Below are 57,671 nucleotides of genomic sequence, written 5' to 3' on the forward strand. Positions count from 1 at the left end.
GAATCATTGGAAGCAACTATCTGCCAGTCTTTGGGATCCCTTCCATCTGCATCATCAGCGGAAGTAAGTGTGTAGGCATCCAGGTGCTGTGCAATATCAAAGTCCAGCTCTATAAAGCAGGTAGTATCGTAAGAGAAAATGAGAAACTTAGTATCTATATTTCCATCTGTTACTTTGCTGGAACCTTCTTTGGCATTCGGACCACCAGGATTCTCAATATTGACGGTTAGCCCGGTGGCAAGCTGCGTCAGATCTTTTTCCACCTCCGGGTCCGGCGGCAACAGGTCATAGTGGCGCTTGCTGTTCTTGGTGCAGCTTATCAGTGCTGCACTGATTAAAAGCATCGTGATAAAGAAACAGTCTTTGGTTGATTGGTAGCATTTCATACGTACTTTTTTTTCTTTGATTATAGTAGATAAGGATAATAACAATTACAGGCATAAGTTTCCCACAACCATTTACATGGCCTTCTTTCAAAAATGAAGCGCATCCTAGCTTAAACGATAATAAAAGAAGTCCGAAAGACTATCACCATCCTACTCCAAAGAATTGGGCAGATCAGGCATAGCAGTGCTCATCTTTCCATTAACCTGGAAAGGGTAAGCATTTAAATTTAAAATCAAACTAATAGCCGGTAAACAAGTACCAAAATGTAACCTGGCCGCGTGCAGGAACGCTATACGTAAATAATACCGATAAACTTTAACAAAAATAAAAAACTCAGTTAAGAGTTTCTGTTAACAGAATACAAAAGATATTAAACAAACTCTTTCGAAATAAAAATCAAGGGAAAAGATGCATTGATTTAAAAGACATATTTGCTAAAACAAGCATGGCTATAATCACAAGAGGGGCAACCACCCCTTTCCTCTTTTATTTAGGTAATACAAAACATAAACCCAATGCCATAAATATTCCGGATACAGATATGATCGTTACCTTGAAAGTACTTGCGGAAACGGGATACAAAAACATCCAGACTTCTTCCTATAAAATAATCATCGGTACCCCATACCTTTTGCAGAATATCTTCCCTTCGGATCACCATATTGCTGTTGAGATAAAAATGTAGCAGCAGATCACTTTCCAGTGGTGTCAGGATCGTTTCCTTACCATTGGCATCTACAAGTTTGAGGGAATCTTTAAGAAAACGCATGCTACCAAGAGGAATAGCATTGCATGCCGGAATGCTGTTAAAAGGTTGATTCCTCTTTAAAATATTTCTCATACGCAACACCAGTTCATCTATATCAAATGGTTTTACGATATAATCATCTGCACCAATCTTTAAGCCACACAGGCGGTCTTTTTTTTCACCACGGGCAGTGAGGAAGAGGAAAGGAACATTTGGTTGTATTTTCACCATAGCCTTGGCCAGTTCAAAACCATCGACTTCCGGCAGGTTAACATCAACTAATACAATTTGCCAGCCCCTGTTATCAGAAATGATCGCGTCCAGCGCAGCCCGGCCGCACTGCAACCAGTCTACAGAAAAATCCATTAGCTCAAGGTATTGCTTTAAAACATTACCGAGATCGGTTTCATCTTCAATTAACAGCATGTGATGCTTCATAGCATTAAATTTTAAGGTATAGTAATAGCAGGGCTTTCTCCCCCACTTTGCTATTGGCCACCATCCCCAGCTCCTTATCTTTACCTTCGCGTTATACCAGTATCCCTTACAAAGCGGGATATTTTTTGCATTTTAATATGGTGTTATACAATTGCCACAGCGCTGCCAGCAGTAACGTAACTCCCATAATAAGGCTCAAAGCCTGCCTACGCTGCTCAAAAAAATCAATCAGATAGCTACCGGTAGCTCCATAGGCAATAAAAGCCAGCGCTGTACCCATTCCAATAGCGGCAAGAAAGGTGTTATACGAAGATGCGCGCTCTTCCAGGATTTTCCTGGATTTCAGTGCTGTAGCCCAGCCAATCCAGAACGGCAGTTGGAGAGGGTTGATCGTACTCAGGATGATCCCTGCTAACAGGGGAGGTAAACCGGCAAATGATAGCGTACCTGTCAACAGATGACCTGCATGTGCCGGAGGAATAAGGGTATTTACCGCCAATAGTAGCAATACCACAAAAGTGATCCCGCCAAATAGCCTGTAGTAAGGCTTTAAACCTTCCAGCTTCTTTACTGCACTGAGACTTACACGGACCAGGAGCACCTCCACTACTATGGCCGTAACCGAAAAGACGATGGCCCCCGGCAGGTTGCGGTTAACCATATAATTTACTACACTCAGGTTCAAAGTACCAGGAGGCATCGAACCGGCTAAACTGATGGCCACCGCCCAACAGAACAATTTTGCATGGCTGTTCATACTTTTGAAATTTGCTTTAAGTGGTTAAAATGCCCCCTCATCATCTTTATGCCATCAGCAGTTGTCATCAGGGAAGGGTGATGCTCCCCGGCATTTAACCGGCTAATCCGGTATAAAAGACGCCAATGCCTGCAGATCTCTTTCCAGGCATACCGAAGTGAGTTTGCCGGATCGTAGATATGTGTCGGCTCGCTACCGGCACCATTTAACTCGATAATGCAAAGCTTTTTTCCTTCCTGCATTTCCGTCCAGCTATTAAACTTTATGTCCAGCCGGCCATAATAAAACCCTGGAATCTGCTGGCATATTTTATCTATGGCAAGGGTCAGTGGTTCGGTTATTCTATCCTTAAGATCTATAAATTTGGCTCCCCTGCTATGATTACCATATGGAACCAGGATATACTCCTGCCCTCTGGCCAATACCGTATCAAGAAAATCACCATAAGTATATGCCAGATCAGATAATTGCAGTAAAAAACGGTCCTCCGCTTTGAGCAAGGACCTGATACTTGATCTTCCATCCCCTTTTACAGCCAGAAATTCTTTGCCTACGATACCGGAGATATGCCCCCTTGCTTCACCAGGGATACGGTAGTAAAAAATACCCACCTCCTGTTCGTAGGCAATAAATTCCTGTAACAGGAAATCAACCTTGCTGCGGCTGTTGTATATCTCCAACTCCTCATCCGAGGTAAGCAACTTTACCTGCTTACCCTTTTCCCCCATATCGGGTTTCGCTATCACCGGAAAGGTTAAACCCGCATTTTTTAATTGCTCCATAAGGGCGGCGATAGTCTGTCCGGGCCTGCAAAGCGTGGTTCGGGGATAATATTGCTGGGGAATGAGCCTGTAAATATCACTTTTTCTTTCCTGCACAAAACCCGAATATTCGATCCCAGGATTGGCGGCGCTAAAGAAAAAAAGCGAACAGGCCTTAAGACTTAACCAACACCAATATGGGTAGAGCGGGCCATACACCAGAAGGCTGGGCCAATACTCCCAATGACATATGCTGATCTTTACTTTCTTTAAATACCAATATGCTCTCTCAAAAAAGCTGTCTTTTCCTGTTAGGGATGATTGATTAAATGTTTTTACAGTATCAATTCCCCCCAGCAGGTCGTGATAATTCATCTGTGATCCTTCCCTGCTAACAAACAGCGAAGTAATACTTACCGTCCGCATTTTGTCCCCCCTGTTAATGACCAGTCCATTGTACAGATCTCCACCCCCCGCATGCCGGTGAAATTCCATAATTTTCATCAGGTTGACAGGGCTGGTAGACGAAAACCAGTTAAGGAACCATAATTTTCTCTTTTGCGCCGCCGCATTGTCGAATAAAGTAGCCGAAGACCAGATGTATGGCTTATCAGCATTTAAAGGGATCAAATGCTTCATCGATCCATCCCAGCGGCATTCCCATAGCTGTTTATCACTGACAACCACCAGGGTAAACGGCTCTATATCACTGAGGTTTATCGCTGCAAACTCCCGGTATGGATGCGGATGCGCCATGATTTCTAAAAAAATTACCCCGCGACTTTTGCGATAGCCAGATTGGCGTATATGTTTGGTAAACGCGCCATTTAGTAATACTGCCGCATCACCGTTTTCTTTTAGCACTACCCAGCTGCCGCCAGCGTCCTGGTCCTGCGGATAAATCATCTCAAACCCATTGCGGCGATATTGCCTGGGAGGCAGCGCCTTACTGCGTTCCGTGCTTTCATCCCTGTTGGTAGTCAGGTATATGCCTTTACAGGTTGGTATATAGGTTACTGTGCACATGCTTTCCGGTATTTGATGGTAGATGACGCCACTCCAAAATTTTCCGGTAGCCGAGCTATGGATAAAGCTTCTGCACCAATTTTCAACAGTGCCATATGATGGATCGTGTGCTCTATATTATACATCAGCTCCCGCTGATAATTGGTTAATACCTGGATAGAAACCTGCTCACTGATACTGTACCCTGCCGTTAATACCAGGTATTTATCCGGTTTTACTATAGCGCCTGCAATCATCAATAGCTTTTCTATCGCAAATTCCCTTTGCGTCTCTATTTTTTCATCCCTTTGCCTGGCATCATAGCTAACAGTGCCACTATGATAACCCTTTTCAAGTTCCAGGTAGAATTCAATAATATGCCTGGTATGCTGGCCAACAGATGCACCGGAAAGCACAGGTATCTTGTAACTGTATTGTTCATCAGTAAGCGTCTCCACCACTTGTTTCAGTTGGTATATCAGCTCCGTTGCCTGGATGGTTATTTCACTTTTCATGACGCTGTAGTTTTTTTAATGGGAGGAAGCGAAGAATCTGCGCTTTGTACAGGACAGTTAACACGAGGCAGCTGACAAATACTAATAGCGCATAAATAAACAACTGGCCGGAGTCTGCCTGCACTACAATCCCCAATTTGGTCAAGTGAAAGAACAAGGCGCCCGCCATCAGTCCCAGGCCTAACACCGCGCCAAAAGCGGTGGTAGCAGGTAACAGTATTAGAATAGAAGCAATCAACTCCCCCACCCCGATCCCAATCCGGCCCCAGGGCTCCATACCTAGTTTTGAAAAAATGTAAACAGATTCCGGAGCAGCCGTAAACTTGAAAAACAAGGTCTGTAGCATGATCACTGCCGACAAAATCCGGAAAATCCAGCCTATGATGTTTTTGTATCTGATGGCCATATCTTACTATTGTTTATCGTAAACGTGACAGGTTTAATTCAAAAAAAAGCCAGGGCAGGTTATTTCTGTAGCATTACATCAGGCCACCGCTGATCTGCCTTCTGAATCAATGCGGCCCGATCTTTTTCCCAGGACTGCTTTACTTCCATGTTGAAATTGAAATACAGTTTGTCGTTGACAATGGACCATGTCTCTACCTGGGTAGGCGCTTTATGACCAGCCGCTGTACCATATGCACAGTATCCGCCATATTGTGGGGCATAGTGCTCCGGGCTGGCTTTGAATGATTCCATGTTTTCTTTAGACGAGAAACGCCACTGAGCGTTTTTATACATAAAAGCCAGGCTATCGAAACCCTTTACAGGTTTGCCTTCCTTAAAAAAAGCAACCGCGTCGTAGCCCTTGATAGCTATTCCATTTACGGCAAAAACCTGTTGATTTTGCGCTTTGGCGCCCCATGCGGCAAAAAATGCCAGCAGCGTAGCGAAAACAGTTTTTTTCATTTTCGGATTATTGGTGGGATAAAAAATTAATGACTTTGAACCTGGATAAACTTGCTCCAACTCTGGTTGGCACTGCTCCTGAGCCGGACTTCATCTTTATTCCAGCTTTTGAGCGTGTTGTTAAAGTATTTGTTGTAAAACAGGTATAGTTTACCGCTTACTATTTTAAATGTCTGCGGATCTACTTCTACTTTTTCTCCTTTAGCTCCCATGGCATAAGCACACCAGCCTCCATATTGCGGCTCGTACTTCACCGGAGCCGCTTTAAAGGCGTCCCTGTTTTCTATGGTAGCAAAACGGTACGTAATACCATCCTGTACAATGGTGATATCCCGTTTCCCTTCCATTGCCTTGCCAGTGGTGAAATAGGCTACAGGGTCGTATCCTTCGATGGCCAATGCTGATTTATCAACATTAAACTGCTGCCGGCGTATATCTGCTGATTGCGCTGATACATCACCAGATAACAGTATAAATAATCCTAACGCGGTAATTAAGCTTCGCATGTTTTTTATATTTTTAGTGGAGTGAAAAACTGTACTGTATATTTGCCACAAAACTCCTGGTAAGGCCATCGGCACGCACCTGCCTGACGATAAAGGGCGTTGCTACAATCAGTTCAAGACCCGATTTGTTTTTAAATTGCTTACTTACCGTCAATGTCCCGTTTAAAGTAAGTCCGCTGGATCCGTCAATATCGATCCTGCCATTCAGCGCATCTTTGTAAGTATCCCTGCCTGTATGGTAAATAGCCAGCAGGCTAGGTTTTATCATTACACTTTTCGCTATATTGAAAAAGTAACCCGCGCGTAACAGCAGGTCTGGTCTTCTCCGGAAATAACTGGTAGGTGCAAAGCTTGCCGCACGATTGTCATCATATTGCTCAGGGGAGAAAGTATTGCTATTATTTTGTATGACAGGCGTTTGAAAACCGGTGTTAAGCTCCCAGTGCTGACCAGTCGTATAATTTATGCCCAATATCACATCATAGGTACCCAGGCTGGATTGATAATCCAATGGTAGTGACAACCCGCCAGCGCCTTTTTGATCAGCAGCAGTAAAAGGAATCTTTATGCCTGCCAGGAAACGGAGCTGACTGGCAGCATGTTCCCGGCTTGCTTTATACGTAGCCACTCCATAAAGATCTCCAGGACTAAAACTGCTGCCTAAAAAGCCGGTAGCGTAGGTCGCAGTGACTTTTCCCAGAACGGAAAAACGGCTGCCCAGTGGCTGGCTGTATTGCAGATACGGATTTATTGTAAACGTATTCTCCTCGCCTGTTCCGATGTTGGTACCAATGTCAATCCGCTGCTTTTCTTTTGCAGAAAGGCTTACCTCCTTCGGCGCTCCTAAACTGCAAAAGCCAGCATCACTACAGCCCTGCGCATTTAATCTGCCGCCAGCCGTAAATAGTACGATAACAAGTGCAAGAAAGAAAAGGACTTTATTCATATACTTTCTGTGTGTGATGATGTGGTATACCTGGAAAAAAACAAGGCCCGGAGCAAAAAATAAGGTCCCCTGATACTATCCAGGCCTGTTTTTTTTCCGTTTTTATTGAAGTGTTACTTTTATAATCTTGCTTAATGCCGGCAGCGTTGTAAATGAATTTGGATTGGGTACCGCCTCTATTGGCTTGCTTTCGTTGAGCGGTGTTCCTGCCAGGTTAAACTGGGTAATACCTGCACCAGGGAACTGGTTGACAGCCGTTCCGTTGTCAAATAAACCGATGGTAGCAGAAACATCTCCTGTCTGGGCGCCGTCAATATCGTAACCTGTTGAAGCAAAGAACCAGTCGTTGGAAAAACCATACATCGTAGCTATCGCAATCCTGTCTCCAGGCTCGATATTTAGCACTTGAGATACTTTTCCGCCGTCAGCACCATTTATTCTCGGAAGTAATACATTAGTGGTCGCAGCTTTTAACACATAGATGCTTTTTACGCCTACCTTATTTTTAAGCGATGTGGCCAGGATATCAGCATTGCCTTTCTGGGCCAGATCTTTCAATCCTTCTCCCCTATCAATTTCACCGGTTTTAAAAAGAGGACTTTGAGCACCTTTATAAACAACGACCAATACCGGAGACAACGGCGTAAAAATCCCCGTTTGTGCGGTTAAATAAGTACTGAGCACGGCATTGTTACCCGCCTCCGAAAGCTCGGTAAGGCCATTGGCTGTTGGCTTACCAGCGGAGTAAACAGGCTCCGGTAAAAGCAGGTTTGTTCCGGCGGCATACGAGATTGCCCATACACCCGGGCTAAATGGAGTTTCATTGGCAGTACCACCCGAATTATTCATGATCGTGGCAGTAAAGGTGGAATTACCATTATAAACAAGGGAAACTTTCATCAACTGAGAAGCTGGCAGGTAACTATTACCATAATCATCTGTACCGGCAACTTCCTTGATATTTTTCGGGGAAGACTCTGCTGTGCCGGGATGCGTTACGGCCTTACCTGGAACCTGATTAACACGGGTGCCATTATCCCATAATTTCACCTGAGCCGAAACGTCACCGGTAATGGGTGTGCCATCGTCGTTATACAACCTGATACCAGGATTCGAAGGTGCAAAAAACAGGTCATTGCTCCATCCGTACATACTGGCAAATGTAAGACGTTGATTCTTTGAGGCAGAGAAGGTGAAAGAAACCGACTGGCCAGGAAAAATTACCGGGGGCGTTCCAGCACCTTTATAGGTACCTGACTCCACCAGCGGTTTACTGTCCAATACATTTTCAATGGAAATAGTCCTGGATTGGGCAGGCTCGGTATTGTCCTTCTTGCAGGAGGCAAAAAGAATACCAACGGATAATATTGCTAATGCTTTCAATTGGGTCTTTATCATTTGTTTAGTTTTTGATAGAACAAAGAAACATAGACGATATCCCAAATTGATTGCAGAAGTATAACAAAAGTATCACAGCGTTGTCAGTATGATTTTTTTGCTCAATTTTGAGAAAAGTTAAGGTCAATAGGAACATATGAACAGTGTACTGTTAATTGAAGATGATCCGAACATTTTGGAACTGCTGGCCATCCACCTGCAGGATCTGGGTTGTGAAACCGCTTCGGTGATGAAAAGCTATAGCCGGAAACGCCTGTTGAACCTGTTATGGGGCTATGATTTTGAAGGATACGAGCACACCGTAAACGCTCACATTAAACGGCTGCGCAGTAATATTGAAAAAGATATTTCCCATCCTGAATTCATCTTAACTACCTGGGCGGTGGGATACCGGTTCAATGAAGAATTATAACGTAAATATATGTCAGTAAAAACGATAAGAGGCAATCTGCTGTTCTGGAAAATAGCGACCGTATTTTTTGTGCTGTTGATCATACTCGGCGCCGTATTTATATTCATTGCCTCTAAGCTGTCCCGCTCCTATTATTCTATGGCACACCAGCAGCTATACGGCAATGTAGCCTCACACCTGGCCAACTTTACCCATCCTATAAAAAATGGCCAACCCGATACGGCAGTAACCCATGATATTATTCATTCGATCATGGTAGCCAACCCCAGTGTGGAAGTATATTTACTGGATACTACCGGAAAAATTACCGATTATGTAGTACCCGATAAATCCGTTCATAAGCGGCAGGTAAACATTGCCGCAGTAAAACAATGGCTGGCGGTTAAAAATGGAGAACGCCCTTTAGGTGATAACCCAAAGCAACCGGAAGCACCTAGCATCTTTTCAACCGCACCAGTATATGAAAACGGAACGCTGGCAGGATATGTATATGCGGTGCTGTCAAGCGAAACACAGCGGAAAATATTAACTACGCTCAACAGTGACCTGTCCTTTCAGTTGGGTAAGTATATCTTTTTCTGTGCCCTGCTGATTGCACTCATCGTGGGCGTGATCACCTTTTTTCTCATAACAGACAGTATCTGTCAGATCGCAGTCGTAGTCCGAAGATTTAAAGAAGGCGACTATAGCGCACGCATAGAAGGTTACGGCAAAGGAAACCTGGGAATGCTGACTTCCACCTTTAACGAAATGGCCGAGGTGATCGTAGATAATTTTGATAAAATACGCGCCACTGACAAATTCCGCCAGGAGCTGATCGCCAACGTATCCCATGATCTGCGTACTCCTCTGTCTATTATGCAGGGCTACGTTGAAACCATGATTATCAAAAAAGACAGCCTTAGTGAAAAAGACAAAAATAAATATCTCTCCATCGTACTGGAAAGCTCAAAGAAATTATCAGTGCTCGTAGAGCAACTGTTTCAATATGCTAAATTAGAAGCTAACCAGGTAAACCCGCAAAAAGAACAGTTTGCGCTAAATGAACTTGTTTCTGATATCTTGATGGCATACCAGTTGAAAGCAAAAGAGAATAATATCAGCCTGAACCTTCACACAACAGATACCTTGCTACCCGTTTTTGCGGACATTGCACTTACAGAAAGAGTGATGCAAAACCTGATCGACAATGCGTTTAAGTTTACACCGGGTGGCGGAGGTATCACCATCCGGCTAAAACAACTTGATAGTGATATTGAAGTTCGCATTACAGACACAGGAATAGGTATTGCCCAGGAAGAACAAGCTTATATTTTTGAAAGATATAAACAACTACATACAGACCAGGGACCTAAGAAAGGAATGGGAATTGGTCTGGCTATTGTTAAAAAGGTACTGGAACTTCATCATTCTACCATCCAGGTGAGCAGCGCCCCCGGGAAGGGTGCAGCATTCTGGTTTGTATTGCCGGGTGCTGCTAAAAAATAGCATGTGACCGATCTAAAAACACGGAGCAATCCAGTCAGCATCGTTCCTGTCAAAATATATTCATTTATTTTAGAGAACCGATAAGACAATGAATTTGTTTACGCTAAAAAACAGACAAGTCTGATAAATGCTATTGTCTATTTACCGGGATAAATTTCATGCTGAACAGCATGATACTGTTCCTACATTTATCTATATATAGCATATATCAATACCCAGCGGAAAACAAAAAGTACAGGGAGATAGAAAAACCCATGGTTGCTTCCATCTCCCCCTTACCTGTTTAATACTTTATGCCCGGAAAATCCTTCTGCGCCTGCTTAAACTGCACTTCCCATTCATCTGGCCAACCAAAGGCCTCGGTCGCCTGCGCCTTCAGATTTACGCCCGCAGCTCCGCTCCAGAAATGGACGAATTCACCCCAATTCAGATCACGCGCGTAGGAGCCTCCGTCACGTGGGAAATGAGCCGCCAGCAAGGTGAAAAACTTATTTAGCGCCTTTGCACCACCGTGCTCATGGTAAATAGGGTAAAACCAGTTGCGGAACCATTGAGTGCCTGCCCGCGGAAAATCATCATTTCCTTTCATAAGCATGTTGTACCAGCGCGTGGCCTCCGATTCCCAACCTAGCGCCTTGTATACGTCATACTGATAGATCTCAATCCATTTACTGTCTTTCCAGAGCGGGAAAGCCGGCGATCCATGCACACCTTTTGAAGCTCCTTCCACGATATGGCCTATTTCATGGACAGTAGCATCCAGGTTCCAATCAGAGTTACTTACCCAGTTGCCCGGTGTTCCAATAACAATTGTATTACGGTAATCATGACTATCATCAAGGTAAGTAGAAGGATGACCGCCAAAATATTTACCTGTGTGTAAGAGTACAAACAGCCGCTCATCCTTGCCAAAATCACCGTACGTCCTCGTAGTGTAGTTCCACACCTTTGTAAACAGGTCGTTCGGCCAGGTAATGCTATCTGGTGTTTCCGGATCATAATACACCGCTACAGATTTGTTATAAAACACACGCCTCATTACCTGGGAATGGTCAAACCAATGCTCCTTTCAGGTGCGTGGTGGTACGCTATCTTTCGTAATAGCCTGAGCCGTAGCCCTGCTTCCTGCTAACCATATGCCCGGTGCCACTGCGATAGATAGCATCAGGGCCGCAGCTCTCATCAAATTTTTCATAATAAAAGGGATTTTACAGGAAATTGTAACATCAATCTCCTGATTAGAAAAAAGTATTTGCCCCGTGAAGATAGCCTACAGCAAAGGAATTAACTTTAAAACATACATAACGAAATGTCAATAGAATATAAACATAAGAAATGTTGACAATGATTTTTTTTCTGATTTAACTGTTCATATTAAAAACGGCTTTACGATCCAGTCTCTTTTCAAAATGAATACGCACAAATTTTTAAGTGCCAGCATTGTTTTGTTGAATAAAGGGCGGGGTACCAATCTCCGGATAATAGTAAATCCGAACAGGTATGGAGAAAAGCAATACAGTGAGATAAATTAAATTGGGGCCAGGTATCAGATTTAACTGGCTGGGATAACATTGCTGCCCGATTATACGCTGTAACAGCCATTCCCAAAAAGCTTTTTAATAGGTCCTGATGGGAAAATCATTGCAAAAGGTATGAGAAGAGAAGAACTCGAAAGAAAGCCGGCCAGAATTTTCAGTAAATCAACATTGAATACGCGGGCTAGATCTTAAATATTCTATCAGTAGAAGTAAGGACGAAAAGGGTCTCATTTCATATTTGACCCATTCGTGGATCCCAGATTGTCTTAAAGAACCACGAAAATTTAACTACTTATACAAGATCCTTTTTGATCTCTACCTACACTACCCACCTTTAATGTTTCATTCCTCCACCGTGTAACTATGTAACACAGTGGAGGATGAGACTATTTATTCTTCATTTTGTTATATTTTCCAGAGGTCTGTATATCACCTCCCGGTGTCAATACCTTTAATTCCAGATAATCAACAGCTCCATTTACATCTTTGTGAACGTAAACACGGGTAGATAGCGGCCCCTCCTTTTTAGCGCCTGGTTTTCCGAGAACATATACATCTTTAGAAAGAAGATTTAAACTATATGCGTAATCTTTTCCATCGTGTCTGGCAGTAAGTACCAGGCTTGTATCGGTGGAAGCTATACTAACCTCCTGTACATTCTCTTGTTCATAACTGCCAACCAGCAATTTTTCGGTTGCCTTATCTGGTATAATATTCGAGTTCATATAAGCGGAGTCTTCCATCAGCCATTTTTTTAATGCCGGGTTTTTTAAACCAGCATCTGCCAAAAACCTTTTATCGATCAATTGCATCGCCGTGCTTCTGGCCATGGAAGAACTACATGCCACATCCGGGATTACTCCGGTTCCCTCCCATCCTACTTCGGTACCAGGTGCCACAAGCATCTTTACAGGTAAGAACATCTCAAGATTTCTCTCCAAAGAAACTCCAATGCCTGCTATTCCTGCACCCGCAGTGGTATCACCAACAATAGTTGCTTTACCCAACTTTTGCATAGCATAGGCAAATCCTTCACACGCAGAAGCCGTTCCACGATCAGTGAGGATAAACAATTTGCTATTTGTAAGCCTCCTGCCTGGGACATATCCAAAAGTATATTCCTGCTTCTCCTGTTTACGATCTTTCTCAAAGCCGTTCAGGTAAAGTACTTCTTCACCAGGATTAAAGAAATAAGAAGCCAGAAAATGTCCCATGCCGCCTGCACCACCGCCATCTCCGCGAACGTCGATAATAATATACTTTGAATAAGCCGCCATACTCATCGCATGACCAGCCATTTCAAATCCCTCCTGCGTGCAATTAAAACCATAAGGTATACTTATATAGGCAACAGATTTAACATTATCTAACTCCACGCTTTTAAATCCATAACCATTTTTCTGCAGTTGCGCTGTTTCCTTTTCTTCCTGATTACCTTCAGCCTCTGACGGTTCAGCCGGTGGTTGCTGCACATATATATTCAGATGTACGTCTTTATGAACCTTTTGCAGATCTTGTGTAAGCCTGGATGCGAGCAAATCCGCATTAAGATGCTGATACGTTTTTTCGTTGGCTTTCAGCATGTCTGCATATCGCTTGGAAATATCGGGAAATGGGTATCGATTTTCCAGTTCCATACAAATTTTTTGCACAATTGCATGCACTTCTTTGGAAGACACCTGTTGTGCGCGGGTTACAAAAGGAATAAACATCAAAAGTATCATGTAAAGTATGCTTGATTTTCTGATTACCACCGCATATCGGCCATAGCTTTCTAATTTGAAATCATTCATTTTGAAATTATTCATTTAATTTAAGTAATTAAGATTATCCTCAATGATACAAAGCTATTTATTCACACCTCTCAAAGCTGTTAACAGATCTTCAACAAAATGTAAAACAAATTCAACCTCCAATAATGAATCTGCGATGTCCCTATAAGGCATGCAAATCTGGATAGGGGTATAAGAATCAATGGTATTATTTCCCTGCAAATGGCCTGGCAGCCATATTACATAGTAAAAGATGGATGATCTCTGTAATTTCAAGAAAATCCTCATGTAACTTTCGGAGGAAGGCGAGGAGAATATAAATATCAAGATATGCCCTCAGTAATTGCGTCATCACTAAAAAGGCAAAAGTAGAAGTAGACGTTAGCTGATGTTCCTGTCCAAAAACTGGCTTGTTTTTTTGAAAACAGCTACCAGTAAAATGTAGTATGATGGCTTAAATAATAAAGATTTTCTGCTTGTCAAATACTTGTCAATAATAGTGGTTGGAAGTGGGAAAATCTGACACTCCCAAAAACAAAAAAGGCCTGTAAGTTCTTACTTACAAGCCTTTGTGGTAGGTGCCCGGAACAGGAATCGAACCTGCACTCCCTTGCGAAAACAAGATTTTGAGTCTAGCGCGTCTACCAATTCCGCCATCCGGGCAATCATTTTTAAGAACTTCGCCGCGTCAATTGCGGGATGCAAATATAGAAACTCTTATTTAATCTGCAAATAAATTTTACATTTTTGTATAAATTATTTTTTCAGCCCCCGTAAACAGGGCTTTTCAGCCGGTCAGTTCCTGAAAATATCCTACATTCAGAGATGGAAAACAAGATACATATCGGACTTATCAGAGAGGAAAAACAGCCGCATGATAACAGAGTGGCATTTACTCCCAGGCAATGCCAGTGGATCATGCATCATTTTCCCGGCACACAGATTTACGTACAGCCCTCCCCGTTACGCTGCTTCAGCGACAGCGAATATGAAAAAGCCGGGATTACCTTGCAGGAAGACCTCTCCCATTGCACCTTCCTCCTGGGCATCAAAGAGGTGCCGGCTGATAAACTGATCCCCGGTAAAACGTATCTCTTCTTCAGCCATACCAAAAAGAAACAGCCGCATAACCAACATATGCTGCAAACCATCCTCGAAAAAAAGATTACGCTGGTGGATTATGAATGCCTCGTACACCCCGACGGACAAAGGATCCTCGGCTTCGGCTTCTTCGCCGGCATCGTGGGCGCCCACAACGGCCTGATGGCCTACGGGGAAAAAACAAGGTCGTTTCATTTTAAAAGAGTCCATACGTGCCACGACTTCCAGGAATTGATCAGTCACTACTTTGGGATCAAACTACCTCCCATCAAAATTGTGATCACCGGCTCTGGACGTGTGGCCGCAGGCGCGCTGGAAATCATGGGACTACTCGGCATCAAATATATTCCACCGGAAGAATACCTGATCAATACTTACTCCTATCCGGTGTATACACAACTCAAAGCAGGAGAACTGTATCTGCGGAGAGATGATAAAACCTATAGCCGGAGCGACTTCCACGCTCATCCGGAAGCATATGAGTGCCGCTTCCTCCCCTATGTCACCGTCAGCGATGTGCTGATGAACGGCATCTACTGGGATGAAAATATTGCCCCCCTCTTTCATGCCAACGACCTGAAAAAAGATAATTTCCGCATCCGCGTCATTGCAGACATCACAGACGACACCAACGGGTCTGTTCCCTGCAACCTGGGCGACAGCACCATCGAAGACCCCGTATATGGCGTCACCAAAGATAACATGGAGCAAACGGCCCCTTATCTGCCCGATACAGTGGATATGATGTGCGTGAGCAATCTCCCCAACGAACTGCCAAGAGATGCCTCTCAGTACTTCGGTGATCAGCTGATGAAATATGTTTTTGAAGCGCTGCTGCAACCAGACAATGAAATGATCCGGAACGCTACCATCACGGCCAACGGAACGCTGACCGGCAGATTTAAATACCTGGAAGATTATGCAAAAGGAGATTTAACGTAGCAGCGGCTACGTAGGATGTATCAAAAACTAGAGATACAGATAGTATGGTTGAAGCAATTGCACAAACGCAGGTGTATATACGCGCTGATCGTCGTACACGGAAAGTTCATGAATAACCGTATTCACCGTCCTTCTTGAAAAAATGCCTACCGTTCTGAAAAAGCCATGGGTTACACTCTGGCGGATATACAATACCTGTTTCAGATAAAAACCAGCGGCCAGCGCCAGCTGACGAAATTGTTCGAAAGCATCAAAAGGCAACAGGATGGACACTTCCCCGGAGGGCGACAACTGCTGATCAATAGCCGCCAGTAAATCGCGGTAAGTGAGATGAGTGGCATGCATCGCCTGATCTTTCTTTCCCTGCCCACTTTTCAACGCATCTTCATAAAAAGGCGGATTACTGATGATGAAGTCGTACTTCACGCCCCCATCCAATTTTCGTATATCCAGGCGCGTGAGCGTTAACCGGTCTGCCCAGGGAGAGTCATCGAAATTCTGTGTGGCCTGATGCGCTGCACCAGGATCCAGTTCCACAGCGGTAATGGCCGCATCTACCTGCTGTGCCAGCATCAGGCTGAGTAAACCGGTGCCGGCTCCTAAATCCAGTATAGCCGGCACCGTTATTTCATTGTCCGCCAGGTACTGCGCCGTGAAAGCACCCTGTATACAGGCATCTGTGCACACTTTCATGGCGCAGTGTTCCTGGTGAACGGTAAACTGTTTAAATTGAAAATATGTATTTGCCATCGTTATTTTGCTTCTAAAACCACCGCCAGGTTAGGCATCCGCAGGTTACGATGCACAGATACCGGTTTCGCCTGCCTGATCGTTATTGTCTCCACCTTGCCACCACCTTTTATTTCCAGGGGTAACTGCTGCACATACAATACCTGTGGCACATTCCGGTTAATGCCTGCTATCGCCTGCTTCGCAAAACGATTATAAAATTTGGCCACCAGCTGATTCTTACCTTCTTTCAAAGATAACAGTAATACCTCTGACTGCTGCCCTCCCCGCTCCGGGTTATTGTGCAATAACTGCTCCTCTCCGTTCAGATAAACCCCGATACCATCTCCACTGTTAAAGCCTACCAGGTAATCGCCCGCTTTGGAAGCCGTGATTTCCTGGAGAATATACACCGCTACATTTCTATCGCCGGCTAATGTAATGGGTGCATCGTTTTTCCATTCACGATGTAATGTCCAGGCCGCATCTTTCTGATTGGGCCAGGGTTTGGAAGGATCAATATCTTTTAAGCTGCCGTGGGTACCATCGATTCCGGACCAGAAAGGACCTGCACTGTACATCGGACCCCATTGCAGGGAAGCCGGATCATTTGATAAACGGGTAATCTTTCCGCCATCCAGCAATACTTCACTGCTACTGCCATTTAAGTCCAGCACCATACGTTTGCCCTTCTCTGCATCACTGTACACCAGCTGCAACGTCGACGGGTGCTGTGCCGTAAACGCCCAGGACACGCCCACTTCACTCCGGTAATAACTCTCATAGTCTATTCCCGAAAAACTAAACAACGGCGTCGCATTATCCCTGCTCAAACGGGTGGCGTCATGCAATAAATGCCCTGGTGTAATCGCTACTGCCTCTTTAAAGGTCAGCGATAACACGGCTATTTCTTTATCTCCCGGCTTAAAATCTGCGGGCAACTGCAACTGTGTACCACCATCCTTTATCGTGCTTCTTACACCAATCTTTTTTCCACTTCCCAGTAGTGTTACGGACCCTATTTTACTGGTCAGTCCAGGTAGTACAATAACCCCATTTTCCGGTTGACGTAATAAATGCAGGTATAATTTTCCGGGTTTGGCCGTTACCTCTCCCCAGGTAAACGTAGTGTCAAAGGGATTGGGAGATGCGCTGTAAATGGCTTCACCATTGCGTTTCAACCAGGCGCCGTTTAACAGTAATACTTCTTTTTCAAAATCAACGACAGACCCATCGCCACGCGGACCGATATTCAACAGGTAGTTACCACCCCGACTTACTACTTTAATCAGCCCTTCCAGTTTTTCATGTGCTTTGTCGCTGGCTTTGCCATGCTCCTGCCAGCTGCGGTAGCCCCAGGTTTCATCATATACGGAGGCTGGTGTTTGCCAGGGGGAAGCAATCTTATAATCAGGATACTGGTTGTCGCCCATCACGCAAAAATCACCGGCATCATTACCCAAACGGCCACTCACCATACAACCCGGCTGCAAACGATGCACAATATCTGCCAGATCCTGGCTCTGTTGCGCCGTCAGTGATCCCATATCAAACCAGATCTCTGATACCGGACCATAATTGGTCATCAGCTCAGTCACCTGTTGCTTGTTATATTCATGATGTTCCGGCGTTATCGGATCACTGTTACTACTGGAGATAGGGTATGCCTGTGGAAAATGCCAGTCGATCAGCGAGAAATACATCCCGAACTTCAGGCCGTGCCGGCGGCAGGCATCAGACAACTCCTTCAGTACATCCCGCTTAAACGGCGTAGCATCTACTACGTTATAATCGGTATAGGCGGAATGAAACATGCAAAAACCATCATGATGCTTCGAGGTCATTACCACCGATTTCATACCCGCAGCTTTCGCCAGTAAAACAATCGAGTCCGCGTTCCAGGCTTCCGGATGGAACCGTTTGGCCACATCTCCATAAACATCACTGTAAATACCAGCATGCGCCTGTATCTGCTCACTATATCCTTTAGTCACCGGTTTACCCTCCCATACTCCTCCCAGCGTGGAATAAATAGCGCCCCAATGAATAAACATGGAGTATTTCTGATTTTTCCATGCTGTTTGTGAAGCAGGCGCCTGCGCCAATACCACCCGGCCCACCATAAGCAGACCCAGTAAAGCGATGATGATTTTCTTCATAGATAATAAGCTCTTATTAGCTTGTCATAAAGCTAAATCGTTATAGTGTTGTATGAGCATAGGATTTTAGCAATTAGCTGTTCCTTTTTAGCCATAACAGTCCCAAACAGCCCATCCGGATGATAAAAGCTCCCGCTAAAACGCGGCTCTTGCAGTTGGCACCGCGTCCAGCGACACAAAATCTCCGGCCAGGTATTTATAATAGGCGGTAATCGCAATCATACCGGCGTTATCAGTGCAGTACTCAAATTTAGGGATGAAAGTACGCCAGTGATGCTTTTCTCCGTACTCGGTCAACGCTTTACGCAAACCACTGTTTGCGCTCACACCGCCGGCAATGGCAATATCACGGATACCCGTTTCCTCCGAAGCTTTCACCACTTTATTCAGCAGGATACTGATAATGCGCTGCTGAATAGACGCACAGATATCCGGTAAGTTGTCCGTAATAAAAGAAGGATCTTTCTGCTGGTTCTCCTGGAGAAAATACAGGATCGCCGTTTTCAATCCGCTGAAACTGAAGTTCAGCTCCGGGATCCTTGGCTCGGGAAACTTAAACCGCGTAGGGTTGCCCGTTTGGGCATATTTATCAATTAACGGACCGCCGGGGTAAGGCAGTCCCAGGATCTTGGCACTTTTATCAAAGGCTTCACCGGCGGCATCATCGAGCGTTTCACCGATCACCCGCATTTTAAGCGGACTTTCACATAAAACGATCTGTGTGTGGCCACCAGACACCGTTAAGCATAAAAAAGGAAAGTCAGGTTTTGGATCGTCTATAAAATTGGCCAGTACATGCGCCTGCATATGATGCACACCTATCAGCGGAATATTCAGCGCCATGGCCATCGATTTGGCAAAGCAACTGCCTACCAGCAGGGAACCAATCAGACCGGGCGACTGTGTAAACGCAATGGCACTCAGCTCTTCCCGCTTCACGCCTGCCGTTTTCAATGCAATATCCACTACCGGTACAATGTTCTCCTGGTGCGCGCGGGACGCCAGTTCCGGCACCACCCCACCATATTGCTCATGCACTTTCTGACCGGCAATCTTGTTGGATAACACTTCCCCATCTACGATCACCGCTGCCCCTGTATCATCACAGGACGATTCTATAGCTAATATTTTAACTGACATAAGGCGCAAATTTAAATAAAAAAGGCGGGAAAATCCCGCCTGTTCAACCCTGCAGGGTTGCCTGTAATATATTAAGTGACTAGTTGCTCCGGATAGCTACCACGGGATCCAGTTTACTGGCCGTGTAAGCAGGAATAAAGCCCGCCAGCATGCCCACACCCGCTGATACACACAATCCGAAAATAACGGAACCCAGCGATAACACCATCTCGAAAGTACCCGACAGGTTAATTATTAATGTCAGCAAATACACCAATACCAATCCAAACGAGCCGCCCAGCAGGCAAAGCGACACCGCTTCCAGTAAAAACTCCATCAGGATAATACCCCGACGCGCCCCGATAGCCTTCTTCAATCCTATAATGTTGGTCCGTTCTTTTACCGTTACAAACATAATATTGGCAATACCAAAAGCGCCTACGATCAGGGCAAAGATGGCAATCATCCCACCACCTACATTGATAGCGCCAAACATCGAATTAAGACTGTCATTGGCCGTACTGATTTCATTCAGCGCAAAATCGTCCTCCTCTTTCGGTTTCAAGCGGTGCGCCGCTCTCACCACGCCTCTCAGCTCATCTTTCAACTGATCCATGCTCACATTGGGCTTCGCTTTTACCAAAATATACGGGTCGGCAAAACGACGCTCATCTACCACTGTACGTGCAAAACGATAAGGCAGAATAATCGCGTTGTCGTAACCCGGGCCACCAATCATGCTTTCCCCCTTCTTCTTCAATACCCCGATCACTTTCACATCCCGGCCGGCCACTTTTACCAGCTTCCCCATCGCCGCTTCCGGTGAAGGAAATAAGCCATCCCAGATGGTATAACCCAGGATCGCCACATTGGTGCCGCTATTACTCTCACTATTGGCGAAGAAACGGCCATCCAGGATCTGTAATGCCTGGATCTGGTCGTAGTCATTGGAAACGGCCATCATGGTCACCCCATCCATATAATCATCCCCGTACTCCACTTTCTTATTACCGGATTCGAAATTAAAAGAAGCAAAACTGGCGCTCTGCACCTTGTCCTGTATAGGCTTCAGATCCTTGTATTCCGGCTCCGGACGGTTCATATACTTCCACCAGGGATACTCCCCGTTACCACCCCAGGGCCATTTCTGCATATATACCACATCCTCCCCCAGATCCGCCAGATCCTTACGGATATTGTGTTCCAGGCTGCCAGTCAGTGTAAATACCGCTATAATACAGAAGATGCCGATGGTAATCCCAAACAACGACAGAAAAGTGCGCAGCTTATTTACCCGCAGCTCCTGCATCGCCATTTTGAAACTATTCCATAATACTTTAAGGGTTGCTATCATATTCCAAATTTAGCGGATTTATGTTCATGGGCGGCGCCAATAAACACGAAATATAGCCGGACAAAAAATTTAGTTACCTTTGCTGCCATTTTTCGGACATTTATGAAGTACGCTAACGAAATCAGTAAAAGAAAATCCTTTGCTATCATCGCTCACCCGGATGCCGGTAAAACCACGCTGACAGAGAAATTCCTCCTGTTTGGCGGTGCAATTCAAACAGCCGGTGCGGTGAAATCCAATAAGATAAAGAAGCACACCACTTCGGATTTCATGGAAATTGAAAGGCAGAGAGGTATCTCCGTAGCCACTTCCGTTATGACCTTCGAATACCGCGATATCCTCGTGAACCTCCTGGATACTCCCGGTCACAAGGACTTTGCGGAAGATACCTACCGTACACTGACCGCAGTAGACAGTGTGGTACTGGTGATCGACTGTGTAAAAGGGGTGGAAGAACAAACAGAAAGACTCATGGAAGTGTGCCGCATGCGCGATACCCCCGTGATCATCTTTGTAAATAAAATGGACCGCGATGGTAAATATCCGTTCGATCTGCTGGATGAACTGGAAGAAAAACTCAACATCCGCGTAAGACCACTCAGCTGGCCTATCAATATGGGCAGCGATTTCAAAGGCGTATATAACCTCTACGATAAAAGTCTCGTGTCTTTCCTGCCCAACAAGAAAGCAACCGACGAAGACGTAGTGCCGCTGTCAGATCTCAGCAGCAGCTACGTAGACGAGCACTACAACGCTAAAGATGCCGCCCAGCTCCGTGGCGACGTGGAACTGATCGAAGGGGTATACGATGCTTTCAGCCGCGAAGATTACCTCGCCGGCAAACTGGCGCCCGTATTCTTTGGCAGCGCCGTGAACAATTTTGGGGTAAAAGACCTGCTGGATACCTTTGTGGACATCGCTCCCATTCCGCGCAACCGTACCGCCACCACCCGTGAAATTGATGTAAACGAAGATAAATTCAGTGGATTCATTTTTAAGATCCATGCCAACCTGGATCCGCGTCACCGCGACCGTATCGCGTTTCTCCGCGTTTGCTCCGGCAAATTCGAAAGAAATAAATTCTATCACCATGTTCGTTTAGACAAAGACGTTAGGTTCAGTAACCCTTACAGCTTTCTTGCCCGCGAAAAGAATGTGGTAGATGATGCCTATCCGGGAGATGTGGTAGGTTTGTTTGACACCGGTAACTTCAAAATCGGCGATACCCTCACCGAAGGCGAAAACTTTTATATCACCGGTATCCCGAGCTTCTCTCCGGAACTGTTCAAGGAGCTGGTGAACAAAGATCCGATGAAGACCAAACAACTGGAAAAAGGTATCCGCCAGCTGACAGACGAAGGCGTTGCCCAGCTGTTTACCCAGCATGGTGGCAACAGGAAGATCATTGGCTGTGTGGGCGACCTCCAGTTCGAAGTAATCCAGTACCGCCTGCTGCAGGAATATGGCGCAGCATGCCAGTTCAACACCCTGCCTTTCTACAAGGCCTGCTGGCTCACCGGTCCTAAAGATAAAATCGAAGAATTCATCCGCTTCAAATCATCCAATGTAGTGGAAGATAAAGACGGGCACCTCGTATACCTCGCACAATCCGAGTGGTACCTCAATACCGAGCGCACCAACAACCCGGATATTCAGTTCAACTTTACTTCAGAGATCCATAAATAAAAATGTTTACTGGCGTTGGCTTTCCCAAAAGTCAGCGCCAGTAAAAAAGCCGCTTCCCGTGAACGGGTGCGGCATTGCTTGTACGACCAACTCAAATTATTGCTTTATTGAGAATATTTTGATTTAGGTGCTGTGTATCGTGTGTGTTATACAAAAGTAAGTACAGCAATGCGCCCCGCCCTCTCGAAGCGGGAAAATGATTTACGCAATCGGGAATCTTTAATCTCGGGAGATGGAATACTGGAAGATATATTCCTCTATAGTGCCGTCCCGCACGCCTTCTACACGCGCATCCAGGTGACGGTCGTCTTTAAAACGATAGGTTATTTTTTTAGGAAAATCATTGTTCAGGTCCTCTGCTACAAAGCCTATGGCCTTCAACACCCGTAATTGCAGCCGGATAGCAGGCGGCTTGTCCGGCCCCTCATATACCGGGATATAAAAAATCGCCTCTCCTCTCCTGGCCACCTGCATGGATTGTTGCAGGGCGCTGTCTTTCCCCACTACCCGCCAGGTTTTTCCCGTCCAGGTAGAATCGTTGCTCCGGATCCAGGTTTCCACGATGGTACTCTTACGGGTATTCATCTTCCAGGTACCTTCCAGCTTATTCAATAATGGAAAATCAGCCGTGCGAACCTGGCCGGCTACGCGGAGCCCAGCCACCATCAAGAAGATCAGCAATCCATATTTACAGCCGTGCCGGGAGATTTTCATATGCAAGTTTGAATCTGATTACCAATCAACAAAAGTAACCATCCAACACCGCAATAAAAAATGCCCCCCATTAATAATGGGAGGCATCTCATTTTTATTCCATTTTCAGTTATCAGTTCACGATTGTAACACCAGCGTGGAACACTGCTCTGGGCCTTGCCGGGTAATAACGTACAGGAGGTGGCGGTGGCACAGGCACTGGTACCGGGTAGTACGCAGGTCTTGCATATACCACACGCTGCGGGCGATAGCAGTCGTACCGGTCGCGTACATACACCCTTCTGGGTGGTTCGCATCTGTCCCAGCGATCACCGCGATCATAACGTTCATGTCCATGGCCACGTCCATGATCCCGGTATCCACGGTCGTATCCCCTTTGTGCGTACGTAGTGAGCACTGTGCCGCCTAAGAGCAGCATCATCAGCAATACTTTTTTCATGTTTCTTTGGTTTTTAGTTCAAGATTGGTTGGCAAATAAAGGTTGTGGTGTGTTTGTATTACCTGGCATACCCGGTAAAGGTGGCATTCGCTACAACATAAGTGGAACCTGGATAAGCGATATAACTATATCTATGGTGCTTATGTGGTTTTTTGTAATGCTTTTTATAGTGTTTATTGTAATGACGTGGCGGATGCGGCGGAGCCGGTGGCCGGTGATGCGGAGGTCTTGGCGGCCTGGGCAAACCCGGTGGCAGTGGCGGAGCCGGCGGATGTGGTAAATGTGCCGGTACTGGCGGCCTTGGAGGCAGTGGTGGAGCAGGTGGCCGGTGTTGTGCTGAAAGGCTGGCAGCACCTGTTATCAACATCACTGAAGCGATCATCAGAATCTTCTTCATGGCACTTCTTTTTCGTTAGCAATTAACAGGCAGTGGCACACCAACTTATTTTTTTGCGGCTATTGTTTCATTACTCTCTCCGCGATTTGTGACGCTGCTTCCGCGATAAGCTGGTGGCTGCGTTATTACCTGTTTGAACTCATAAATCCAACAACTATGCCAATAAAAAAGATCCCGGCGAAAGGCCGGGATCTAAATAAGTATCAGTATATAAGATAAAGTAAAAATCAATTATCTATGGTCGCAGGATCGGGCAACGGGTTGCCTTCTGCTTACCCCATCCACTGCCACCACCTAAACGATAGGTAATGGTAAATCCGGAAAACGCGTACCAGTCGTTATATTTATCAGAACCTCGCTTTGTTCCGTCTGCCGGATAAGTGCCGGGAGTTGCCTTTCCGGTTACCTCATCACCGCGATAAGCCATGTCCACCGATTTTTGACCACGATAAGTAAGTAAAGTATTCTGATCTACGTAATTGGTACTTACATCATCCAGGTAATCCGTCAGGGTTGGACGCAACCCTATTTCAAAGCCCAGGGTCCAGTTATCATTCAGGATCGCCTTTACACCCGCTCCAAACGGAAAGGAAAAGGAAAACAGGTCGTATGGCTGACGGGTGGGATACTGCGGTAAGCCTTGTCCTTCCGTACCCAGGGGACGAAGCCTTACACGGTTGCCCGACTGGTCTTTGGAAGTAGGATCAAAGCCAAAGCCGCCCACGCCTGCGAATACATAAGGCGTAAATCCTTTTTCATCCAGGTCAAAAAAGTTAAACTCCCCGATCAGGCTACCTTCAAACACATGACTGCGGAAACTGAGGTTCCTGGCTACAAGCTCCTTGGATGTATTGGTGCTGTCCGCTCCCGCTACCATCCCCCAGGTAAAAGCACCACGGATACTCAGGTAACGGTTGATATCTTTTCTAACCAGCAATCCCAGTGAGGGCCGGGTATACTTCATGTCCACCCGTTGCTGGGTAAGATCCCCGCTATAGTTGGAAATACCCAGAAAAGCGCCTACGTGCCAGTCCTGCGCAAAGGTGAAAAAGGGAACTGCCATGAATAACAACAGTATTCCGGTAGATTTTTTGAATTTCAATGTATTTAAGTTTAAGAGGTTAGTCCTTATTATTCGTGCATCCATTTAACGTTATTACTACAATTTTTATTTGGTGCCTCCCCTTCAAATACTTTCCACCGCCATACCGGCACGGTCCTTTAAAATGTAAAAATAAACTAATAAACCAATTAACTCATAAACAATTAAACTAACATCTTATATACGCCCATCCCTCGTGCTGCCGTTCTACCAGGTGAGCAACGGCCGCAGGCACTACAGCTACAAATGACAATAGTTGTGCTACCGGCAACTGATGGCTGTTCAGGGTATTCTGACAAATAAGAAAACGTACAGACCGGGAATATAATACCGCCACTTTATCGGCTAAAGGATTTTCAGCAGCCAGCAGCAGATTCCATGCCTGACCATGTACCACCACCTCAATGGCTATACGTGTTTTTTGCGCATCTGTGTATTGAAGAAGATTGTGAAGCTGACCGAGCATGGCTAACTGGGCATCGGATGCAGCAGATGTGATCTGAAAAACTACTTGCATGGGAACAAACCTAACTAAATATTGGCAAACAGGAAAACGATTCGCATCAATATAAGGTGGATGTTATTTCAATGATGATTCTCTTTCTGTTGACGTTCCTGGTACAACTCATACTGCATTTTACGCAGTTTCTCCTCCAGTTTACTTTGCTTTTCCTTCGCCTCCTTCAACTGGAACAATACTGCTGCTGCCTGCTGCTCCTCCTTTATCAGGCGGATGTTTGCAGTCATCAATACCCTGAACTGACGCAACAATACGACCCATGCCAGAAGCAGTAATAACGCCAGAATAATAACGAGGACGATCATAAAGTAAGCGATTATGCTGGATGTATCAACTATTCGGTAACTGTCTGAATATGGCGTTGCGCAGACCGCAACTCCATCACAGGATTGATAGGACTAAATGTCTTTTAATGGCTATAAAATCCGTATAAATTGCCTGGCTGGTAATGTAAACATGACACGGGTACGAAGCTACATATTCCGGTTATTACCAGTTTGTCCGTTTTAGCTTTTTTCGGATTTATTTCCGTTTACGGCATGACTTTTCAACATATTAAAAATTTTAAATCTGCATAAACTCGCTTATTATATTGAAAATCAATCATCTAAAATGATCCCAAAAATTACCCTCCCGATAATCATAAAAAAAATTAAATTAGGGATAATGTTCATGTAGTTATCTACTGATCCGGCTATAAGTTACCAGTACCTTGATCCATGAAAATCTTTAAAATCCCCGTATTGTATGTCCGCCCTACTGACCAAAGAACAACTCGAAAATTTTGCATTACAGGGACTCTCCTATGCAGATGATCATGTCAGCGACCCATTCAGCATCAAAGATGTTTCAGAAAGACTCGGTATCTCCTACTCCTATTTTTACCACAACTTCGCTTTCCACATGGGAGAACCTTTCTGGCACTATGTTAAACGCCACCGGCTGGAACTTGCCGCCGGCCTGCTCCGGCATAGCGGGTACAACATCGGCGAAATAGGCGAGCATTGCGGATACGCTACCACAGCAGCTTTCAGCAAGGCTTTCAAACAACACTTCAAAGAAAGCCCGAAAGATTTCCGCCGGATCCTGATCCTGCCCAACGAAAAAAGAACGCTGCAGATAACAGAAACCATCACCGCCGCCATCGGCAGCGAAGCGTTTCATGGCTTATTCAACTACGACAGATGTGAGAAAATAAAACTGCCCGACAGCATCCTCTACTACTCTTTCATTTCACGGGGACAAAACCCCGTCGCCGAAATGATCGCCAGGATGAATTTCTACCAGGGCCTGTTTAAAAAGATGCAGACTTTATACGATGTGCCGCAAAGCAGGATTATTACCGGCACACTCGATGCCGTTCCGGTCACCGATTATGAGAAATTGTCGATGTTCGCCGGCCTCCTTGTACCCACTACTGCTATCGCTGCACATATCCAGCTACAGCATAATCATGGTTACCTGATGACAAAACGCATATCCGGCGGCTATTATCTTAAACTGCCGGTACCCATGGACTTTGCCACCGCAGGTATTCCCATGTATAATTTCATCAGCATGAACTGCAAGGAAGGCATTTTCAAGATGAGCGGGAACCACTTCTTTATCTCACTGGATACTTCCAAATACTCTGAAATATACATTCCCTTACTAAAGAAACATTATTGATAAATACGTAGTTTTTACAGGGAGATGCGTAACACATCTCCCTGTAAAAACCTACACCTATTTCGCAAATACCGCGCGGAAACAATTGGCGCTCGTATTCACCGTATCCTTCTGTGGCTTCCCTGTTCCATAAAACTCCTTCAGAAAACCCTCTGCATCTGACCATACCGTTTGCATCATTCCCTGGAACCTCGGTTTCAGCTCACTGGTAGCGCTGGCCCGGTAATCATACATATCTTTCAGCTGCAACTTCGCATTCTCCGGCATTCTCCACGGACAGGTAATCACTGACAAACCCTTCATCGCAAAATATACCGGTGTTTTATCCGGACGCTCGTAATGCCAGTCGCAGATCATTACATCCTTTGGAACCAGATCGGCCGCCCGGTGTGTATTATTCATACTGGCTTCCCAGGCACCCAGCCCGGTTGTTTTGCCATCCAGCAACCGGTCGCCCCAGATCCACAAGGCACGCCCTTTCAGCGCAAGGTGATTACGGATGGTCCATACCTCGCCGGCAAACAATTCGGCCTTATCGCGGCCACCACAGCGCGGGCACTTATCTTCGCCCAGGTAAAACACTTCATCCATGCCGGCATGAAACGCAGTGGATTCAAACGCATCACAGATTTCATCCACCAGCTCAAATACTACTTTGTGCACACCCGGATGCAACGGGCAATAGCTTTTGCAGTACAATCCGTCGGCATTCGGCCACACGTATTTGTCCGGCATCTTAACCCAGGGCGTTTCATCAAAATCAGGATACACTTTCAGCAGATTGGTGGTGGTACCCGCCCAGGACTGATGCCCCAACAGGTTAATCTGGGGAATCAACCGGATATTGTACTTCCGGCAGGTTTGCACCAGCTGCTTTACCTGCTGCTCCGTTAAACCGCCGGCATCCCGCAATTCAGGATGCGATTTAAACTGGTAATTAAAATCAACACGTAACACCAATGTGTTGATCTGTCTGGGCGCCAGCTCCGTTTCAATAAATTTGAGGAAAGGAGCCAGTCCCTCCGCTCTGGGGGCTGCAATACAGAAACCGCGAACGGGCAACGTATCCGGTGGCAAGGGTTTTGCAAAGGATAACGTAATACTGCCGGCTAGCAGCACAAATAGGGCAAACAGTTTTTTCATAAGTCATAAATTTTTTCAGGCATGTCAGTAAAATAGTGAATGCAGCGCGGAACTGCAACCTTTTCCCTTTAACAGATGTATAATAGGAATTCTAATGTTATAACCTTTGATTTTTAATATCTTTGATAAAAGCACTACCTCTATGAATGAGTTTAAACTACCGTTTACTGCAAGACTCACCTTTACCTTATTTTCGATTATCCTTATTATTTATATCGCACATGTAGGCAGTGGCATTATTGTGCCGCTCATGTTCGCCATGCTGATCGCCATTATGCTGCTTCCCGTTGTACACCGGCTGGAGAAATGGCATATCCCCCGTGGAATAGCCGCCATCATCGCCGTACTGCTTTTCATCACGGGTATCCTGCTGATCATGTTGCTGCTGGGAAAACAAATGGAAGCCTTTATCTCCGATTTCCCGCAACTGCAACAAAAGCTCCTGGCAGTAATAGACTCCACCCAGGATTGGGTAAACAGTAAATTCCATATCAATTCCAGCACCCAGATGAACTACCTGGAAAAAGCCATGATGGGCACATTGGGTACCGCCACCAGCTTCATCAGCCAAACTTTCCTGTCACTTTCTTCCCTGCTGATATTTGTGGTATTTGTATTCCTGTACGCTTTTTTCATCCTCTTTTACCGCCGGCTGCTGGTCAGATTCCTGATAAAAATGTTCCAGGAACAACACCGCGAAAAACTGCTGACGGTCATTGCCAGTACCCGCTCCATCATCAAAAGCTATGTAGGAGGACTCATGATTGAAATGGTAATTGTAGCCATACTCAATACCACCCTGTTTTTTATCCTGGGTATCAAATATGCAATACTACTCGGCGTAATGGCAGCCATCTTCAATATCATTCCCTATGTAGGCATCTTAACTGCAGCCATATTGATCCTGCTGGTGACGTTGGCTACGGGAACGCCTATACAGGCCCTCCAGGCAGGAATAGCCCTGTTCCTGGTGCACCTGCTGGACAGTAACATTCTGTTCCCCAGCATCGTGGGCTCCAAAGTAAAGATCAATGCACTCATTACCATTATCGGCGTGGTATTGGGCAATATGCTCTGGGGCATCCCCGGTATGTTTCTCGCGATTCCTACCATTGCCATTATCAAAATCATCTGTCAGAATATAGAAGAAATGCAGCCATGGGCGATATTGCTGGGAGATGAATCAAAAGTAAAGGTCAAAAAGGTAAAGGTGATTAAACCGGCACCATCTGAAGAATAATAATATCATCATCATAAACGAAAAGGCGTTCCGGACTATCCGGAACGCCTTTCTTCTTATAATCAATCACCAACTAAGCTAATGCAGGATCACCTGTGTCTTTCTTCAACATCCGCCTGTAAACCCAATAGAATATGATCGGGAAAATAAACAGGTTGAAGAAGGTATCCGTGATCAATCCACCAATCACTACCCGTGCCAGCGGCCGCGCCGTTTCAGAACCAATACCCATACTGGTAGCTGCCGGCAGTAAGCCTATCGCCGCCATCATGGCCGTCATAATTACTGGCCGCACCCTCGACTCCACCCCTTCCAGGATGGCATGCGCCAGGCTGAAATGAGATGCCTTGTGCATGGTTCGCACGTTCGTCTTAAACTTGGATAACAGGATCACACCATTCTGCACACAGATCCCAAACAGCGCAATGAATCCGATACCCGCCGATATACTGAAGTTCATACCCGTCAGCCACAGGGAAAAGATTCCCCCGATGATCGCAAACGGCACGTTACCCAATACCAGCAACGCATCCTTGATTTTTCCAAAAAGAATAAACAGGATCAGGAATATCAACAGTAAACTGATAGGTACTACCTGCGTTAACCGCTTGGTGGCACGCTCCTGGTTCTCGAAATCGCCCGCCCACTCCAGGTTATAGCCCTTCGGCAGGTGGATCTGCTCATTTACTTTCGACTGCGCCTCTGCAATGGTGCTACCCAGATCCCTGCCACGCACCGAGAACTTAATGGCGCCATATCGCATGTGCTTATCACGGTAAATCATGCTGGGCCCCACAATATGCTGGATCTCCGCGATCTCTTTCAACGGAATTTTATTACCCCGTATAGTCGGTATCGTTAGATTCCCGATCGATACCTCACTCTCCCGGAAACTCTCGGGATAGCGTATACGGAGATCAAAACTCTTCTCTCCTTCATAGATCCTGGTGGCCGCTTTACCGCCTATCGCCATTTCTATCACCGAGTTAGCATCTTCCGTAGTAACGCCGTACAACGCCATTTTCTGCTGATCCAGGTTGATACGCAGCTCCGGCTGACCGATGTTCCGCAAAATACCCAGGTCCTCAATACCATGCACCCCTTTCAGGATCTTTTCAATGGCCTCTTCTTTATTTTCAATCAATTTAAAATCGTCTCCAAACAACTTCACCACAATAGAACCCTTTACGCCGGATACGGCTTCTTCCACATTGTCCATGATCGGCTGGGAGAAGTTAAGCGTGATACCCGGAATACCATCCAGCTTATCGTTCATCTTTTCTATCAGCGCGGCCTTCGACAACTTGCTCTTCCACTCGCTTTGCGGGAAGATGTCTACGTGAAACTCCACATTATAAAACCCGGTAGCATCTGTACCATCATTCGGCCGCCCGGTTTGCGACATTACCTGCTTCACTTCCGGGAAAGTCAGCAGCTTACGGCGTATATCGTTGGCCACCTTCACCGATTCTTCCAGGGAAGTACTCAACGGGCCCGTTGCCCTGATATAAATAGCCCCCTCGTTCAGTTGCGGCAGGAACTCTGTTCCCAGGAAGCGGAAACAATATAACCCAAACGCCAGTACGACCAGCGATACGGTAAAGGCTATACGCCGGTGACGGAAACAGTAATTAAAGATCCGTAACGTAGTGCGGTTGATAAATTCCAGGAATACGTTGTGTTTCTCCCTTACATTCTTCCGCAGCAGCACACTGGCCAGTGCCGGTACCAGGGTAAAAGTCAGGATCAATGCACCCAGCAAGGCAAAACCCAGGGTCCATGCCAGCGGAGAGAACATCTTACCTTCTACTTTTTCAAACGTAAAAATGGGCAGCAACCCGGTGATGATGATTAGCTTGGCAAAGAAGATACCCTTACCATTTTCAAGGCAGGCCTTACGGATCATACCCAGTTTACTCAGCTTGTTAAACCGTTCCATCCCTACTTTCTTCGCCTGGTGATCCAGCATCACAAAGATGCCTTCCATCATCACCACGGCCCCATCTATGATGATCCCGAAGTCTATCGCCCCCATCGACAATAAGTTGGCGCTCATTCCCTTGATACGCAGACAGATAAAGGCAAAAAGCAGTGCCAGCGGAATCACCACGGATACAATGATCGTGGTGCGCCAGTCGGCCATGAACAGGAATACGATCACCGTTACAAAAATGATCCCTTCGATCATATTGTGCAACACGGTATGTGTAGAGAAATCAATCAGGTCTTCCCTGTTATAGAAGGGTTTGATTTTTACATCATCCGGTAAAATCCGTGTATTCAGCTCCGCAATCTTCTCCTTCAGTGACTTGATCACCACGCCGGGATTTTCTCCTTTGCGCATCACCACAATACCTTCCACTACATCATAATCCTGGTCGCGGCCCACCTGGCCCAGTCTTGGCAGCGCTGCTATGCTCACATCGGCTACATCCTTTACCAGGATGGGTGTACCATTGATATGATCTACAATGATATTTTTGATTTCCTCCGTATTATTGAGGATCCCGATACCTCTCACCACATAGGCCTGGGCATTTTTCACGATCACATCCCCACCTACGTTGATATTACTTTTCGATAATGCCTGGAACATTTCCTGGGCCGTAATATCGTACTGCACGGCTTTATCGGGATCAATCGTTACCTGGTAGATTTTTACTTCTCCCCCAAAACTTACGATATCGGCTACCCCTGGTACAGAGAGCAGGTTGCGCTCTACCACCCAGTCCTGCAGGGTTTTCAGCTCCTGCACCGACAGCTTGCTGCTTTGCAGGGTATAGCGGTAAATTTCCCCGGTAGGGCCATAGGGCGGCTCTATCTCCGGGTCTACGCCATCGGGCAGCGATGCCGAGGTAATGTTATTGTTGATCTGTTGCCGTGCAAAGGTATCATCCACATCATCGTCGAAAATCACTTTTACAACGGAAAGCCCGAACAGGGAGGAGGAACGGATATGTGTTTTCTTCTGTGCCCGGTTCATGGCAATTTCTATCGGCCGGGTAACAAATTTTTCTACTTCTTCGGCACTTCTTCCCTGCCATTGGGTAATAATGGTAACAGAAGTATTTGTCACATCCGGAAAGGCATCCACGCCGATCTGCTTAAAGCTGATATAGCCGGCGATGGCCAATACTCCGGTGGCAAAAAAAATGAAATATTTATTGCTTAATGAAAAAGCAAGGACTCGCTTAATGAATTTGTTCATAGTTGTGGCCTTTTGGTGTTACTGCTGATCCTTCAGCGTTTCATAGATGAATACCTGCCGGGATGCAATCACCCGGTCGCCTTCCTGGAGGCCGGAACTGATAAAGGCCCTACCCTCGCTGGTTTTATCAATCTTCACTTCTTTCACGGTCACACCACTTTTCGCATTGGAACGCACCAGTACATAGTATTTGTCGCGGTCGAAAATGATCCCACGGGAAGGGATGCTCACAATGTTGTTATCAGAATGACGGTTGGCTTTTACCCGTACAAACATCTCCGGTTTCAGCAGGAAACCCGGGTTATTCACGATCACCCTGGCTTTCATCACTTTGTTCTCGGGATCCAGCACGTTGTAGATCTTGTCGATCGTACCCGTAAATACTTTATCGGGATAAGACAACGTACTCATCTGTACTTTATCACCCTCACGGATACTCGCAATATCGGATTCAAAAATGTTGATCATCGCCCACACATTATTCAGGTCGGCCACCACAAAAATAGGATCGGTGTTATCGGGCCGCCATTGCATACTTTCTGCGGCCCGTTTGCTGATCACAAATCCGGGTACCGGCGCTTTCACGGCATAGTTGGTCTGATGACCACCACCATTGATATCCAGGATCGCCTGTGATTTGCTGTGGGCTGCCACGGCTTTATCATACTCACTTTTGGCTTCTTCATACTCCCGCCGGGAATTCAATCCGCTCTTATAGAAAGACTCCGCCACTTCCATGTTCCGTTTCGCGGTCTGCATATCGTTGGCAGTGATGCGCTGATCTGCTGTAAACCCTGCCATTTCAGGGCTTTTAATGATAGCCAGCACCTGTCCTTTCTGGACAAAGTCGCCCGAATGAACTTTTACGGCGGTCACAATACCGCTTACCATCGGAAAAATCCGGGCGGTTTTGTCTTCATTCTCGGTGATCTTTCCTGTCAGCAGAATTTCATTTTCCACTGGTCTGGCTGTGGCTGTATCAACAACCAGCGTGCGGAGCAGGGAGTCTGAAAGCGCCCATGTACGCGGTTCTTCAGACACCGCTTTGCTGCCGCAGCTGGTGATGATACCACTGATGGATGAAATAATAACAATTGCAGGTATATAACGTTTCATTAGATTTTGCATGTAAGGAAAATTTTTCAGGGATGAAAGATAGGTGTGCCGGTACTGAAATTGAGTGACTCCAATGCGTGCAACCGGTCGTATTTCAGCTCATTCATTTTTAGCACATTATTTCTATAGGCATCATACAGGTCAATAAATTCGAGCAGACCGATATTATGCAGGCGGAAATTTTTCTCTACCTCATTCATCATGGTGGTATACTCGTTTTCAAAGCCCGGATCAAACTCACCTACCAGCTGTTCTGTTCTCAGCGCCTGCTGGTAGCTGTTCATGACTTCATGCGCCAGTTGATCTTCCTGTCCTTCCAGTTGCAGTTTGCTGCTTTCCAGCGACACTTTGGCTATTTTGATATTTCCCTGGTTACGGTTAAAGAATGGTAATGGCATCGATACATTCAACCCGTTATAGTTGCGTTCAAAGTTGCCCTGTTTATCATAGGCGAAGCCCACCTGGAGATCCGGCACGGCCATCGATTTCTGCAACCGCAGGTTCAGGTTATTATAGTTAACGGTTTCCTGTGCAATTTTCAGGTCGTAGCGGTTGGCCCTTGCGGTGTCCAGCAGCGACTGAAAATTTTGTTGCGCTGCCAGGGGTTTATCGCTCATCCCTTCCGGTAAAACCGGCTGTATCACGGTACCCGCCGGCACACGGATCAGCAGGGCCAGGTCGGATTGTGTTTCCTGGATATCCTGTTGCAGGGCGAGGTGATCATGTTGCAGATCGTACAGCATGGATTTGATACGCACAATTTCTTTTGGCGCAATATTTCCCAGTTCTTTCTGCGCGGTAAATACCGTGACTACGGTTTGCAGAAAAGCAATCTGGCTGGCAAATGTCTGCAACGAACGTTGCTTATAATAAAGGTCGTAGAAATTGTCATGGAGCGAAAAGCGCAGGGTACGCAGCAGGTCATAAAACTGGTATTCACTCATCTTCACCCCGCTCTGGGCCAGTTTCACGGCCTTATTCCGCTTGCCCGCCAGCTTAAACAGCTGCTCTGCCTGAAAGGTATTCTGACTTTCATAGGAGAAATCAAACCACTTTTTGGTGGTGTGATTGTACAGGGCATTTTCAAAGGTCACCTGTGGATTATCCCACAACTTAGCGGTGATAATACCGGCTTTGGCAGAATCAATGTTGTAACGCTGCGTAAGTAAGGGAATACTTTTTTGAAGGAGCAATTGTTCTGCGTCGGGCAGGGAAAGCCTCAGCGTATCGCTGGTCTGTGCAGATGCGGACATCCGGAACAGCGCAGCGAACAGTACAAGATAGGTGCTCAGTGCTAATCTAAGGATCATACAACTTTTTTTTCGTTGCAAAGATGGCACTGCCCTATTAGCTGTCTATTAGAATGAAGTTAAAACGAAATTAGAATTTATGAGCGGGGGTAAAGAAAATATTGAAAGTAGTTCCCTGTCCCAGTACACTGCTCACCGTAGCAGTAGCCTTGTGCAGGTGCAGGATCTTCTGGGTCATGGATAACCCGATCCCATAACCGTCGAAGTTATGGGCATTATCTGCACGGTAAAGCGGCATAAAGATCTTCTCTGTATCTGCCGCATCAATCCCGATACCACGATCGCTTACAGAAAGCACCATTCCGCTGTCGGTATAGGAAAGCTGGCAATCAACATCACGGTTATACGAAAATTTAAACGCGTTCCGGATAATGTTCTGCAAAGCCAGCAGCATCAGGGAGCGGTTACCCCGGATACATAACAGGGAAGCATCTTCCGGCAGGCCGATGAGTTTTACATGCAGCCGCAGCGAAGGAGTTTTATGCCGCCAGTATTCGGCCATTTCCCACAGCAATTCATCCATCCGGATCAGTTCACTGTTGGCATCGGTAAGATTGGCATCTACCCGGGTCAGCTGTAACAGGCCATCCGTAATGATCTTAAGCTTTTCCGATTCTACCAGCAAGGTACCCAGCGTTTGAATATATTCTTCCCTGCTACGTGTATTCTGCATCGTTACTTCTATTTCGCCGATAATGGTGGTCAGCGGGGTACGCAGTTCATGCGAGGCATTGGATACAAAAGACCGCTGCATATCAAAGGCCTGTTCCAGGTGTTGTAACAGTCCGTTGAAATTAGTGGCCAGTTCATCGATCTCGTCTTTATTCCGTCCCTGCTGCACGCGCATATGCAGGTTATTGGACCGGATCTTCTGCACCTGCCGGTTAATACTTTTGATTGGTCCCAACGCTCTGCTGGCGTACCATTGCCCCATAATAAAGGTGATCAGCAATGCAATAAAAAACATCACAATCAGTATCCACAATAAATAGTTCAGTTGCTGAATGCCGGCCATATTCCTTGCGGTAACAATCACCACAAAATCACCCTGGTTATCAGGATAGTAAATACCCAGCCCGGATTCTTCCTGGAAACGGAAGCGGTACACTTCTTTATGACGGATGGTTTCCAGCAACGATACCGGCCAGTTATATCTTGTTTTCTCTATAAATACGGCCTGGTTGTGCTGATCGTAGATATTGCTGGACTCATCGGGTATGCGTTCCCGGTAGGTCTTTTCTATTTCGAGGAACTTCTTTTTGGTCAGCTCATCTTTCTCCAGGTACACCTGGGCAGTTACCAATGCACGCATCTGCAGCAGCTTATAAAAGCTGTTCTGGATGTATTGTGCAGACAACAGGTAAATCAGTATAAATACGATGGTGAGAATGATACCTGATATCAGCGTAAACTGCAGCGATAAGCGGTGCCGGATCTTCATAAGCTATTTCTGTTTCATCACGTAACCCATGCCTACTACAGTATGGATCAGCTTTTCGCCGGTAAAGCCTTTTTCTATTTTATTCCGGAGATAGTTAACATAGACGTCAATGGTATTGGTACCGGTATCGAATTCAAGTCCCCAGACCGCTTCCGAAATCAGGGCGCGTGACAATACCTTACCGGTATTGCGGAGCAGTAGCTCCAGCAAGGCGTATTCCTTTGCAGTAAGCACAATCTCCTGACCTTCCCGGTTGGCCGTTTTGGTATTGGTATTCAGCTGGAGATCCGCAAAAGTAAGAATGGACTGTTCCTGGTGAAAATGACTCTTTCGTCTGGACAATGCGTTGACCCGCGCAATGAGTTCCGAGAAATGAAAAGGTTTGGCCAGATAATCATCAGCCCCGGCATTCAGCCCTTCTACAATATCCTGGGTGGCATTCAGGGCAGTGAGCATTAAAATAGGCGTGCTCACTTCCAGCGTACGCAGGTTTTTACATACAGTTGTTCCGTTGATACCGGGCAGCATCAGGTCCAGCAGGATCAGGTCATAGTCCTGTTCCAAAGCTGCCTGCTGACCGGCAAGTCCGTCTGTAAACACTTCCACCTGGTGGTGATGTTCTTCCAGCCCTCTTTTGATAAAGGCGCCCACTTTTATTTCATCCTCTATAACCAGTATTTTCATATCTGCATTATTATAAGCAATAACCACGCAAAAGTAGGAATGTTTACGCTGGAGCTCATTAAAGTAGGATTAAAATCAAGCGGCACATGGACAATTTAGCAATATCTGTTAGCTTTGCTGCAACCTAAATCGGCAACCGGATCATGCATTTACCTGTTTTAAGTACCAGTCACCTGGTGCTGAGACCCATAGAAGACAAAGATACCGCCGCCCTGTTCAGGCACTTTTCAAAGGATGCGGTCACTAAATATATGGACATTGATTCCTTTTCCAATATCAGTGAAGCTTCGCATATCATCCAGTTTTTCAGGGAAAGTCTTGAAAAGGAAGAAGGCATGCGTTGGGCCATCACGTTTAAAGAGAAAGAAGAAGAACTGCTGGGCACCTGCGGTTATCACAAGATCAGTAAGGTTCATTTCAAAGCAGAAATCGGCTACGACCTGCACCCGGATTACTGGGGGAAGGGAATTATGAAAGAAGCCATCAGCGCCATGCTCAGCTATGGCTACGAGGAACTGCAGTACAACCGCATTGAAGCTTTCGTGGACCCGGAAAACATCGCCTCTTCCAAACTGTTGTCCAGTCTGGGTTTCCGCTATGAGGGATTTCTCAGAGACGCCTTCTTTGAAAAAGGAAAATTTGTAAACGCAGAACTATACAGTCTTTTAAGACAGGAACATACCCGGGAATCCATTTTTTAATTTCTATTTATGACAAGTTTGCAATTCAGACATGCAACAGAAGAAGACCTGCCACGGATCGTTGAGATCTATAACAGTACAATAGCCGGCAGAATGGTCACGGCAGACACTTCACCGGTAACTGTAGAAAGCCGCCTGGCCTGGTTTCATGCACACAATACCGATCATCGTCCGCTCTGGATGATAGATTTTGAAGGCAATAATGCAGGCTGGATGAGCTTTCAATCATTTTATGGGCGTCCGGCCTACAATGCTACGGTAGAAGTAAGTATTTACCTGGCGGAAAGTGCGCGTGGAAAAGGATTGGGGAAAGCGATACTGCAGCATGCCATCGCGGTAGCACCTTCATTCGGTGTGCAAACACTGCTGGGTTTCATCTTTGCACACAATGAGCCCAGTCTGAAACTCTTCATGAATATGGGTTTTGAAGAATGGGCACATCTGCCGGAAATCGCGGTACTCGATGGCGTAGAAAGAAGCCTGAAGATCCTGGGTAAAAAGATTTAACTACAATATTCCTTCAGTTTCCAGGTATATTTTTGAACTATAAATCAGGAAATTATGTGGTGGATTTATGCGTTGTTATCCGCTTTTTTTGCGGCATTAACGGCTATACTGGCAAAGATCGGGGTAGCCGATATTCCTTCCAACCTGGCCACGGCTATACGAACCATCGTGATACTGGTGCTGGCTTGGGCCATTGTTTTTGCCCGGGGAGAATATAAAACATTAGGCGCAGTATCCAGACACGGCTTACTTTTTCTTGTTTTATCCGGCATCGCTACCGGTTGCTCCTGGATCTTTTATTTCAAAGCGCTGCAGGTAGGAAAAGTGTCGCAGGTAGCACCGGTCGATAAACTCAGTGTAGCCCTCACCATTGTACTTTCCGCCATTTTCCTCCAGGAAGCAATTACCTGGAAAACCGCTATCGGCGCAGGGCTGATCATCGCCGGTACGCTGGTACTGATCCTGAAATAAAGCTGTATGTCACAGCCACAGCAACCATGAAAGAGATGTTAGATAAAATAACCATTGCCACCATTCATCAATATGCCGCTGAATCAGAACAGCTGCAAACCCTTCATCCTGCGTGGCTGGAAATGGCCTGGGAAAAAGGATGGTTTAAATTATTTGTACCCGAAGTATATGGGGGTCCGGGGAAAACACTACCGGAAATATTAAAACTGGAAGAGGCCATTGCAGCCGCAGATGGAAGTTTGGGCTGGACTGTGACGCTTTGCAGCGGTGCCGGATGGTTTGCAGGCTTCCTCGATCCGGAGCTTGCCCATACCTTATTCGCTGATCCAAAAGTATGTTTCGCCGGTAGCGGCGAAATAGGCGGAACAGCGACCCGTTACGAAGATCACTACCTCGTGAACGGTACCTGGCGCTATGCCAGCGGTGCATTGCATGCCACGGTGTTTACTGCCAACTGCACCTTATTGCTCCCCGACGGTACTCCTGTATTGGATGATGCCGGCCAGCCGGAAGTTGTTTCTTTTATTTTACGGAAAGAAGAAGTAAATATTATACCCGGATGGTCTTATGTAGGCATGGTGGCTACCGGCAGCCATGCTTTTGAAGCCATACAGGTAAAAGTGCCGTTGAACCGCACATTCCGGATCAATGAGGAGATCCGTGTAAGCAGTCCCGGGTTTGACTATCCCTTCCTCCAACTGGCGGAAACCACACTGGCCGTGAACAGCGCCGGGATGGGGCAACATTTCCTGGCCCTGGTGGAAGCCACTTTCCGGAAAAGGTCCGGGCAAAAAAAGTATACGCCGGAACAGGTGCTGGCTTTTGAGGCGCTGCTGGAAAATAGTGTACAGTCCTTACAGCATGCCAGAACAGCTTTCTATACAGCGTTTGAGGATTCGTGGGAAACGTTGTTGGCGCAACAGGAGATACCGGCGGTGTTGCTGGAAAAGGTAAGCGCCACCAGCAGGCAGCTTGCACATACGGCGAGGGAGCTTTGTGATACATTGTATCCTTACTGCGGACTGGAAGCCGCCAGGAAAGAAACGGAGATCAACCGGGTGTGGCGGGATATTCATACGGCCAGTCAGCATGCCCTGCTCACTTTTGCCTAAAGGGCCGGGAACAGTGATCAATGGCCGCACTGACCCCGGATCACAGCGCTACTTCTACCATAGATAACAGCTATCTTACAGGGATGGGTTATATGGCGCCGAACTATATTTTGGATAGGGCTTAACTACGGCTAGGCCCTTTAGTTGACCATAAAAAAAGTCCGTCTCGCAATGAGACGGACCTCCACTATCTTATATAATAACTTATGCTGATTCGATCTTATAAACACAACGGCGGGCGCCGTTGATAATGTGTTCCATCCGGGAAACGTTCATTTTCTCCCCCAGAATACTGACGAAGGTGCGCATTTCGGAGGTGCAGATGTTATCGCATTCCGTGGCGGCGCAACAGATAGGGCAGTGATTCTCTATAAAATAATAGGTATCTCCTTCCTTTTTCCATTCTGCCAGGTAGCCTTCCCCGGAACGGATGGCGGCAAACGAGGTGAGCCTGTTTTCCAGACCGGCCACTCCTTCGAGGGCGCTGTTGTATTTTTCCAGCTGATTTTTCTCCCGGGCGTTTACAACATTATCGAGCGCTTCCTTACCCAGTACATTCTTAATGGTCTGGATCAATTGGCGGGTGAGTTCGGTATGTGTATCGGGGAAACGGGCATTACCCAGGGGGGTAAGACTCCATATTAAAACAGGGCGGCCAACGCCCTTGGAAGCACTTTCTGAATGCACCAATCCTTCTTCTGCCAGTTTCAGCAATTGAAGCCTGGCCCCTTCTCCGGTAATACCCAATTCGTTGGCCAGTTCAGCTGCGGACAGCGGTCCCCGGGTCTTGATCAGTGTCAAAAACCGTCCGGCAGCATTCTTGGTTCGTGTTGGATAATTTTCCAAGTTCTTACTTGTTTTATTCTCAAATATCGGTATTTTTGTGAAAGCTAAAAAAAAGATTTTGGGATTTTGGTGCTTGTGAGAAGACTTTCATCAAAACTTAATCTCACAATCACTTATATCTCTAAAAGTTAAATATTAATGAACGTCCTGATATTTAATGGTGCAATAGATGATCGTCCGTATGCCACTTCTAACCAGCTGGCGGCATATCTGACAGAACAACTGAAAGAGAAGGGTTTCTCCCCGGAGATTTTCAGTCTGGGTAACACTGACATTCCCTTTTTCTCCCTCGCCACGGCAGGACAAAAACCACCGGCAGTAGATGCTATGGTAAAAGCGTTCACGAAGGCTGATCTTCATATATGGATGACACCATTATATCATGGCAGTATGACGGGCGCCATGAAAAATTGTCTGGACTGGCTGGAGATGACAAGTAAGAACCAACGTCCTTATTTAACAGGAAAGGTTGTAGCTTTGCTGTCCTGGGCGGACGGCACCCAGGCCATGCAGGGAATAAATGCAATGGATGCAGTGGCCAAGGCGTTAAGGGCATGGGTATTACCCTACTCCCTGCCAATTTTGAAAGACAACCTGTATGACCCGGAGACCCGCGGGTTCACTACATTCTATAAAAACAAACTGGATACCATGGTGCAGTTACTGTGTGCGGCAAAATCGCATGTTGTAGCTGGTATTGAAGGATAAATCGGAAGGTAAGGCCGGGAAACCGGTAAATAGCTAATCAAAACAAATTCTGAGTATGATAACCGTTTCAGAAAAAGCAGGAGAATATATCAAAGCGCTGATGGAGAAAGAACATCATGCGCCAGGCACCTTTGTGCGTGTAGGCGTGAAGGGTGGTGGCTGCTCAGGTCTCGAATATGTGATGAAATTTGAAGCAACAGAAGAAGAAGGCGACCAGGTTTTTGAAGATAAAGGCGTAAAAGTAGTAGTACAGATGAAAAGCCTGTTGTACCTGTATGGTACAGAACTGGACTATTCTGATGGACTCAACGGAAAAGGCCTCTACTTCAACAATCCAAATGCAACCAGAACGTGTAGCTGCGGCGAAAGCTTTGCGGTTTAAATATTAAACTTGTATGATCAACAGTAACGAAATAATTGATGATATAGCCAATAAGGAGTATGAGTTTGGCTTTAGCACCGATATTGAAATGGATATGGCTCCTCCGGGGCTCAATGAAGATATCATCCGTTTTATTTCGGCGAAGAAAAATGAACCTGAATGGCTGCTCGAATGGCGCCTGAAAGGATTTGCCGCGTTTAAGAAAATGGAATTCCCCAAATGGCAGCATTTTGAAATGCCGGAATTAGACCTCCAGGCCCTTTCCTATTATGCCGCCCCTAAAAAGAAAGTACAGCTCAACAGCCTGGATGAAGTAGATCCGGAACTGCTGGCCACTTTCGCCAAACTGGGTATTCCCCTGAATGAACAGAAAGCCCTCACCGGTGTGGCCGTAGATGCGGTATTCGACAGCGTATCCGTTGCCACCACTTTCAAAGGAAAACTGAAAGAAATGGGTGTGATCTTCTGCTCCTTCGGTGAAGCAGTACAGGAACATCCTGACCTGGTAAAAAAATACCTGGGTAGTGTTGTACCTCACACGGACAATATCTTTGCTGCCCTTAATGCTGCCGTTTTCTCCGACGGATCTTTCGTTTACATTCCCAAAGGCGTACGCTGCCCGATGGAACTGAGCACTTACTTCCGTATCAATGCCCAGAACACCGGCCAGTTTGAACGTACCCTGATCATTGCAGACGACAACAGTTATGTGAGCTATCTCGAAGGCTGCACTGCCCCCATGCGTGATGAAAATCAGCTGCATGCGGCCGTAGTAGAGCTTGTAGCGATGGAACATGCAGAAATAAAATATTCTACCGTTCAAAACTGGTATCCCGGTGATAAAGACGGTAAAGGTGGTATCTATAACTTCGTGACCAAAAGAGGTATCTGCAAAGGCACTGCCAGCAAGATCTCCTGGACACAGGTAGAAACCGGCTCCGCTATCACCTGGAAATACCCAAGCGTAATCCTCCAGGGTGATCATTCTGAAGGCGAATTTTACTCCGTAGCAGTGGTTCGTAACAAACAGATCGCTGATACCGGTACCAAGATCCACCACATCGGTAAAGGCACCAAAAGCCGTATCATCTCCAAAGGTATCTCCGCCGGTCGTGGCGATAACAGCTACCGCGGTCTGGTATCGGTGGGTCCACGCGCAGACAATGCCCGTAACTTTACCCAGTGCGATTCCCTCCTGATCGGTAACCAATGCGGTTCCCACACGTTCCCATATATCGAATCCAGGAACAAAACAGCGATGATCGAACACGAAGCCACCACTTCGAAAATCGGGGAAGACCAGATCTTCTACCTGAATCAGAGAGGTATCGACAGCGAAAAAACAGTAGCCCTCATCGTAAATGGTTACGTGAAGGAAGTACTGAACCAGCTGCCGATGGAATTCGCAGTAGAAGCACAGAAATTATTATCTATTACATTGGAAGGAAGCGTTGGATAATTCATTATCCAGCTAATACATACAGAACGAAATAAAACAATCATGCTGACGATTAAAAATCTGCACGCAGAAGTAGAAGGGAAAAAAATTCTGAAAGGCATTAATCTCGAAATAAACAAAGGAGAGATGCACGCTATCATGGGACCTAACGGTTCCGGCAAAAGCTCATTGGCTTCTGTTCTGGCGGGACGTGATAACTACACTGTCACCGAAGGTGAAGTTTGGTTCAACGGCAAAAATCTGCTGGATATGGCTCCGGAAGATCGCGCCCGCGAAGGTGTTTTCCTCGCTTTTCAGTACCCCGTAGAAATTCCAGGTGTTTCTAACCTCAACTTCCTCAAAACTGCCCTGAACGAAATCAGAGCGTATAAAGGCCTTCCTGCCCTCGAAGCAAGAGAGTTCCTGAAGCTGACCAAGGAAAAACAACAACTGGTTGACTTCCACTCCAACCTCATGAACCGTTCCCTCAACGAAGGATTCAGCGGTGGAGAAAAGAAACGTAATGAAATTTTCCAACTGGCGATGCTGGACCCTCAACTGGCTATCCTGGATGAAACAGATTCCGGACTGGATATCGATGCCCTCCGTATTGTTTCAAATGGTGTAAACAAATTACGCGATGGAGAAAAATCCTTCGTAGTGATTACCCACTATCAACGCCTGCTGGAGTACATTATACCTGACTTCGTGCATGTATTGTACAACGGCCGTATCATCAAAACCGGTACCAAAGAACTCGCACTGGAACTGGAAGAAAGAGGATATGACTGGTTGAAAGAGGAATTACATTTGAAAGAATCTGTATAAAAAGAACTATGACAAGCGATATGATATTGCCATTTTACCAGGCGTTAACTGAAGATGTAAATGCGCTGTCGGCACAGGTTCCGGCCCTCGCTACAGACACGCTGCAGGACATCCGCCGCAAAGCCCTGGAGCGCTTTTCAACGATAGGCCTGCCTACGCTGAAAACGGAAGCATGGCGCTACACGAATATTCAGCGCTACCTGAAAGAGTTTCCTTATGAACTGCTCACCACCGCTGCTGCTGTTGCAGAAGACGTAGTGAACAGCACTGCCATACCTGAACTGGACTGCTACCGCGTTGTGCTGGTAAACGGTCACCTGCAGGCGGACCAGTCTACCCTTCCGGAAGGTAAAGGTATCACCATTGGCGCCATGAGTGCCAATACTACCGCTACCGGTTTTGTGACTTATTTCAATGAACAACAACACCTGGCCGCTGAATCAATGGCCCAGCTTAATACCGCCCTCTTCGCTGACGGACTGTATATAGAACTGGCTGCCAATACCGTGGTCGATAAACCCATACATGTAGTAAACGTTTACTCCTGTACTGCGCACGCCTTCATTCAACCCCGCCACCTGTGGGTGCTGAACAGAAACGCGGCAGCTACCATCATTGAAACGTCTATCCACCCGGAAACCGCTACCATTGCATTCGCCAACAGCGTACTGGAAACCGTAGTGATGGAAAACGCAGAACTCTGGCATTACAACATCCAGCAGGGAGCCGAAAGCTTCCGGGAAGTACATACCACTGCGGCACAACAACATAAAGACAGCCGTTACCACCATTTTAATTTCACCCTGCCCAACACCCCGTTCACCCGTAACAACCTGAGCGTGGCCCTGAAAGGCAGTCATACCGAAACTAATCTGAACGGTTTATATATTGCCAGTAAACACCAGCATGTCGATAACCATACCTTTATGGATCACATCATGCCGGACTGCAACAGTAATGAACTGTACAAAGGCGTACTGCTGGATAGCTCCAACGGGGTATTCACCGGTAAAATCCTTGTACACCAGGAAGCGCAGAAAACAAATGCTTTCCAGCAGAACAACAACCTCCTGCTCGGTACCAAAGCGGATATCAATTCCCAGCCACAACTGGAAATTTATGCCGACGACGTAAAGTGCAGCCATGGTTTTACTGCCGGTCAGTTCAGTGAAGAGTCCATGTTCTACCTCCGCTCCCGCGGCATAGGTGAAGATGCGGCAAAAGCACTGATGGTAAACGCCTTCTCCCACGACATTACAGACGCGGTAAAGGTACCTGCCCTGCAACATTTCCTGCAGGAGCAGATTGCGGAGATCATGAATAACTAATTTTACGATGGAACATGTTGCTCACATAATAACCGAAGGCCTGGACATAACGCAGATCAGAAAGGATTTTCCTATCCTGCAGCAACAGGTACATGGTAAGCCGCTGGTTTACTTCGACAACGGAGCCACCACGCAGAAACCACAGGTAGTAATAGATGCGGAAGCCCGCTATTACGAAGAATATAACAGCAATGTGCACCGTGGTGTGCATCACCTGAGCCAGGTAGCCACCAACGCCTACGAGAAAGCCCGCATCACTGTTGCCGGCTATATCAACGCAGCAGACCCGCATGAAGTCATTTTCACCAGCGGAACTACCGCCAGCATCAACCTGGTAGCCAGCACCATGAGCCGCCGTTTCCTCAAAGCAGGCGACAGCGTGATCATTTCTGCCATGGAACACCATAGTAATATAGTGCCCTGGCAAATGGCCTGCGAAGATAGCGGCGCCACCCTCAAAGTAATCCCGATCAATGAACGGGGTGAACTGAAGATGGATACCTTTGAAGCCATGCTCGATGATTCCGTTAAAATTGTATCGGTTACCTATGTGTCCAATACCATGGGCACCGTGAACCCGGTACAGGATATCATTGCACTGGCCCATGCCCGCAACATACCGGTACTGCTGGATGCCGCCCAGGCTATTCAGCACATCAGTATCGATGTACAGGCGCTCGACGTGGATTTCCTCGCTTTCTCCGGCCATAAGATATATGGACCAACGGGAACAGGTATACTCTACGGCAAAAAAGAATGGCTCAATAAACTGCCCCCTTACCAGGGTGGCGGCGATATGATCAAAACCGTTACTTTCGAAAAAACGATCTATAACGAACTGCCGTACAAATTCGAAGCAGGTACCCCGAACATCGCCGGCGGCATCGCCCTGGGTACTGCTATTGAATACCTGCAGCAAACCGGCATCTCCAAAATCCAGCAATGGGAAGAAGAGCTGATGGAATACGCTATGCAGGAGCTACGTAAGATCGATGGGATCCGCTTTATCGGGGATGCGGCGGAAAGAAGCGGCGCTATCTCTTTCCTGGTACACAACATTCACCCGTTTGATATGGGTGAACTGCTGGACCAGCAAGGCATTGCCGTAAGAACCGGGCATCACTGCACCGAACCACTGATGGATCTGTTCCAGATCCCCGGTACCGTTCGTGCATCCCTCTCTTTTTATAATACCAAGGAAGAAATAGACAAACTGGTAGCCGGCATTAAAAGAGCCGCTTCCATGCTTTTGTAAACAGGTGAATATGACGATTCAGGAAATACAGGAAGAAATAATATCCGATTTTTCGGTGATGGGCAGCTGGGAAGATAAATATGAATATATCATCCAGCTGGGTAAGGAATTACCGCTCATCGCAGAAGAATTCAAAACACCGGATAATCTGATCAAAGGGTGCCAGTCGCGCGTGTGGCTGCATACAGAACTGAAAGACGGGAAACTCATTTTCACCGCTGATAGCGATGCCGTCATCACCAAAGGATTGGTAAGCCTGATGATTTATGTACTCTCCGGTCATACACCACAGGAAATCGCTTCCGCAGAGATCTATTTCATTGATGCTATCGGATTGAGCAGCCATCTCTCCCCCACCCGTTCCAACGGGTTGCTGAGTATGCTCAAACAGATGAAGCTGTACGCCATCGCCTACCAGGCTAAAATTAACCAGCAATGAGTGAAGCAACATTAAGAGAACAGATAGAAGCACAGCTCAGAACCGTTTATGATCCGGAAATTCCCGTGAACATTATGGAACTCGGACTGGTATACGAAATCAAGATCAAGGAAAATAACCGCATCGGGATTGATATGACCCTCACCGCTCCGGGTTGTCCGGTAGCAGGAGATATCATCCGCGAAGTAGACGAAAAAGTAAGAAACATAGAAGGCGTCTCTGATGTGGATGTTCACCTTACCTTCGATCCACCATGGACCAAGGATATGATGAGCGAAGAAGCAAAACTGGAACTGGGCTTTATGTAAAAAATCCCCGTTTTTTTAATATTTAAAACCAAATATCAAATACACTGCGTAGTGTTGACTGATATTTGGTTTTTTATTTTATGGAATTATTTAATTTGTGCCTTAAATCCTTAATCCATTGAACCTATCCGACGAACAAGTGCTTGCTATGGCGCCCGATGAATCTTCCCGCAAATCCGGGAAGGACCTGGCCAATCCGGCTAAATGGGTCAGTAAAGGCGTCAGCGAGATAGCGTTATGGGGTGAGTGCCAGGGTAGCGGCAGTAAACCATACCAGACACAGATAGATACCGGCAACATGGCGTTCAAATGCAGTTGCCCCAGTCGTAAGTTTCCATGCAAACATGGCCTCGGCCTGTTATTATTATATGCCAGACAAAGGGCTTCTTTCCCGGAAGAAGCGCCTCCTGCCTGGGTAAGCGAATGGCTGGCCAAACGTGCAGAGAAAGAAGAGAAGAAAGCCACTACTGCCGCTGCCCCCGATAAGCAGGCCGATTCAGCTGCAGCCCAGGCAAAAAGGCAACAGGCCCGGATGCAGAAAGTAAGCGATGGCACCCATGAATTACTACGCTGGATGAAAGACCTGGTGCGCAACGGCATCATGGACATGCCGGAAAAAGATCCCTCCTTCTTTGAAAATATGATCCGCCGCATGGTAGATGCACAGGCCCCCGGCCTCGCCGCCATGATGCGCGAACTCGCAGATATCAGCTATTTCCACGACGGCTGGCAATCGATCTTCATCAACCAGCTGACCCGTATCTACCTGGTGATCCAGGGCTATCAGCATCTTGATCAGTTGCCATCCGGACTGCAGCAGGATATCCGGAGTCTTACCGGGTTTCCCGTTTCCCAGGAAGAACTGAAAGAGCAAACCGGTATTACAGATACCTGGCAGGTACTGGGAAAACAAACAACAGAAGAAGACCGCCTCGTGGTGGAACGGTACTGGCTGTACGGCGTAAACACCCAACGCCGCGCATTGATCCTGCAGTTTTTTGTACGCGGACAAAGCACCCTCGCCAATACCCTTACGCCCGGCTCCTCCATACAGGCAGAACTGGTGTACTACCCTTCTGCCGCTCCGCTGCGGGCGCTCATCAAACAACAGATGACAGTGCCGGCCAATCACAGTTTTACCGGTCAGGCCAACTGGCAGGAAGTAGTGGCTGCACAAACGGAGACCAGCAGCGTACTACCTGTGTATAACGACCAGGTATATACGATTGCGCATCTCACCCCTGTCTGGCACCAGGAACAATGGTGGCTGCAGGATAATCAACAGCAGCTGATGCCCGTGAAAAAGACCTTCCAGCATATATGGAAACTGCTCGCGCTCAGTGGTGGTGAACCACTGCATATGGCTGTTACAGGAAAAGAAACCCAGTACGAACCCATTGGCGTTTGGCATGAACAGGAATACAAAATATTATAATGGAGCACTGGAATCAACTGATCAATACTGCCCTGCTGGGTACTGCCAAAAAACCGGCCGATAGCCAGGGACTGAATGGTCCGCTGCAGGAAGCTGCCCATACCATTCTTAATAACCAGACCGATAAAGAAGAACAGTTCCTGCAACTGGCAGCGCTTATCTATAATTTCCGGCAGAGCGGTACACAACCGGTTACAGCTGTGGTGGAACCCATTGCGGTTTGCCCGCCGGAAACACGGTTGTACTGTGCACCCGCAGCGGTAAGGGTATTACAACAGGCACTGGAAACAGAGAGCATACAGCTGCTGGAGCTGTGGCTCGAATACTGTACCAAAGCAAATCTCCTGCTCCCCCCGGCGCAATTGCCGGTGATGCTCGACAAGGGCTGGCGCAATAAATCACTCCGCACGCTGGTGGCCACCGCCGGCGGACAAAGAGCCGAATGGCTGGGTCGTTTTAATCCCGACTGGAACTTTTCCCGCGTAGTAGATACCATAGAAGACCGCTGGCAAAACGGCGCCACCGCACAGCGGCTGGAGGCCCTCAAGGAATTACGGGCTACCGATCCGGCTATGGCCAGGTCCTGGCTACAGCAATCCTGGCCCAAAGAAAGCGCTACCGTGAAAGCGGAATTGCTCACCGCCCTGGAAAAACCGGCGGATCCCAACGATATTGAATGGCTCGAATCCCTGCTGAATGAGAAAAGCAAGCAGGTGAAAGAGACCGCACAACGTCTCCTGAAAAAATTACCCGGCTCCACCCTGCACGAAAAGTACTGGCAAATAGTGGCCGGCGCTATACAAATAGATGAGTACGGGCAAGTAACGGTAGCATTGCCGGAAATCACGGATGAAAGTATCTTCCAGAGCGGTATCGATAAACTCAGCCATGATAAAACCGTGTCGGATGAAACCCATATCCTCTACCAGCTCATCAGCGCGATCCATCCCGCCCGGTGGGAGGAACATTTCAACAGGAATACCGAAAGGGTGATTGCCCTGTTCCAGCAACAGGAAGGCCTGAAACCTTTTATTCCTGCACTGGTACTGGCCATTGCCACCTTCGAAGACCGGGAGCGGGCGGAGACATTTATGCATCACAGTGAGGAATTCTATATTGATGTGATCCCGATGCTGCCGCCGGACCAGCAACAGCAGTTCAGTGAGAAATTCTTTGATGAACACCCGGAATCCATCATACAATATGCGTGTGATAACCCGGAGGAATGGAGTTTATCGTTGTGTACCCGGATCTTTAAGTACGCCGCCACGCAGCCTTATACCTATAACCAGCAATTCATGAACAATCATATCCGGCAGATCCCGGTAAGTATTGCAGGTGTGCTCGACAGTATCGTGCCCACGGAGGCTTATCATACGGGCTACTGGAATAATATAAAGGTGCACCTCGGCAGGCTGCTGCAAGCCAAAAGCCAGATCAACGCCGTGGCCTTTCAATTAAAAAACGGATCAACATTTTAAAACATCTTAACTAACATACCATGTCAGAGATTTTACGTTACCACGCCGAACAGCTGTATGCACAGGAGTTGGAAGAACTGAAAAGGCAGGACACCGGGAAACGTCCGCATAACTGGTTGTTAACACCGCAGGCGGTAGTTACCTACCTGATCGGCGGGAAACTGAAAAACGGATTTGAAGTCACCCCTAAATATATCGGCAGCAAACGCCTCATGGAAATAGCAGTGGCTACGCTCGCTACCGATCGCGCCCTGTTACTCTACGGTTTACCCGGTACGGCCAAAAGCTGGGTGAGTGAACACCTGGCTGCCGCCATCAGTGGCGACTCTACCATGATCATCCAGGGTACGGCCGGCACCAGCGAGGAAAGCGTAAGATATGGCTGGAACTATGCCCGTCTCCTTGCCGAAGGCCCTTCCCGCAATGCGCTGGTGGAAACGCCGGTAATGCGTGCCATGCAGAATGGTAAGATTGCCCGCATCGAAGAACTGACCCGTATCGGTGCCGATGTACAGGATACTTTGATTACCATTCTCTCCGAAAAAACCCTTCCAATACCTGAATTAAATACAGAAGTACAGGCTACTAAAGGGTTCAATATCATTGCTACTGCGAACAACCGCGACAAAGGAGTAAATGAATTATCCAGTGCGTTGAAACGTCGCTTCAATACGGTTATCTTACCAGTACCTGACTCCATGGAAGAGGAAATTGATATTGTGAGAAGAAGGGTTGAGAGCTTTGAAAAGATCATGGAACTGCCGGCGGAAAAACCGGCCCTTGAAGAAATCCGTCGTATCGTTACCATCTTCCGCGAGTTACGGAACGGCGTAACCCTTGATGGCAAAACCAAGCTGAAATCGCCTGGTAGTACCCTGAGTACTGCGGAAGCCATTTCAGTGGTGAATAACGGACTGGCGCTGGCCGCCTATTTTGGTGACGGCACCCTGAATGCGGCAGATCTTGCTGCCGGTATTATCGGCGCGGTGGTAAAAGACCCGGTGCAGGATAAACTGGTCTGGCAGGAATACCTGGAAACGGTTGTGAAAACGAGGGAAGAATGGAAGGATGTGTACCGGGCCTGCCGGGATCTGGCGTAGCAACAATTACCCGCAAAAATAGGTAAAAAGCTGCATCTGTATGGCTCAAAAACGACTTAAAACGTGAGCCATGTGGACAAGTATTATTAATGTTTATCTTTAAATAAAAGTTGTAATAAATTGTTTTTCAATTAATTACAATAAATAGTAAGTAAATAACCCTTATTCTAAAGTTAAACTTTAAAATAAAACTACAATAAACTGTTTATCAGTGTATTAATACCGGTTTACTTAAAATCACTTTAAGTAAATTGCAAATAATGCCCTCCGGGAGATGTAAAACCGCTGATAAACCATTTATTCACTGATAATGAGCGACAAATGTCCGTACATATATTAGGTATCCGGCATCACGGACCTGGTTCTGCCAGGAATGTAAAAGCTTTTCTTGAAGAGCTGCAACCGGATATTGTGCTGATTGAAGGCCCACCGGAAGCAGACGCTTTGATTCAATGGGCAGGGCACGATGACCTGCAACCGCCCGTAGCGATCCTGGCCTACCAGCCGGACAGTCCGCACAAAGCCTGCTTTTATCCTTTTGCCGCATTCTCACCGGAATGGCAGGCCATGTTATATGCCAGGCAACAAAAGATCCATGCCCGCTTCATGGACCTCCCGCTGGCGCATGTATTCGGTATAGAAAATGAAGCCGAAGCGAAAAGGATGGCCAGTCAGCAGGCTGTAAAAGAGGGAACCACGGCGGGTGATGACAGCGACCTCCATAACGGCGGACAATTGGCGGGCCCAACATTAAATACCTCCCGGCATTCCGGGGAAGATAGCCCTTCCGGCGAAGTCTTCATCACGGAAGAAACCGACATCCTGTCCCCTTCGCCACAAGATCCTATCGCGCACCTCGCTGCGGCCGATGGTTATGACGATGGCGAAAGATGGTGGGAACATATGTTTGAATACCGGCAACAACCGGAGCAGGTATTTGAAGCCGTTCATGATGCTATGCACGCGCTCCGGGAGGAACTACCCCGCCGGTACGACCGGAAAGAGGTGCTTCGTGAAGCCTGGATGCGCAAGTGCATCCGCCAGGCCGAAAAGGAAATGTTCCAGCGGATTGCAGTGATCTGCGGCGCCTGGCATGCCCCGGCACTGCAAACCATGCCCAAACAGAAGGAGGACAACGACTTGCTTAAAGGGCTGCCCAAAGCAAAAGTGGAATGCACCTGGATCCCGTGGACGTATAGCCGCCTGAGTTATGAAAGCGGTTATGGCGCCGGCATCCCTTCACCAGGATGGTATGAGCATATCTGGGAGCATCCCGCCGACGACGGCACCCGGTGGATGGCCCTGGTAGCGAAACTTTTCCGGCAGCAACAACAGGACACATCGGTGGCGCATGTGATGGAAGCCGTGAGACTGGCTAACACACTGGCTTCTCTCCGGCACTATTCCAGACCCGGCCTGGAAGAATTAAACGAGGCTACGCTCAGTGTACTCTGCATGGGCGAAAGCATTCTCATGCAACTGATCCGCGATGAGCTTATTATCCGGAACCGGATCGGGAAAGTACCAGTGGAAGTTCCCACACCTCCGCTGCAAGCGGACATTACCCGCTGGCAGAAAAAGCTGAGGCTGCCGCAAACAGCCGATTTCAAAGACTATACGCTTGATCTGCGTAAAGACACCGACCTGGAAAGAAGCATTTTCCTGCACCGGCTGCAGTTGCTGGAAATCCACTGGGGCAAGCGCTACGAAGCGTCCGGCAAAGGCACCTTCAAGGAGCAGTGGCGCCTGCAATGGGACCCCGCCTTTTCTATTGATATCATTGAAAAAGGTAGCTGGGGAAACACCGTGGAAGAAGCAACCACCCGTTTTGTGACCGACAGTGCCAACAGTACAGGAACACTGCAACAGGTATGTAAAATGCTGGAATCCGCGATTCCGGCAGAACTGCCCGCCGTAGTGGAGGTGCTGATCCATCGTATCAACAACCTGGCCGCCGCCTCCGGAGATGTGCTGCAACTGATGGAAGTAATTCCTTCACTGGTGAGCATCAGCAGGTATGGGAATGTGCGTAAAACAGATGCCGCCCTTGTCAACGACATCACTGAAAGCATGATAAGCCGCGTCTGTATCAGCTTGCCCGCCGCCTGCACGGCGGTGGCCGATGATGCCGCACTCCCGCTGCTCGACCTGTTCTTTGCCATGAACGACGCCATTAGCCTGTTGCAACACGCCGGGCTGACCGCCAACTGGCAGGAAACCCTGCTGGCCATCTCCCGGAATCCACATTCCGCTCCCATGATCGCCGGGTATGCTACCCGCCTGCTGTTCGACAGCAAGGTCATCACCGGCAACCTCCTGGTAAAGGCGTTCAGTGTATCTATGTCCGTAGCCAACCCTCCCGCCGTGGCGGCCGCCTGGCTGGAAGGATTCCTCAGGGGCAGCGGCACCCTGCTTTTACTCGATGAGGAACTATGGAATATGGTGCATAATTGGGTTTCCCAACTGGAAAATGATATTTTCATACAGGTATTGCCGTTATTACGCCGCACCTTTTCTAACTTTACCGCCCCGGAACGGAAAAAACTGGGCGACAAAGTGAAGCATGGCGGTAATGGAACCAGTCTGAAAGCAGCTACTACAGGGGGAACCGACTATGAACGGGGAGCCAGGGGAATACCCGTAGTAATGCAATTGCTCGGATTACAGGACGCTAAACAATTATCAGATGGAGCATGAAGAACAGGTTCGCAGGTGGAGGCTCGTCCTGGGAGGCGCACAAAATGACGGTACCTCCTTTTCGTTGAATAAAACGGACCTGCAGTTAGACAAAACACTGGAAGCATTGTACGACACCACCCGCCAGGGCGGACTGGGCCCCTCATCGCCCAATGTAAGCCGCTGGCTGGGCGACATCCGGAGTTATTTCCCGGCCTCCGTGGTACAGGTGATGCAACAGGATGCCCTCAAACGGCTCAACCTTACCCAGATGCTCTTTGAAAAAGAGATGCTGGAAAACGTGGAGCCAGATGTACACCTGGTGGCTACCCTTATGACGCTGAGCCGTGTGATTCCTGAAAAAACCAAAGACACTGCCCGGCAGGTAGTGCGGAAAGTAGTGGATGAACTGATGAAAAAGCTGGCGCAGCCTACACAACAGGCTATCAGCGGCAGCCTAAACCGGAGCGCCCGCAACAGACGCCCCCGGCATAATGAAGTGAACTGGCATCTCACTATTCAGAAAAATCTGCAACACTACCAACCCACCTATAAAACTATTATCCCGGAAACACTGATCGGTTACGGCCGTAAGCGGTCGGCGCTGAAAGAAGTAGTTTTATGCCTGGATCAAAGTGGCTCAATGGGTACCTCTGTCGTTTATTCCGGTATATTTGGGGCGGTAATGGCTTCGATACCGGCACTCAAAACGCAGATGGTTGTATTTGATACCGCCGTAGCAGACCTTACCGAAGAATTGCAGGATCCGGTAGAACTGTTGTTTGGCGTACAACTGGGTGGAGGTACAGACATCCACGCCGCATTGAAATACTGTGGACAAATCATTACCCGTCCAACCGATACCGTGCTGGTGCTGATCACGGATCTGTTTGAAGGCGGTGATGAAAAAAACATGCGGAAACGTTTTACCGACCTGGCCGCCGCAGGGGTGCAGGTGATTGTACTGCTGGCGCTGAACGACGAAGGCGCTCCCAGTTATGATCACGAAAATGCACAGTTCCTGGCCAACCTGGGAATACCCGTATTTGCGTGTTCCCCGGATAAGTTTCCGGATATGATGGCCATGGCATTGAGCAAACAAGATGTTGCACAATGGGCCGCAAAAGAAGATATTGTGCTGAAAAAATAAACTGAATCTATTTATACCTTATGCCATACACAAAGGAAGCATTACTACCTCACGATGAAAAACTGAAACAACTGACTGACTATGAAAACATCTCAGACACCTTACAGACCGGGGTAGATTTCCTTACAGGGCACACCTATGAAACACCGGTATTTCCCACCGTTGAAACTGCCCGGCAAATGGGACATTTTATCTCCCTGCTGCAACTACCGGAACACTGGAATGACAATGACCGGCTCGTCCTCAAACTCATTTCACCCACGCTTACCTGGAACGCCTGCAAAGACACCTTCCTGACTACCGTCATACCCATGATGGACATGCCCGGAACTTCTTCTTCCATCGTTCTCAGGTTCAGCTATTTTACCAGCTTCCTGCAACAACGCGGCTGCACACCCGAAGAAATCGGCTCACTGCTGATCAGCTATTCGGGCGACGGCCAGAATTTTGACCTGGCGCCGCTGAAATTTACACCGATGCGTAAATTCCTGCAGGACCTGATCAAAAGTGCAGAAAGACATATCATCGATGCCTATCTCAACACCTGGCGTAAGCATGGATGGAACTCCCTTTTCTTCCGGCTCCTGGTAAAAGGTCACCCGGACCGGGAAATGGAATACCTGGAAAATATCCTGCTGCAACCCGGACATCAACCAGATCAGCAGGAAATTACCCGCGTATTACTGCAAAACAACCCGGGCAAGTATGAACCCCTGATCGAACGGTCGGCGGAACAACTGCTGCTTTCTGCCAATGAAGAAGCAGCGCTTTACCGGTATCATCACCTGGCCGGTCATCTCCCGGAAAAATACAATCCGCGTTTACTAAAAGCAGTGTACAATTACCTGGATAAACCGGAAAGTAGTCAACCAGCGGCCAAACCCGGCGCTGCTGAAAGCCCGGCAAACACCGGCATCCCTAACAACGAAAATCCGGCAGGCGCCGCCACTGCGGCCACCACGCACCGGCATATCCTCAGCACATGCACCCCTGCCGCTGTAATTGCGGTCCGTGACCTGCTGCAACTGGATGCTCCTGCCGCTGTCCCTTACCTGAAACAACTTTTTTCCAGGAAACGTGCCCTTCACCCGGAAGCTTTCCAGGTGCTGGCAGACGAACTGAAAGACAATGCCGCTCCAATGCTGCTGCAGGCACTGGAGTATGATTACGATGCCAGAACCGTATTACCGGTACTCACACAACTGAACAAATCCGGTTACCTGGATCAACTCTGGCCCTATACCCTGCATAAACTTAAATCTGTTCGTACGCTCGTTGCCGTTGCCCTCGCGGAACATCCGCAGGCCATGGAAAAAGCAGCAGCGTTGCTGGAACATAAAAAAGCAGATCAGCGCTTAACCGCCGTACAGATCCTCTGCAAACTGGAGCAACCCGCTGCGAAAGCCTTGTTGCAACAGGCGCTGCACAAGGAAGTAAACGACGATGCACGCGATCTTATGCTCGAAACACTGGGCGGACACACCCTCACCGATGAAGACGATACCATTTTGGTGAACCAGCTGGTAGGCTTCGCGAAGAAACGCCATAAGCTGAACAAGCCCGCTGAAAAATGGCTGGACGACAAAGCCCTTCCCCCACTCTACCTGCTGGACGGCTCGGTAATGACAACCGACATGATGCGCTTCCTCCTCTACCGCATGTCGAGGGTAAAGGAAGTATGCGCTGATGTGGAAGCCAAACCGCTCCTGCGCCTGATCGACAGATCCCGCAGCGGCGACTTTGCCCGTAGCCTTTATAAAGCATACGCCGACCAGGGCGGCGATCTGAAACTGAAGTATCTGATGACCATCACCGCCTTGCTGGGTGACGACCTGCTGGCAGATACCCTGCGGG

General features: G+C 47.2%; 54 protein-coding genes and 1 tRNA gene (1 of these 55 running past the window's edge). 25 read left to right on the top strand and 30 right to left on the bottom strand.

The genetic code is table 11. The features are described 5' to 3' along the window. From BMW79_RS33065 to BMW79_RS33110, 10 genes are all read right to left on the bottom strand, one after another. On the bottom strand, positions 1–386 hold a 386-nt coding region (locus BMW79_RS33065), incomplete at its 3' end, for a hypothetical protein (protein ID WP_218150526.1). A 491-nt stretch (positions 387–877) separates the two neighbouring features. After that, positions 878–1,573 (bottom strand): response regulator transcription factor, encoded by a 696-nt coding sequence (locus tag BMW79_RS33070; RefSeq protein ID WP_089904539.1) that lies wholly within the window; start codon positions 1,571–1,573, stop codon positions 878–880. Positions 1,574–1,679: 106 nt separating this feature from the next. Next, on the bottom strand, positions 1,680–2,330 hold the full coding sequence (locus BMW79_RS33075) for a LysE family transporter (RefSeq protein WP_089904542.1): 651 nt from the start codon (positions 2,328–2,330) through the stop codon (positions 1,680–1,682). Continuing rightward, positions 2,327–4,117: an NRDE family protein gene (locus tag BMW79_RS33080; protein WP_089904545.1), complete on the bottom strand. Its 1,791-nt coding sequence runs from the start codon at positions 4,115–4,117 to the stop codon at positions 2,327–2,329. The genes BMW79_RS33075 and BMW79_RS33080 overlap by 4 nt, the downstream gene beginning before the upstream one ends. Then, positions 4,105–4,611 (bottom strand): hypothetical protein, encoded by a 507-nt coding sequence (locus BMW79_RS33085; protein WP_089904548.1) that lies wholly within the window; start codon positions 4,609–4,611, stop codon positions 4,105–4,107. Before BMW79_RS33085 ends, BMW79_RS33080 begins: the two co-directional genes overlap by 13 nt. After that, positions 4,601–5,017: a DoxX family protein gene (locus tag BMW79_RS33090; protein WP_089904551.1), complete on the bottom strand. Its 417-nt coding sequence runs from the start codon at positions 5,015–5,017 to the stop codon at positions 4,601–4,603. Before BMW79_RS33090 ends, BMW79_RS33085 begins: the two co-directional genes overlap by 11 nt. 59 nt (positions 5,018–5,076) lie before the next feature. After that, entirely contained in the window at positions 5,077–5,520 is a 444-nt protein-coding gene (locus BMW79_RS33095; RefSeq protein WP_089904553.1) for a YHS domain-containing (seleno)protein, read from the bottom strand. 26 nt (positions 5,521–5,546) lie between these two features. Then, positions 5,547–6,026 (bottom strand): YHS domain-containing (seleno)protein, encoded by a 480-nt coding sequence (locus tag BMW79_RS33100; RefSeq protein ID WP_089904556.1) that lies wholly within the window; start codon positions 6,024–6,026, stop codon positions 5,547–5,549. A gap of 13 nt (positions 6,027–6,039) precedes the next feature. After that, positions 6,040–6,972: a hypothetical protein gene (locus BMW79_RS33105; protein WP_089904560.1), complete on the bottom strand. Its 933-nt coding sequence runs from the start codon at positions 6,970–6,972 to the stop codon at positions 6,040–6,042. 102 nt (positions 6,973–7,074) lie between these two features. Next, on the bottom strand, positions 7,075–8,370 hold the full coding sequence (locus BMW79_RS33110) for a spondin domain-containing protein (RefSeq protein ID WP_089904563.1): 1,296 nt from the start codon (positions 8,368–8,370) through the stop codon (positions 7,075–7,077). A gap of 136 nt (positions 8,371–8,506) precedes the next feature. Between BMW79_RS33110 and BMW79_RS33115 the strand changes: the two genes are divergently transcribed. Continuing rightward, entirely contained in the window at positions 8,507–8,782 is a 276-nt protein-coding gene (locus BMW79_RS33115; RefSeq protein WP_245752775.1) for a winged helix-turn-helix domain-containing protein, read from the top strand. A 9-nt stretch (positions 8,783–8,791) separates the two neighbouring features. Further along, positions 8,792–10,270: a sensor histidine kinase gene (locus BMW79_RS33120; RefSeq protein ID WP_089904565.1), complete on the top strand. Its 1,479-nt coding sequence runs from the start codon at positions 8,792–8,794 to the stop codon at positions 10,268–10,270. A gap of 283 nt (positions 10,271–10,553) precedes the next feature. Here the strand turns inward: BMW79_RS33120 and BMW79_RS33125 are convergent, their stop codons facing one another. From BMW79_RS33125 to BMW79_RS33135, 4 genes are all read right to left on the bottom strand, one after another. Beyond that, positions 10,554–11,309: a hypothetical protein gene (locus BMW79_RS33125; protein ID WP_089904568.1), complete on the bottom strand. Its 756-nt coding sequence runs from the start codon at positions 11,307–11,309 to the stop codon at positions 10,554–10,556. A 30-nt stretch (positions 11,310–11,339) separates the two neighbouring features. Beyond that, positions 11,340–11,465: a hypothetical protein gene (locus BMW79_RS34355; protein ID WP_262487521.1), complete on the bottom strand. Its 126-nt coding sequence runs from the start codon at positions 11,463–11,465 to the stop codon at positions 11,340–11,342. A 729-nt stretch (positions 11,466–12,194) separates the two neighbouring features. Next, on the bottom strand, positions 12,195–13,616 hold the full coding sequence (locus tag BMW79_RS33130) for a S41 family peptidase (protein ID WP_089904572.1): 1,422 nt from the start codon (positions 13,614–13,616) through the stop codon (positions 12,195–12,197). A gap of 543 nt (positions 13,617–14,159) precedes the next feature. Next, positions 14,160–14,243, bottom strand: a tRNA-Leu gene (locus BMW79_RS33135). Positions 14,244–14,405: 162 nt separating this feature from the next. Here BMW79_RS33135 and BMW79_RS33140 point away from each other — a divergent pair. Then, complete coding sequence (locus tag BMW79_RS33140; RefSeq protein WP_089904575.1) at positions 14,406–15,623, top strand: NAD(P)-dependent oxidoreductase; 1,218 nt, start codon at positions 14,406–14,408, stop codon at positions 15,621–15,623. Positions 15,624–15,650: 27 nt separating this feature from the next. Here the strand turns inward: BMW79_RS33140 and BMW79_RS33145 are convergent, their stop codons facing one another. From BMW79_RS33145 to BMW79_RS33160, 4 genes are all read right to left on the bottom strand, one after another. Continuing rightward, positions 15,651–16,373 (bottom strand): tRNA1(Val) (adenine(37)-N6)-methyltransferase, encoded by a 723-nt coding sequence (locus tag BMW79_RS33145; protein WP_089904578.1) that lies wholly within the window; start codon positions 16,371–16,373, stop codon positions 15,651–15,653. A gap of 2 nt (positions 16,374–16,375) precedes the next feature. Further along, entirely contained in the window at positions 16,376–18,511 is a 2,136-nt protein-coding gene (locus BMW79_RS33150; protein WP_089904579.1) for an alpha-L-fucosidase, read from the bottom strand. A gap of 135 nt (positions 18,512–18,646) precedes the next feature. Then, positions 18,647–19,651 carry a tRNA (adenosine(37)-N6)-threonylcarbamoyltransferase complex transferase subunit TsaD gene (gene tsaD / locus BMW79_RS33155; RefSeq protein WP_089904582.1) on the bottom strand — a complete coding sequence of 335 codons (1,005 nt, stop codon included), beginning with the start codon at positions 19,649–19,651 and terminating at the stop codon, positions 18,647–18,649. A gap of 79 nt (positions 19,652–19,730) precedes the next feature. Beyond that, complete coding sequence (locus BMW79_RS33160) at positions 19,731–20,984, bottom strand: ABC transporter permease (protein WP_089904585.1); 1,254 nt, start codon at positions 20,982–20,984, stop codon at positions 19,731–19,733. A gap of 102 nt (positions 20,985–21,086) precedes the next feature. Between BMW79_RS33160 and BMW79_RS33165 the strand changes: the two genes are divergently transcribed. Further along, positions 21,087–22,670: a peptide chain release factor 3 gene (locus BMW79_RS33165; RefSeq protein WP_089904588.1), complete on the top strand. Its 1,584-nt coding sequence runs from the start codon at positions 21,087–21,089 to the stop codon at positions 22,668–22,670. A gap of 219 nt (positions 22,671–22,889) precedes the next feature. Here the strand turns inward: BMW79_RS33165 and BMW79_RS33170 are convergent, their stop codons facing one another. Further along, a complete protein-coding gene (locus tag BMW79_RS33170) occupies positions 22,890–23,384 on the bottom strand; it encodes a DUF6265 family protein (protein WP_089904591.1) in 495 nt (164 codons plus the stop codon). Between the two features lie 112 nt (positions 23,385–23,496). Then, entirely contained in the window at positions 23,497–23,823 is a 327-nt protein-coding gene (locus BMW79_RS33175) for a hypothetical protein (RefSeq protein ID WP_089904595.1), read from the bottom strand. Between the two features lie 144 nt (positions 23,824–23,967). On the opposite strand from BMW79_RS33175, the gene BMW79_RS34050 reads away from it, so the two are divergent. After that, complete coding sequence (locus tag BMW79_RS34050) at positions 23,968–24,246, top strand: hypothetical protein (protein WP_177192445.1); 279 nt, start codon at positions 23,968–23,970, stop codon at positions 24,244–24,246. A 209-nt stretch (positions 24,247–24,455) separates the two neighbouring features. Here the strand turns inward: BMW79_RS34050 and porG are convergent, their stop codons facing one another. From porG to BMW79_RS33195, 3 genes are all read right to left on the bottom strand, one after another. Continuing rightward, positions 24,456–25,322, bottom strand: a complete 867-nt coding sequence (porG, locus tag BMW79_RS33185) for a type IX secretion system protein PorG (protein WP_177192446.1) — start codon at positions 25,320–25,322, stop codon at positions 24,456–24,458. 169 nt (positions 25,323–25,491) lie between these two features. After that, positions 25,492–25,839 (bottom strand): DsrE family protein, encoded by a 348-nt coding sequence (locus BMW79_RS33190; RefSeq protein WP_089904601.1) that lies wholly within the window; start codon positions 25,837–25,839, stop codon positions 25,492–25,494. Positions 25,840–25,907: 68 nt separating this feature from the next. Next, positions 25,908–26,147: a hypothetical protein gene (locus tag BMW79_RS33195; RefSeq protein WP_089904605.1), complete on the bottom strand. Its 240-nt coding sequence runs from the start codon at positions 26,145–26,147 to the stop codon at positions 25,908–25,910. Between the two features lie 442 nt (positions 26,148–26,589). Between BMW79_RS33195 and BMW79_RS33200 the strand changes: the two genes are divergently transcribed. Next, the gene (locus tag BMW79_RS33200) at positions 26,590–27,510 is read left to right on the top strand and encodes a helix-turn-helix transcriptional regulator (RefSeq protein WP_089904609.1); all 921 of its coding nucleotides are present in this window, start codon (positions 26,590–26,592) and stop codon (positions 27,508–27,510) included. A 57-nt stretch (positions 27,511–27,567) separates the two neighbouring features. Here BMW79_RS33200 and BMW79_RS33205 read toward each other — a convergent pair whose 3' ends face one another. Continuing rightward, positions 27,568–28,653, bottom strand: a complete 1,086-nt coding sequence (locus BMW79_RS33205; protein ID WP_089904613.1) for a family 20 glycosylhydrolase — start codon at positions 28,651–28,653, stop codon at positions 27,568–27,570. Positions 28,654–28,795: 142 nt separating this feature from the next. On the opposite strand from BMW79_RS33205, the gene BMW79_RS33210 reads away from it, so the two are divergent. Continuing rightward, positions 28,796–29,893, top strand: coding sequence for an AI-2E family transporter (locus tag BMW79_RS33210; RefSeq protein ID WP_089904616.1), 1,098 nt, complete (start codon positions 28,796–28,798; stop codon positions 29,891–29,893). A 73-nt stretch (positions 29,894–29,966) separates the two neighbouring features. Here the strand turns inward: BMW79_RS33210 and BMW79_RS33215 are convergent, their stop codons facing one another. From BMW79_RS33215 to BMW79_RS33235, 5 genes are all read right to left on the bottom strand, one after another. Further along, positions 29,967–33,101: an efflux RND transporter permease subunit gene (locus tag BMW79_RS33215; RefSeq protein WP_089904620.1), complete on the bottom strand. Its 3,135-nt coding sequence runs from the start codon at positions 33,099–33,101 to the stop codon at positions 29,967–29,969. A gap of 18 nt (positions 33,102–33,119) precedes the next feature. Continuing rightward, entirely contained in the window at positions 33,120–34,229 is a 1,110-nt protein-coding gene (locus BMW79_RS33220; protein WP_089904623.1) for an efflux RND transporter periplasmic adaptor subunit, read from the bottom strand. Positions 34,230–34,243: 14 nt separating this feature from the next. Continuing rightward, entirely contained in the window at positions 34,244–35,527 is a 1,284-nt protein-coding gene (locus tag BMW79_RS33225) for a TolC family protein (protein ID WP_089904626.1), read from the bottom strand. 70 nt (positions 35,528–35,597) lie between these two features. Further along, positions 35,598–36,968: a sensor histidine kinase gene (locus BMW79_RS33230; protein WP_089904629.1), complete on the bottom strand. Its 1,371-nt coding sequence runs from the start codon at positions 36,966–36,968 to the stop codon at positions 35,598–35,600. 3 nt (positions 36,969–36,971) lie between these two features. After that, positions 36,972–37,652 (bottom strand): response regulator transcription factor, encoded by a 681-nt coding sequence (locus BMW79_RS33235; RefSeq protein WP_089904866.1) that lies wholly within the window; start codon positions 37,650–37,652, stop codon positions 36,972–36,974. A gap of 143 nt (positions 37,653–37,795) precedes the next feature. Between BMW79_RS33235 and BMW79_RS33240 the strand changes: the two genes are divergently transcribed. Genes BMW79_RS33240 through BMW79_RS33255 form a run of 4 tightly spaced genes read left to right on the top strand, consistent with a single transcriptional unit; the run spans position 37,796 to position 40,443 of the window. Further along, positions 37,796–38,353 carry a GNAT family N-acetyltransferase gene (locus BMW79_RS33240; RefSeq protein WP_089904632.1) on the top strand — a complete coding sequence of 186 codons (558 nt, stop codon included), beginning with the start codon at positions 37,796–37,798 and terminating at the stop codon, positions 38,351–38,353. Between the two features lie 9 nt (positions 38,354–38,362). Continuing rightward, positions 38,363–38,860: a GNAT family N-acetyltransferase gene (locus BMW79_RS33245; protein WP_245752776.1), complete on the top strand. Its 498-nt coding sequence runs from the start codon at positions 38,363–38,365 to the stop codon at positions 38,858–38,860. 54 nt (positions 38,861–38,914) lie between these two features. Next, positions 38,915–39,331, top strand: coding sequence for an EamA family transporter (locus BMW79_RS33250; protein WP_089904635.1), 417 nt, complete (start codon positions 38,915–38,917; stop codon positions 39,329–39,331). A gap of 26 nt (positions 39,332–39,357) precedes the next feature. Next, positions 39,358–40,443, top strand: a complete 1,086-nt coding sequence (locus tag BMW79_RS33255) for an acyl-CoA dehydrogenase family protein (protein ID WP_089904638.1) — start codon at positions 39,358–39,360, stop codon at positions 40,441–40,443. 204 nt (positions 40,444–40,647) lie between these two features. On the opposite strand, the gene BMW79_RS33260 is transcribed toward BMW79_RS33255, so the two are convergent. Further along, positions 40,648–41,289 (bottom strand): helix-turn-helix transcriptional regulator, encoded by a 642-nt coding sequence (locus tag BMW79_RS33260; protein WP_089904641.1) that lies wholly within the window; start codon positions 41,287–41,289, stop codon positions 40,648–40,650. Positions 41,290–41,427: 138 nt separating this feature from the next. On the opposite strand from BMW79_RS33260, the gene BMW79_RS33265 reads away from it, so the two are divergent. The 14 genes from BMW79_RS33265 to BMW79_RS33330 all read left to right on the top strand — a co-directional run. After that, entirely contained in the window at positions 41,428–41,997 is a 570-nt protein-coding gene (locus tag BMW79_RS33265) for an NADPH-dependent FMN reductase (protein WP_089904645.1), read from the top strand. Positions 41,998–42,052: 55 nt separating this feature from the next. Continuing rightward, entirely contained in the window at positions 42,053–42,379 is a 327-nt protein-coding gene (locus tag BMW79_RS33270) for a HesB/IscA family protein (RefSeq protein ID WP_079467721.1), read from the top strand. A gap of 13 nt (positions 42,380–42,392) precedes the next feature. Beyond that, on the top strand, positions 42,393–43,838 hold the full coding sequence (gene sufB / locus BMW79_RS33275; protein ID WP_089904650.1) for a Fe-S cluster assembly protein SufB: 1,446 nt from the start codon (positions 42,393–42,395) through the stop codon (positions 43,836–43,838). Positions 43,839–43,880: 42 nt separating this feature from the next. After that, positions 43,881–44,645 carry a Fe-S cluster assembly ATPase SufC gene (sufC, locus tag BMW79_RS33280; protein WP_089904654.1) on the top strand — a complete coding sequence of 255 codons (765 nt, stop codon included), beginning with the start codon at positions 43,881–43,883 and terminating at the stop codon, positions 44,643–44,645. Positions 44,646–44,653: 8 nt separating this feature from the next. Further along, positions 44,654–45,973, top strand: a complete 1,320-nt coding sequence (gene sufD, locus BMW79_RS33285; protein WP_089904658.1) for a Fe-S cluster assembly protein SufD — start codon at positions 44,654–44,656, stop codon at positions 45,971–45,973. 7 nt (positions 45,974–45,980) lie between these two features. Further along, positions 45,981–47,228 carry an aminotransferase class V-fold PLP-dependent enzyme gene (locus BMW79_RS33290; RefSeq protein ID WP_089904661.1) on the top strand — a complete coding sequence of 416 codons (1,248 nt, stop codon included), beginning with the start codon at positions 45,981–45,983 and terminating at the stop codon, positions 47,226–47,228. Between the two features lie 10 nt (positions 47,229–47,238). Further along, a complete protein-coding gene (locus BMW79_RS33295) occupies positions 47,239–47,667 on the top strand; it encodes a SufE family protein (protein ID WP_089904665.1) in 429 nt (142 codons plus the stop codon). Continuing rightward, entirely contained in the window at positions 47,664–47,975 is a 312-nt protein-coding gene (locus BMW79_RS33300; RefSeq protein WP_089904668.1) for a DUF59 domain-containing protein, read from the top strand. Before BMW79_RS33295 ends, BMW79_RS33300 begins: the two co-directional genes overlap by 4 nt. Before the next feature lie 118 nt (positions 47,976–48,093). Then, a complete protein-coding gene (locus tag BMW79_RS33305; RefSeq protein WP_089904671.1) occupies positions 48,094–49,410 on the top strand; it encodes an SWIM zinc finger family protein in 1,317 nt (438 codons plus the stop codon). Further along, positions 49,410–50,891: a DUF5691 domain-containing protein gene (locus tag BMW79_RS33310; protein ID WP_089904674.1), complete on the top strand. Its 1,482-nt coding sequence runs from the start codon at positions 49,410–49,412 to the stop codon at positions 50,889–50,891. The genes BMW79_RS33305 and BMW79_RS33310 overlap by 1 nt, the downstream gene beginning before the upstream one ends. Positions 50,892–50,911: 20 nt before the next feature. After that, positions 50,912–51,991: an ATP-binding protein gene (locus BMW79_RS33315; protein ID WP_089904677.1), complete on the top strand. Its 1,080-nt coding sequence runs from the start codon at positions 50,912–50,914 to the stop codon at positions 51,989–51,991. 321 nt (positions 51,992–52,312) lie between these two features. After that, the gene (locus BMW79_RS33320) at positions 52,313–54,688 is read left to right on the top strand and encodes a DUF5682 family protein (protein WP_089904680.1); all 2,376 of its coding nucleotides are present in this window, start codon (positions 52,313–52,315) and stop codon (positions 54,686–54,688) included. Beyond that, complete coding sequence (locus BMW79_RS33325; protein ID WP_089904683.1) at positions 54,678–55,817, top strand: VWA domain-containing protein; 1,140 nt, start codon at positions 54,678–54,680, stop codon at positions 55,815–55,817. Before BMW79_RS33320 ends, BMW79_RS33325 begins: the two co-directional genes overlap by 11 nt. A 20-nt stretch (positions 55,818–55,837) precedes the next feature. After that, positions 55,838–57,671 carry the 5' portion of a DUF4132 domain-containing protein gene (locus BMW79_RS33330; RefSeq protein ID WP_089904686.1) on the top strand. The gene runs 884 nt beyond the window's last position, so the window shows 1,834 of its 2,718 coding nt (coding positions 1–1,834); the start codon lies at positions 55,838–55,840; its stop codon lies beyond the right edge, outside the window.

The sequence above is a fragment of the Chitinophaga arvensicola genome, from assembly GCF_900110835.1.
Taxonomy (GTDB): domain Bacteria; phylum Bacteroidota; class Bacteroidia; order Chitinophagales; family Chitinophagaceae; genus Chitinophaga; species Chitinophaga arvensicola.

Coding starts and splice junctions, on each gene's coding strand:
- BMW79_RS33105 (WP_089904560.1), bottom strand. CDS start 6,972: ATGAATAAAGTCCTTTTCTTTCTTGCACTTGTTATCGTACTATTTACG.
- BMW79_RS33195 (WP_089904605.1), bottom strand. CDS start 26,147: ATGATCGTCCTCGTTATTATTCTGGCGTTATTACTGCTTCTGGCATGG.
- BMW79_RS33315 (WP_089904677.1), top strand. CDS start 50,912: ATGTCAGAGATTTTACGTTACCACGCCGAACAGCTGTATGCACAGGAG.
- BMW79_RS33150 (WP_089904579.1), bottom strand. CDS start 18,511: ATGAAGAAAATCATCATCGCTTTACTGGGTCTGCTTATGGTGGGCCGG.
- BMW79_RS33245 (WP_245752776.1), top strand. CDS start 38,363: ATGACAAGTTTGCAATTCAGACATGCAACAGAAGAAGACCTGCCACGG.
- BMW79_RS33210 (WP_089904616.1), top strand. CDS start 28,796: ATGAATGAGTTTAAACTACCGTTTACTGCAAGACTCACCTTTACCTTA.
- tsaD (WP_089904582.1), bottom strand. CDS start 19,651: ATGTCAGTTAAAATATTAGCTATAGAATCGTCCTGTGATGATACAGGG.
- BMW79_RS33070 (WP_089904539.1), bottom strand. CDS start 1,573: ATGAAGCATCACATGCTGTTAATTGAAGATGAAACCGATCTCGGTAAT.
- BMW79_RS33130 (WP_089904572.1), bottom strand. CDS start 13,616: ATGAATAATTTCAAAATGAATGATTTCAAATTAGAAAGCTATGGCCGA.
- BMW79_RS33220 (WP_089904623.1), bottom strand. CDS start 34,229: ATGCAAAATCTAATGAAACGTTATATACCTGCAATTGTTATTATTTCA.
- sufD (WP_089904658.1), top strand. CDS start 44,654: ATGACAAGCGATATGATATTGCCATTTTACCAGGCGTTAACTGAAGAT.
- BMW79_RS33125 (WP_089904568.1), bottom strand. CDS start 11,309: ATGAGGCGTGTGTTTTATAACAAATCTGTAGCGGTGTATTATGATCCG.
- BMW79_RS33120 (WP_089904565.1), top strand. CDS start 8,792: ATGTCAGTAAAAACGATAAGAGGCAATCTGCTGTTCTGGAAAATAGCG.
- BMW79_RS33160 (WP_089904585.1), bottom strand. CDS start 20,984: ATGATAGCAACCCTTAAAGTATTATGGAATAGTTTCAAAATGGCGATG.
- BMW79_RS33325 (WP_089904683.1), top strand. CDS start 54,678: ATGGAGCATGAAGAACAGGTTCGCAGGTGGAGGCTCGTCCTGGGAGGC.
- sufC (WP_089904654.1), top strand. CDS start 43,881: ATGCTGACGATTAAAAATCTGCACGCAGAAGTAGAAGGGAAAAAAATT.
- BMW79_RS33215 (WP_089904620.1), bottom strand. CDS start 33,101: ATGAACAAATTCATTAAGCGAGTCCTTGCTTTTTCATTAAGCAATAAA.
- BMW79_RS33175 (WP_089904595.1), bottom strand. CDS start 23,823: ATGAAAAAAGTATTGCTGATGATGCTGCTCTTAGGCGGCACAGTGCTC.
- BMW79_RS33190 (WP_089904601.1), bottom strand. CDS start 25,839: ATGCAAGTAGTTTTTCAGATCACATCTGCTGCATCCGATGCCCAGTTA.
- BMW79_RS33140 (WP_089904575.1), top strand. CDS start 14,406: ATGGAAAACAAGATACATATCGGACTTATCAGAGAGGAAAAACAGCCG.
- BMW79_RS33255 (WP_089904638.1), top strand. CDS start 39,358: ATGAAAGAGATGTTAGATAAAATAACCATTGCCACCATTCATCAATAT.
- BMW79_RS33095 (WP_089904553.1), bottom strand. CDS start 5,520: ATGAAAAAAACTGTTTTCGCTACGCTGCTGGCATTTTTTGCCGCATGG.
- BMW79_RS33115 (WP_245752775.1), top strand. CDS start 8,507: ATGAACAGTGTACTGTTAATTGAAGATGATCCGAACATTTTGGAACTG.
- BMW79_RS33230 (WP_089904629.1), bottom strand. CDS start 36,968: ATGAAGATCCGGCACCGCTTATCGCTGCAGTTTACGCTGATATCAGGT.
- BMW79_RS33145 (WP_089904578.1), bottom strand. CDS start 16,373: ATGGCAAATACATATTTTCAATTTAAACAGTTTACCGTTCACCAGGAA.
- BMW79_RS33200 (WP_089904609.1), top strand. CDS start 26,590: ATGTCCGCCCTACTGACCAAAGAACAACTCGAAAATTTTGCATTACAG.
- BMW79_RS33250 (WP_089904635.1), top strand. CDS start 38,915: ATGTGGTGGATTTATGCGTTGTTATCCGCTTTTTTTGCGGCATTAACG.
- BMW79_RS33110 (WP_089904563.1), bottom strand. CDS start 8,370: ATGATAAAGACCCAATTGAAAGCATTAGCAATATTATCCGTTGGTATT.
- BMW79_RS33100 (WP_089904556.1), bottom strand. CDS start 6,026: ATGCGAAGCTTAATTACCGCGTTAGGATTATTTATACTGTTATCTGGT.
- BMW79_RS33170 (WP_089904591.1), bottom strand. CDS start 23,384: ATGAAAATCTCCCGGCACGGCTGTAAATATGGATTGCTGATCTTCTTG.
- BMW79_RS33240 (WP_089904632.1), top strand. CDS start 37,796: ATGCATTTACCTGTTTTAAGTACCAGTCACCTGGTGCTGAGACCCATA.
- BMW79_RS33265 (WP_089904645.1), top strand. CDS start 41,428: ATGAACGTCCTGATATTTAATGGTGCAATAGATGATCGTCCGTATGCC.
- BMW79_RS33075 (WP_089904542.1), bottom strand. CDS start 2,330: ATGAACAGCCATGCAAAATTGTTCTGTTGGGCGGTGGCCATCAGTTTA.
- BMW79_RS33290 (WP_089904661.1), top strand. CDS start 45,981: ATGGAACATGTTGCTCACATAATAACCGAAGGCCTGGACATAACGCAG.
- BMW79_RS33295 (WP_089904665.1), top strand. CDS start 47,239: ATGACGATTCAGGAAATACAGGAAGAAATAATATCCGATTTTTCGGTG.
- BMW79_RS33225 (WP_089904626.1), bottom strand. CDS start 35,527: ATGATCCTTAGATTAGCACTGAGCACCTATCTTGTACTGTTCGCTGCG.
- BMW79_RS33270 (WP_079467721.1), top strand. CDS start 42,053: ATGATAACCGTTTCAGAAAAAGCAGGAGAATATATCAAAGCGCTGATG.
- BMW79_RS33310 (WP_089904674.1), top strand. CDS start 49,410: ATGGAGCACTGGAATCAACTGATCAATACTGCCCTGCTGGGTACTGCC.
- BMW79_RS34355 (WP_262487521.1), bottom strand. CDS start 11,465: ATGAAAAATTTGATGAGAGCTGCGGCCCTGATGCTATCTATCGCAGTG.
- BMW79_RS33205 (WP_089904613.1), bottom strand. CDS start 28,653: ATGAAAAAACTGTTTGCCCTATTTGTGCTGCTAGCCGGCAGTATTACG.
- BMW79_RS33085 (WP_089904548.1), bottom strand. CDS start 4,611: ATGAAAAGTGAAATAACCATCCAGGCAACGGAGCTGATATACCAACTG.
- BMW79_RS33090 (WP_089904551.1), bottom strand. CDS start 5,017: ATGGCCATCAGATACAAAAACATCATAGGCTGGATTTTCCGGATTTTG.
- BMW79_RS33300 (WP_089904668.1), top strand. CDS start 47,664: ATGAGTGAAGCAACATTAAGAGAACAGATAGAAGCACAGCTCAGAACC.
- BMW79_RS33320 (WP_089904680.1), top strand. CDS start 52,313: ATGTCCGTACATATATTAGGTATCCGGCATCACGGACCTGGTTCTGCC.
- BMW79_RS33235 (WP_089904866.1), bottom strand. CDS start 37,652: ATGAAAATACTGGTTATAGAGGATGAAATAAAAGTGGGCGCCTTTATC.
- sufB (WP_089904650.1), top strand. CDS start 42,393: ATGATCAACAGTAACGAAATAATTGATGATATAGCCAATAAGGAGTAT.
- BMW79_RS33165 (WP_089904588.1), top strand. CDS start 21,087: ATGAAGTACGCTAACGAAATCAGTAAAAGAAAATCCTTTGCTATCATC.
- BMW79_RS33080 (WP_089904545.1), bottom strand. CDS start 4,117: ATGTGCACAGTAACCTATATACCAACCTGTAAAGGCATATACCTGACT.